The following is a 57,671-nucleotide window of genomic DNA, read 5'->3' as shown; positions in this document are numbered from 1 at the left end:
TGGTCTCGCGCAGCGTGCGCGACTCGGCGCTGCTGCTCGACGTCGGCCAGGGCCACGAACCCGGCAGCCCGTACTGGAGCGCGCCGCTCGAGCGGCCCTTCGTCGCCGAGCTCAAACGTGCGCCCGGCAAGCTGCGCGTCGCCCTGGTCAGCGAGGCGCTGACCGGCACGCCGCTCGATCCGCAGATCCGCCGCACCCTCGACGACACCGTGCGCCTGCTGCTCGGGCTGGGCCACGAGGTCGAGGCCGCGCGCTTCGGGCTCGATCCGCGCGCGCTGTTCGGCGCCCACGGCGCCGTGGTCGGCGCGGCCCTGCTGGCCACGGTGCGCGACCGCGAGCAGCAGCTCGGCCGCGCGTTTGCCGCCGACGAACTCGAAACCGTCACCCAGCACATCCTGCGCACCGGCGGCAACGTCACCGGCGAAGGACTGTACCGCGCACGCCAGGGCTTCGAAAGCATCACCATGACGATGGAAAGCACGCTGGCCAAATACGACGTGATCCTGTCGCCGGTGACCGCCACCCTCACCCCGGTGCTGGGCGCCCTGTCGCTCGACCAGCCCTACGACACCTACGCCCGCGCCGCGGCGGGCAGTGCGGCCTTCACCATCCCCGCCAACCTCGGCGGCCAGCCGTCGATGTCGGTGCCGCTCGGCTGGAGCGACGAGGGCCTGCCGATCGGCATGCTGTTCACCGCGCGGATCGGCGCCGAAGGCCTGCTGTTCCGCCTTGCCGCCCAGCTCGAGCGCGAGCGTCCGTGGGCGCAGCGGCGCGCCCCGCTCGCCTGAGGAAACAACACTAGTCTGCACGGACGATGGTGTAATCCTGGCAATCCCTAATGATCGGAGAGGCAGGCCCGCCTTGCGGCGAGGCCCTGCTCTCTTCCAACAATAATTCATCAGGGACACCATGCAAGCATCGACCAAAGCAAGTTACCGACTGACCCTGCTGGCGCAGCTGCTGGGCGCCGTAGCCGCCGGCCCCGCGCTGGCCCAGGAGGCGCCCGCCGCGGCGCCCGACGACGCCGTGCAGGTGGTGGTCGTCACCGCCCAGAAGCGCCAGGAAAGGCTGCAGGACGTGCCGATCGCGGCCACCGCGCTGAGCGCCCGCGAGCTCGAGATCCGCGGCCTGGGCAACGTGGCGGACCTGGGCGCGATCGCGCCCAACCTGGCGGTCACGCACACGCCGGGCAATTCGACGGCGGCGCAGATCGCGATCCGCGGCTCGGTCACCATCAATCCCGCGCTGTACTGGGAGCCGACGGTGGGCATGTATGTCGACGGCGTCTATATGGGCAAGGTGCAGGGCGCCGTGATGGACCTGGTCGACCTCGAGCGGGTCGAAGTGCTGCGCGGACCGCAAGGCACGCTCTATGGGCGCAACACCATGGCCGGCGCGATCAACTTCATCACGCGCAAGCCATCGGGCGAACCGGGCGGATCGGCCACGCTCGAACTGGGCAATTTCAACGCACGGGTCGGCAAGGCCACGCTCGACCTGCCGCGCGTCGGCATCTTCAAGGCCTCGGTGGGGGTACGCGCCGAACAACGCGATGGCTGGGTCGGCACCACGCCCGGCAGTTCGGTCTCGCAGTTGAACGACCGCGACGGCCGGTCCGCCCGCATCGCACTCGACGCCGATGCCGGCGATGTCCAGTTCAGCTACCGCTACGACGCCAGCCGGGCCGACCAGAACGGCAGTTTCTCGCAAGTCGTCCATTCCGACCTGGACATCCCCGGCCTGGTCGTGTCGCAGGGACGCGCCGAGCGCGCCAGTGTCGACGCGCCCTCGTTCGAAAGGATGGACAGCGACGGCCACGCGCTCAGCGCGGACTGGCAGCTGGGCGCCGCCAACACCCTGAAGGCCACCGTCGCCACCCGCGGCCTGGACTGGGACGACGGCCTCGACCTGGATGGTTCGCCGATCGCGCTGGCCCAGGCTGAGCGCCATTCGACCTACCGGCAGCGCTCGGCCGAGCTGCAGCTGACCGGCCAGCGCGGCGCCTGGTTCTACGTGCTGGGCCTGTACGCTTTCCGCGACCGCGGCCATACCGTCAATCCGCAGTCCTTCTTCTTCGGCGCCGCCAACTACGATTCGCGCTACGGCTTCACCACCGATGCCGAATCCGCCTATGCGCAGCTGGACTACCAGTTCAGCGAACGGGTCCGGGTCAGCGCCGGCCTGCGCTACACGGGCGAGGAGAAGACGATCTCGCGCTTCCTGGCCGGACCGGGCGTGTCGGTGCCGGCCGGGACCGCCGGCAGTGCGCGCTTCCACGCGGCGACGCCCTTGCTGAGCGTGGGCTACAAGCTCGGCGAGCGCGTCAACCTGTATGCCAAGTACGCCGAAGGCTTCAAGAGCGGCGGCTTCAACGGCGAGGCGAGCGACGTGGCCGAGACCCTGACCCCGTTCCGGCCTGAACAGCTCAGATCGGTCGAGGCCGGCCTGAAGACCACCCTGGCGCGCGGGACGACGCTCAACCTGGCGCTGTTCCACAACCGCACCACCGACCTGCAGGAGTCGATCTTCACCGCCGAGGGCGCGGCGGCATCGAACATCCGCAACGCCGGCAAGGCCACGACGCGCGGGCTCGAAGTCGAGTTCGGGATGCGTCCGACGCAGGACCTGCGCCTGCAGGCGAGCTACGGCTTTCTGAATGCGCATTACGACGAGTTCATCGACCGCGGCGTCAACGTGGCGGACAACCGCGCGATGGTGCATGCGCCCCGCCACAGCCTGAACCTGCTGCTCGATGCCACGCTGAGCCGCAACGCCTACGGCACCTGGCGCGCGATGGCCGACTACGTGTATGCGGCGGCGCACTACACCTATCCCTACCAGCTGCTGCCGACCGATCCGGCCGCCGCGGTGGCGGGCAACAGCCGGATCGCGGCGGCGGGCTTCCTCAACCTGCGCCTGTCGCTGTCGGGCATGGCGCTGGGCCGGACCCGGCATGAAATCGCATTCTGGGCGCGCAATGCGCTCGACAAGCGGCATATTGCCAACTACATCGATTTCGGTCCCGGGTTCGGCAACCTGCGCCAGGCCTATTACGCGGCGCCGCGCACCATCGGCGCAACGCTGAAGACCAGCTTCTAAGTAAAAAAGGCCGGGCTCGCAACGCGACCCGGCCTGTTTTTTCCTGCCGCGGCGCTTACACGAACGGATCGGCGTTCGGCAAGCCGAGCATGACGGCGCCGTGCGCGCGGGCATAGGCGTCGGTATTGTTGGCGATGTGGCCGCGCGACTGGTAGATGTCGCGCAGCGTGCGCTCGACCGGATTGGTCTTGTACAGGCCAGAGGCGGCGCTGGCGCGCACCAGCGCGTCGACGCGCTCGGCGCATACCTTCGGCACCTGGGCCGACTGGGCGCGCTGCAGCAGCCGGTCCTCGACCTTCATCCGCTCGCCGGTGACCGCGCACTCGACCACGCGCGCGACATTGCGCATCAGGACCAGCTTGAGGGCGTCGACCGTCATCATCGCTTCCGACACCGCGGCCTGCGCATTCGGGTCTTCGGCGGTCTTGCCGCCATGCTTGCCGACGTGGGCCGCGGCGCGCCGGCGGAACTCGTCGATGGCGCCCTGCAGGGCGCCGATGCAGGCGCCCGACACCGCGCGCTGGAACACCTGGGTGAACGGAATCCGGTACAAGGGCGCCGGATTGTGCGCGCGCCCCGGACAGCCGGCATCGCTGTGATCGTTGGTGCGCTGGGTGCGGTGGACAGGCACGAACACGTTGTCGACCACGATATCGTGGCTGCCGGTCGCGCGCAGCCCCAGCACGTCCCAGTTGCGCACGATCGTGAAATCGGACGCCGGCAGCAGGAAGGTGGTGTGTTCGAGCGCGCCGGAGCCATCCAGCCTGGGCAGCAGGCCGCCCAGGAAGATCCAGGCGCAGTGCTCGACGCCGCTGGAGAACGACCAGCGGCCGGAGAAGCGGTAGCCGCCGTCGACCGGCTCGGCCTTCCCGGTCGGCATATAGGTCGAGGCGATCAGGGTATCCGACCGGGACGACCAGACATCCTGCTGCGCCTGGTCGGGGAACAGCGGCAGCTGCCAGTTGTGCACCCCGATCACGCCATAGATCCAGGCGGTCGACATGCAGCCCTCGGCCAGGGTCATCTGGATCTGGTAGAACACCCGCGGATCGAGTTCGTAGCCGCCCCAGCGGCGCGGCTGCAGCACGCGGAACAGTCCAGCTTCCTGGAGGTCGCGGATGGTCTCCACCGGCACCTTGCCGGCCTGCTCGGCCTCGGCGGCGCGCGCCGCCAGCACCGGCACCAGGGCCCGTGCGCTGTCGATCAGGCGGATCGCATCGAGCGTCATATGGGTTTCGTTCAGTCTGCTCATCTCACTCCTCGTTATGTGGTTCGCCGCGCCCCGGCGTGGGGCATGAAAGCATGTTCCCACCGCCTCGGCGCCACTTCATCGTCTGAGCGGACTAAGGGTCGGCGCATGGCTAGTCCATGTGGAGGATTCCGGGAGCCGACAAAGACCGCAAGCTTGCCCTGTACATCAGACAAGGGAGCAACCGTGGACACTTCGAGCGCATTCGACCCGCGCGACTTTCGCAAGGCGCTGAGCATGTTCGCCACCGGCGTGACCATCGTCACCACCAGGGGCGGCGATGGCGCCGCCGTCGGCATGACCGCCAACAGCTTCAATTCGGTGTCGCTGGATCCGCCGATGGTGTTGTGGAGCCTGGCGAAGAGCGCCCGCAGCCTGCCCGCCTTCAGCGCCGCACGCTACTGGAACGTGCACGTGCTGGCCAGCGGCCAGGACGCGCTGTCGAACCGCTTCGCGCGCGCCGGCGAGGACAAGTTCGCCGGCCTGGCGCTCGACGACTGCGCCACCGGCGCGCCGCTGCTGCCCGGCTGCAGCGCGCGCTTCCAGTGCCGCTCGGCCTTCCAGTACGAGGGCGGCGACCATGTCATCTTCGTCGGCGAAGTGGTCGGCTACGACCGCAGCGACCTGGCGCCGCTGCTGTACGTCTCGGGCCAGTATGCGGTGGCCGCCCACATGGCCGAGCCGCCCAGGGCCGGCGCCGCGCCCCAGGCCGGCGCATTCTCCGAAGACATGCTGGGCTACCTGCTGGGGCGCGCCCACTACCAGTTCATGGCGCGCTTCCGCCCGCTGCTGGCGGAAAAACGCATCACCGATCCCGAATTCTTCCTGCTCTCGCTGCTGAGCGTGCGGCAGCCGCTGGCGCCGGCGGAGATCGCCGCCCACATGGCCGATACCGGCTTCGAGACCGGCGAACCGGCCCTGGCGGCCGCCTGCGCGCGCGGCCTGCTGCGCCGCGACGACGACGGCTACCGCCTGAGCGCGGCCGGCAGCGACACCATCCTGCACATCCTGGCCGCGGCCAAGGCGGTCGAAGCCGACCTGGATGGACGCATCGGCGCGCCCCAGGGCAGCGCGCTGCGCCGCCTGCTCAAGACCCTGGTCGCCGCCAGCGACCAGGGACTGCCCAGCCTGTGGGCCTAGTTCGATTCAGCCCGTCATTCACCACAAAGGACTCCATGGACCAGCACTCCCCCATCCCGGTCGGACACTTTGCCGACATCGGCAACGGCCAGCAGATCCACTACCACGACAGCGGCAGCGGCGCGCCGGTGATCTTCCTGCACGGCGCCGGCGCCGGCGCCAGCGGCTACAGCAACTTCAAGGGCAACTTCCCCGAGTTCGCCGAAGCCGGCTACCGCAGCATCGTGCCCGACCTGCTCGGCTACGGCCTGTCCAGCAAGCCCGACCTGCCCCAGTACGACCTCGACTTCTTCATCGCCGGCGTCAAGGGCCTGGTCGATGCGCTCGGCCTCGGGCAGGTGACCCTGCTCGGCAACTCGCTGGGCGGCGCGATCGCGCTCGGCTATGCGCTGGCCTATCCCGAGGACGTCGGCCGCCTGATCCTGATGGCCCCGGGCGGCGTCGAGTCGCTCGAGACCTACCTGGCCATGCCGGGCGTGGCCAACATGTTCGCCGTCTACAAGTCGGGACGCACCGGCGTCGACGCCATGCGCGCCGTGATGAGCATGCAGCTGTACGATCCGTCGCTGCTGACCGACGCCATCCTGGCCGAGCGCGCGCCGATCGCCGATACCCAGACCCAGGCGGCGCGCTCGATCCTGAAAGTGCCCGACATGACCGCGCGCCTGGGCGAATTGCGCTGCCCGGTGCTGGCGTTCTGGGGCACCGACGACCAGTTCAATCCGGCCAGCGGCGCCGACAAGCTGATGGCGCATTGCCCCGCCATCCGCACCATCCTGGTCAACCGCTGCGGCCATTGGGTGCAGGTCGAGCACCGCGCCCTGTTCAACCGCATGTGCATCGACTTCCTGCATCATGGATAAGCCGATGAATGACGACCTGGTCGCCGCCCTCGGCGAAGAACTGTTCCATGCCTGGCGCAGCGGCGCCACGCTCGCGCCCCTGAGCGCGCGCCATCCGGCCATCACCATCGACGATGCCTACCGCATCTCGCTGCACACCCTGCGGCGGCGCGAAGCGGCCGGCGAGCGCGTCATCGGCAAGAAGATCGGCGTGACATCAAAGGCGGTGCAGCAGATGCTCGACGTGCACCAGCCCGACTTCGGCTTTCTCACCGATACCATGCACCATCCCGATGGCGCGACGGTCAGCCTCGCCACGGCGCGCCTGATCCAGCCGCGCGCCGAGGGCGAGATCGCCTTCATGCTCAAGGATGACCTGCACGGCACCGACATCACCGCCGAGGACGTGCTCGACGCCGCCGAATGGGTGGCGCCCTGCTTCGAGATCGTCGATTCGCGCGTGCACGACTGGGAGATCCGGATCCAGGACACGGTGGCGGACAACGCCTCCTGCGGCGTGTTCGTGGTCGGCGCCACCCGCAGCGCGCCGCGCGCGCTCGACCTGGCGGCGGCGCGCATGGACCTGTACCGCAACGGCGCGCTGGCCTGCAGCGGCGTCGGCGCCGCCGTGCAGGGCCATCCGGCCGCGGCGGTGGCGTGGCTGGCGAATACCCTGGGCCGCTTCGGCATCCCTTTCCGCAGCGGCGAACTGATCCTGTCCGGATCGCTCGCCGCGCTGGTGCCGGTGTGCGCCGGCGACGCCTTCACGATGCAGATCCACGGCCTGGGCGGCTGTTCCATCCACTTTGTCGAATGAAGAAAGCCATGAAGAAAATCAAATGCGCCGTCATCGGTCCCGGCAACATCGGCACCGACCTGCTGTACAAGCTGCAGCGCAGCAGCGTCCTCGAACCGGTCTGGATGGTCGGTGTCGACCCGGACTCGGAAGGCCTGGCGCGCGCCCGCGCACTGGGCATCAAGACCACCTCCGATGGCGTCGACGGCCTGCTGCCGCACGTGCTGGCGGACGGCGTGCAGATCGCCTTCGACGCCACCAGCGCCTACGTCCACGCCGAGAACTCGCGCAAGCTCAACGAGCTCGGCGTGCTGATGATCGACCTGACGCCGGCCGCCATCGGCCCCTACTGCGTGCCGCCGGTGAACCTGAAGGAACTGGTCGGCACCAGCCGCATGAACGTCAACATGGTCACCTGCGGCGGCCAGGCGACCATCCCGATGGTGGCGGCGATCTCGCGCGTGCAGCCGGTGGCCTACGGCGAGATCATCGCCACCGCCTCGTCGCGCTCGGCCGGCCCCGGCACCCGCAAGAACATCGACGAATTCACCCGCACCACGGCCGGCGCGATCCGGGCGGTGGGCGGGGCGCAGAAGAGCAAGGCGATCATCGTGCTCAATCCCGCCGAGCCGCCGATCATCATGCGCGACACCGTGCACTGCCTGACCGAGACCGCGCCCGACCAGGAACGCATCACCGCCTCGCTGCACGCGATGATCGCGGAGGTGCAGAAATACGTCCCCGGCTACAAGCTGGTCAACGGCCCGGTCTTCGACGGCAACCGGGTCTCGGTGTTCCTCGAAGTCGAAGGGCTGGGCGACTACCTGCCGAAATACGCCGGCAACCTGGACATCATGACGGCCGCCGCCGCCCGCACCGCCGAGATGTTCGCCGAAGAACTGCTGAACGGTACGCTCACGCTCGAGCGCGTGGCAGCCTGACAAACAAGGAGAAACCCATGAACCTCGAAGGCAGGAAGATCATTTTGCACGACAACACGCTGCGCGACGGCATGCATCCGAAGCGCCACCAGATCAGCATCGAGCAGATGCTGGCGGTGGCCAGGGGCCTCGACGCGGCCGGCATGCCGCTGCTCGAAATCACCCACGGCGACGGCCTGGGCGGCAATTCGGTCAACTACGGCTTTTCGGCGCACAGCGATGTCGACTACCTGAATGCCGTGATCCCGCAGCTGAAGCACACCAAGGTGTCGGCGCTGCTGGTGCCCGGCATCGGCACGGTCGACGACCTGCGCGCGGCGCACGCATGCGGCCTGCACACGGTGCGCGTCGCCACCCACTGCACCGAGGCCGACGTCGCCGAGCAGCACATCGCCGCGGCGCGCAAGATGGGACTCGACACCGTCGGCTTCCTGATGATGGCCCACATGACGACTCCTGAAAAACTCGCGCAACAGGCGCTGCTGATGGAGTCCTACGGCGCGCAATGCGTGTACGTCACCGATTCGGCCGGCTACCTGCTGCCGGACGGTGTCGCCGCGCGCGTGGCCGCCCTGCGCGCCGCGCTGCGGCCCGAGACCCAGATCGGCTTCCACGGCCACCACAACCTGGCGATGGGCGTGGCCAACTCGCTGGCGGCGATCGAAGCGGGCGCGGTGCGCATCGACGGCTCGACCAATGGCCTGGGCGCCGGCGCCGGCAATACGCCGCTCGAAGTGATGGTGGCGGTCTGCAACCGGATGCAGGTCGAGACCGGGGTCGACCTGTACCGGATCATGGACCTGGCCGAGGACGTGGTGCTGCCGATGATGGACCACATGGTGCGCATCGACCGCGACGCGCTGACCCTCGGCTACGCCGGCGTGTACTCGACCTTCCTGCTGTTCGCCAAGCGCGCCGCCGCCAAGTACAAGGTGCCGGCGCGCGACATCCTGGTCGAACTGGGACGGCGCGGCATGGTCGCCGGCCAGGAAGACATGATCGAGGACACCGCACTGACCATGGCGCGCGCGCGCGCCTGAGGAAGGGAGGCGTTCGCCTCCCTTTTATCGCTATTGCTGCGCCGCGGCCAGGAAGGCCGGCTTCTCGCCGCCGCCGTGCAGCAGCAGGTTGCTGCCGCTCATGTAGGCGGCCTGGTCCGAAGCGACGAACAGGCAGGCGCTGGCGATGTCGGCCGGCTGCGCCATCCGCCCGGCAGGGATGGTGGCGCCGACGGCGGCGATGCCGGCCGCGTCGCCATAGTGCAGGTGCGACTGCTCGGTCTGCACCAGGCCGGGGCTGACCGCCACCACCCTCACCTTCGGCGCCCATTCGACCGCCAGCGAGGAAACCAGGCTCAGCACGCCGGCCTTGGCGGCGCCATAGGCGGCGGTGCCGGGCGAGGGCCGCAGCGCGCTGATGCTGCCGATGAACACGATCACGCCGCCCTGCCGCGCCTGCATCAGCGCATTGGCCTCCTGCGCCAGGTGCAGGGGCGCCAGCAGGTTGAGGCGGACGATGCTGTCGTGGAAGCGCGGCGAGGCGGTCGCCGCGTCGGCCGCCGGACTGCCGCCGGCATTATTCACCAGCACGTCGAGCCGGCCATGGCGCTCGGCGATGGCGGCCATCATGGCCTTGACGGCGTCGGCGTCCTTGACGTCGCAGGCAATGAAGCTGGCCTCGCGCCCGCCGCCGGACGGCAGGCTTTCCGGCGCCGACCGTCCGCAGACGATCACCCGGGCCTGGGCGGCCAGGAAGGCCTCGGCGATGGCGCGCCCGATGCCCTTGGTGCCGCCGGTGACGAGCACGACACGCTCGTTGAATTGTTCGGATTCGATCATGACGCTGTTCCTGTAGTGGTGGTCACCCTACTGTAGAAGTCCCCCATCCCGGAGGATACGTCCGAAGGGACGATGCCGGCCGGACCGCCAGCGCCGATCATCGCTGCATGACGCTGGCGCGCCGCGCCGCGCGCGACGGAGACCCACCATGCACAGCGCTTCCCCACCACCCCCACCCGCCTCGGCCCTGCCGGAACTGATCGTCGAGCGCCACGAGGGCGGCGTCGCCCTGGTCCTGCTGAACCGCCCGGACGCCACCAACGCCCTCAGCCTGCAGCTGCAGGCCCTGCTGTCGGCCGCCTTCAGCGAGCTGTCCGCCGACGAGTCGGTGCGCGCCATCGTCCTCAGCGGAGGCAGCAAGGTGTTCGCCGCCGGCGGCGACATCAAGAGCCTGGTCGATGCCGGCCCGATCGACATCCTGCAGCGCCATACCGAACGGGTGTGGGCGCCGCTCGAGCGCTGTCCGAAGCCGGTGATCGCCGCGGTCTGCGGCTACGCCTTCGGCGGCGGCAACGAGCTGGCGATGCATTGCGACATCATCATTGCCGGCGAGCATGCCAGCTTCGCCCAGCCCGAAATCCGCATCGGCATCATGCCGGGCATCGGCGGCACCCAGCGCCTGGTGCGCGCGGTGGGCAAGTTCAACGCCATGCGCATCCTGCTCACCGGCAAACCGGTCAGCGCCGCCGAGGCCTGCCATATGGGCCTGGTCAGCCTGGTCGTGCCCGACGAACAGGTATTGCCCGAAGCACTGGCGATGGCGCGTACAATCGCCTCCATGCCCCCCTTGGCGGCCATGCAGATCAAGGAAGTCGTGCTCGCGGGAATGGATGCGCCGCTCGACGTTGCCCTGATGCTCGAGCGCAAGGCCAATCAACTCCTGTTCGCCAGTCATGACCAGAAGGAAGGCATGCAGGCATTCATCGACAAGCGCAAGCCCGCCTACACAGGGCACTAGGAGGTTCACCATGGTCATCGCCGTTTATCCCGGCACCTTCGATCCGTTCACGCGCGGCCACGAGGATCTGGTCCGGCGCGCCGCCGGCCTGTTCGACGAACTGGTGGTCGGGGTTGCCGACAGCCGGAACAAGCATCCCCTGTTCCCGCTCGACGAGCGGCTCGCCATCGCCACCGAAGTGCTGGAGCACTTCCCGAATGTCAGGGTGACCAGCTTTTCCGGCCTGCTCAGGGACTTCGTGCGCGCCAGCGAGGCGCGCGTCATCGTGCGCGGCCTGCGCGCCGTGTCCGACTTCGAATTCGAATTCCAGATGGCGGGCATGAACCGCTACCTGCTGCCGGACGTCGAGTCGCTGTTCCTCACGCCGTCCGACCAGTACCAGTTCATTTCCGGCACCATGGTGCGCGAAATCGCCAGCATGGGCGGCGACGTGTCGAAGTTCGTGCTTCCATCGGTGGAGAAGTGGCTGCGGCAAAAGCTCGCATCCAGTTAATGCGCCGCGTCGCCGTGCGCGGCCGGATAGGCGCGGCAGGCCACGGCGAACGCACCCAGCGCCACCAGCAGCAGTCCCATCGACATCGCCATCGCGTAGCGCAGCGCATCGGCGCCGGCCACCGGCGTCAGCAGGTCGCTGAGCCCGCCGATCAGGATCGGGCTGGCGCCGCTGCCGAGCACCGAGCTGGCCAGCAGCACCATGGCGTTGGCGGTCGCGCGGCGCTCGCCGGCGACGACGAAACTGAGCGCCGCGTACGTCGGCGCGGCCCAGGAGGCAATGAAGAAGGCGAACAGCGCCACCAGCACGGTGACGATGCCGACCTGTCCCGGCGGGACCATGAAGTACACCAGGCTGACCGGCAAGGCGCAGGCGATGCCGGCGAGCGGCACCCCGATCTGCCAGCGCAGGTCGCGCCTGACCAGGTAGTCGGTCAGCATGCCGGACGCCAGCCCGCCGAACACCGACCCGATCGCCGCCGTGCCCGACACCAGGCCGGCCTGCGCCAGCGACAGGTGGTGATAACGGACCAGGTAGGTGAAATTCCAGGCGCCGAACGAGTACGCCGACATCAGCACGCAGGCGGCCGCCACGATCAGCGCGCGCGCCACCGGATTGCGCCAGATCTGGCCCGTCGCACCGCGTGCGTCGCCGGCCGTTCCCGGAGCGGCGGCGCGCGCCGGTTCATGCACCGTCAGCCGGAACAGGAGCGCCACCAGCAGCGAAGCGCCGCCGACCGCGGCCAGGGTCCAGCGCCAGCCCCAGTGCTGCGCCAGCCAGCCGCCCGCCACCAGCGCCAGCAACGAGCCGGCGCTGGCGCCGACGCCGAACGCGCTGATCGCGCGCGAGCGCTGCTGCGGCGCGAACAGGTCGGCGATCATCGACATCGACGCCGGCGCGCTGCCGGCTTCGCTCAGGGCGCCGCCGGCGCGCGTCATGGCCAGCTGCCAGAACCCGCCAGCAGCGGCGCCGAGCGCGGCCACCGCGCCGCCGAGGCCGCGGCACATGGCGATCAGGTGGCGGCGGTCCTTGCGGTCCGCCACGCGCCCGAGCGGAATGCCCAGCATGCTGAAGGTGAGCGCGAAGCCGAGCCCGGTCACGATCCCGATCTCCAGGTCGGACAGCGCGAACTCGGCCTTCACGGGTTCGATGATGACCGCCAGGATCTGCCGGTCCATGAAGGACAGGGCCGACATCGACGCCAGGATCCACAACACGTAGCGCGGATTGTTCGTGGATGCCGCCGCCTGCTTGGCCGGGGTGATGCTGGGGGGTGTGGTGGTCATGGCGGCGCCGCTGGTGGGAAGGAAATTCGATGATAGAGGGCGCGCGCCACGCCCTCGTCGTCCGTTTGCAGTATCAGGGCGTGACGGCGGCGCGCATCATCGCGCGCAGCTGGTCGCCGTAGGGCGGCAGCATGCCCCATTCGCGGCGCGGGTCGTGCGCGCCGGCCTGATACACGCTGCGCGCGTGGCTGAACGCGAGGAAGCCTTCGCGTCCGTGGTAGTGGCCCATGCCGGATGCGCCGACGCCGCCGAAGGGCGCATCGGCCAGGGCCGGATGCATGGTGACGTCGTTGATCGACACCCCGCCCGACAGGGTGTGGTCGAGCACGTGCTGCTGCTCGCGCGGGTCGCTGCCGAAGTAGTAGAGCGCCAGCGGATTGGGCGCGGCGTTCACGGCCGCCAGCGCCTCGCCGATCCCGGCGTAGGTATTGACCACCATTGCGGGGCCGAAGATTTCCTCGGTGGCGACCAGGCTGTCGGCGGGCGGATCGATCACCAGGTGCAGCGCCATGCGGCGTCCGTCGGCCAGGCCGGCGGTCTCGATGCGGGCGCCGCGCGCCCTGGCGTCCTCGAGGTAGCCGGCGATGCGCTGGTGGTGGCGCTCGTTGACCACCGCCACCACGTCGGCGCTGTCGGGGAACATGCCCTCGTGGCAGGCGCGGGCCGCGGCGACGAAGGGCTCGAGCTGTTCGCGCGGCAGCCATACCACGTCGGGCGAGACGCACAGCTGGCCGCCATTGCCGGCCTTGCCGACGATGATGCGCTCGGCGGCATTGCCGATATCGGCGCTGCGTCCGACCAGCACCGGCGACTTGCCGCCCAGTTCCAGGGTCAGCGGCACCAGGTTGGCGGCGGCGGCCGCCATCACCGCCTTGCCGACGGCGGTCGAACCGGTGAACACCAGGTGCGCCCACGGCTGCGCGCTGAAGTCGGCAGCCACGGCGGCGTCGCCGTTGACGACCGCCAGCAGCGCCGGATCGAAGTGCTGCGCCACCGCCGCGGCCAGCACGGCGCCGGTGCGCGGGGCGATTTCCGACGGCTTGAGCACGGCGCGGTTGCCGGCGGCCAGCACGCTGGCGAGCGGCGACAGCAAGGTGTAGAGCGGCGCGTTCCAGGTGCCGATGATGCCGACCACGCCCTTCGGCTGGTACTGCACCCAGGCGGTCGCGCCGAAGGCGTCGAAGGGCGCCACGCTCGGGCGCGGATCGGGCGTCATCCATGACGCCAGGTTGTCGCGCGCATGCTTGAGCGAAGCGAGCGAGCCGAGGATGTCGTTCATGGTCGAGAATACGGCCGGCCGGCCGCCGAAGTCTTCGTCCATCGCAGCGCACAGCGCTTCGTGATGCTCGACCAGCAGGTCGATGACGCGTTGCAGGCGGGCGCTGCGTTCGGCCGCCGTGACCGGGCCTTCGGCCACGAAGGCGGCGCGCTGTACCTCGCGCAGGTGGCGGATTGACTGGTGTGGCATGCGGGTCTCCCTGGTTCTTCTGGTATGTGATGTCAGGCCGCGGCCGGCGTTTCGGCGCCGCCGTCGACTGCGAGGATCTTGCCGGTCACCCAGCGCGCCGCGGGCGAAGCCAGGTAAACCACGGCGGCGGCGATATCTTCCGGCTCGCCCAGCGCGCCCATCGGCGTGGCGCGCACCATGGCGGCCTCCAGCGCCGGGGTGAGGTAGCGCGCCAGCGCCTCGGTACGGATCGCGCCCGGCTCGATGGCGTTGATGCGCACATGCGGCGCGTAGTCCTGCGCCAGGTTGCGCGTCATCTGGTTCAGCCCCGCCTTGGCGGCGCCATAGGCGCTGAAGTGCTTCTGCGCCAGCCGCGCCGCCATCGACGAGATGTTGATGACGGCGCCGCCGCCGGCCTCGCGCATCGGCCCCGCCACTTTCTGGATCAGGAGATAGGCCGGCACCACGTTCCAGGCCAGGGTCGCGCCGAAATCGTCCGCGCTCATGCGGCGCGGATCGTTCGGACCGGCCCCGCCCGCATTGTTCACCAGCACGGTGACCTTGCCCAGTTCGGCCACGGTGCGCTGCACCAGGCGCTCCAGCGCCTGCTCGTCGTTGACGTCGCACGGCACCGCGATGGCGCGCCGTCCGAGCGCGCGGATCGCCTGCGCCACTTCCTCCAGGTCGGCCTCGGTGCGCGCCGCCAGCGCGACATCGGCGCCGGCCTGGGCCAGCGCCAGCGCGCAGGCGCGGCCGATGCCCTTGCCGGCGCCGGTCACGATGGCGACCTGGCCGGCCAGTGAAAACAGATCGGGTACATGCTGCATCAAAACGCTCCTCGTGATGTTGTCATTGCGTACTGCGCGGCGGCGCTCACAGCAGCCGTCCGATGCGGTTCCCTTCGTGCATCGCCTGCTCGATGTAGCCGATGCCGGTGCAGTCGCCCACCGAATGCAGCGGCACGCCGCAGACGGCCAGCATGCGCGCCACGCTGTCGTCGGCTTCGGCGCCGACCGCCAGCACCACCGAATCGGCGGCGCAGCGCCGGATCTCGCCGGCGGTGTCCTGCCACAGCACTTCCTTGGCCGTGATCGCCGTGACCCGCGCCTGGCGGTGCAGGACGCCATGCTTCTCGACCGCCTCGAGCACGCGCCAGCGACGCACGATCGGCAGTTCGCGTCCGGGCTTGTCGCTTTCCTCGAGCACCGTCACGGCGCGTCCGCGCGCCAGCAGGAACTCGGCCAGCTCCAGCCCGACCAGGCCGCCGCCGACGATCACCACCTTGGCGCCGAGCGGCATCCACAGCTTCGACAGGTTCTGCACCGCCTTGGCGCTGTCGGTCACGCCGAGCATGCCGCCGGCCTTGAACATGGCGCGCTCCGCCAGGCTGAGCTTGGCCCTGGCGATGGCGTCGGCGCCGTCGCCCGTCATCAGGCGGCGCAGCTCGTCGCCGCTCCAGACATGTTTCTGGCCGGCGCCGTCGATCGCCGGTGCCGCGCGGCGCGCGCCGCTGGCGACCACGATCGCGTCCGGCTTCAGGCGCGCCACCAGTTCCGGCGTGGCCGCCGTCGACAGGATGACCTCGATCTCCGCGTGCCGCACCTGGTTCACCAGGTAGTCGAGCAGGCGGCCGTTTTCCGGGTAGGCCAGCCCGGCGAAGAACAGCGTGCCGCCCAGCCGGGCGCTGCGTTCCACCAGGGTTACCCGGTGCCCGCGCAGGGCCGCCACGCGCGCCGCTTCCATCCCGGCCGGACCGCCGCCGACCACCAGCACATGGCGCGGCTGGGCGGCCGGCTCGATCGCGGCTTCGGCTTCATGGCCGGTGAGCGCATTGACCGCGCACTTGACGCGCTGGTTGATGAAGATCTGGCTGACGCAGGCGTAGCAGTAGATGCAGGGACGGACATCCTGCGGCCGGTTCTGTTCCAGCTTGATCGGGATGTCCGGATCGGCCAGCAGCTTGCGCGCCATCGTCACGAAATCGAAGTCGCCCTGCGCGATATGGGCGGCCGCGCTTTCCGGTTCGATGCGGCCGGCCGCGATCACCGGCACCGCGACCGCCGCGCGCACCGCGCGCGCATAGGCGACGTAGGCATCGGGCGCCTGCGGCAGCGGCGCCTCGGTGAAGGCGCTGCCGGTGTCGATGGTGGCGTAGGCCGACATGCTGATGGCGTCGGCGCCGGCATCCACCGCGATGCGCGCCGTGGCCACCGCGTCGGCCAGGGTGATGCCGCCCGGGGTGCGCAATTCCTCGCCGTCGAGCCGTACCCACAGCGGGAAGCCGGCCCCGGTGCGCGCCTTGACCGCGCCGATCACCTCGCGCAGCAGGCGCGCACGGTTCTCGAGCGGGCCGCCATAGCCGTCCTCGCGCCGGTTATAGTAAGGCGACAGGAAGCCGGCCAGGATATAGGTATGCGCGGCGTGCAGCTCGACCGCGTCGAAGCCGGCCTGCTGCGCGCGCGCGGCGGCGGCGGCGAAATACTCGACCATCTGCTCGATATCGGCCTGGTCCATCACGCGCAGGCGCGGCACCCCGGGGCCGCGCACGAAGCTGCCCAGCTCCTCGCGCGTCAGCGCGGCCATGATGTCGGTCTTGAGCGGCGGCGGCAGCGACGGCACCCACAGCTCGCGCCCGGCGGCGACGTCGCGCCCGGCAGTCTTGCCGGCATGCTGCAGCTGCATCGCGATCCTGGCGCCGTGGCGGTGCACACGGGCGGCGATGCCGGCCAGCCCGGGAATGAAGTCGTCGCGCGAGACGCCGACCTGGAAGGGCTCGGCGGTGCCATGCGGGTAGGCGATCGCGCACGAGCCCATCGTCAGCAGTCCGGCCCCGCCCTTGGCGCGCGCCTCGTAGAAGGCCTGGATCCGCTCGCCGCAGTGGCCATCCTCCTCGGCGAAGTTGGAGCCCATCGGCGCCATCATGATCCGGTTGCGGATCTCGAGCGTGCCGATGCGGCCCGGCTGGAACAGGGCTTGGTAGGGATGGTCCAATTGGGTCTCCGGTGTGAATGCTTATCTCTTATTATTCCCTTGCCCTGCCCGCCCGGCATCGTCCGTTTGCACGACGCCGCGGCGCGGCCGATGCGCCATAGTAGCGTCGTTTTTCCTCCAACCCCATCCCAGAAGGAAGCACATGTCCACACTCGCCCTCACCGGCTGCGCCTCGGGCATCGGCGCCGCCACCCGCACCGCCCTGCTGGCCGCCGGCCATACCATCATCGGCATCGACCGCCACGGCGCCGACATCGACGCCGACCTGTCGAATCCGGCCGGGCGGGCCGCCGCCGTCGCCGCGGTGCTGGAGCGCTGCGGCGGCGTGCTGGACGGCCTGGTCCTGTGCGCCGGCCTGGGCGCCCACGTCGAGCCGCCCTCGCTGGTCGTGTCGGTCAATTATTTCGGCGTCACCGAGCTGCTCGACGGCCTGCTGCCGGCGCTGCAGCGGGGCCGGGACGCCGCCGCGGTGGTGGTGTCCTCGGTGGCGTCGACCCAGCTGCCCTGGGCGCGCAACCCGCTGGCCGCGGCGCTCGAACGGGGCGACGAGGCCGGCGCCGGCGCGATCGCCTGCCAGGCCGGCGCCCGGGGCGGCCACCTGGCGTATGCCGGCTCCAAGAATGCGGTCACGGTGGCGGTGCGGCGCCGCGCCGCAAGCTGGGGCGCGGCCGGGGTCAGGCTCAACACGGTGGCGCCGGGCGCGGTGGCCACGCCGCTGCTGCGCGCCGGGCTCGACGATCCGCGCTTCGGCCAGGCGATCCGCGATTTCGTTGCGCCGATCGCGCGCCACGCCCGGCCCGAGGAAATCGCGGCGATGATCCTGTTCCTGCTGGGCCCGGACGCCGGTTTCATCCATGGCGCGCAGATGGTGGTCGACGGCGGCGTCGACGCGCTGACGCGCCCGACCGAATTCTAAGAACCTGTCCCGGCAGGCGGGAGCCGCTGCTGGGATAGGTGCTAGGGTTCGTTGCCCAGCAGCGCCACGCTGTTCAGGAAGATCCGCACCAGCTCTGTCTGGCGCCGCACCCCGGTCTTGGAAAAGATCGAACGCAGGTGGGCGCGCGCGGTGTTGCGGCGGATGTTCAGCACTTCCGACGCTTCATCGAGCGACAGTCCGTTGGCGAGCTGGATCGCGAGCGAGGTCTCGGCCGGCGTCAGCTGGAACAACTGCTGGGCCAGGCGGGCCGGCGGTTCGGAGCGGCTCTCGGCATCGCGCATGAACACCGCGACGCTGGGGCGGCGCTTGCCCTCGGTCCACTCGGTCGAATGGATCGCCTGCGCCACCACGCCCCAGGCCACCCGGCCGGACGGCCGGCTGAGCGACATCGCCTCGACCATCGCGGTCTTGCCGGCTTCGCCCTGGCTGCCCTGGCTGAGCACTTTCTGGATCATCTGGTAGAGCTTGCGGTTGTCCGCCGGATAGGTCGCGCACAGTTTCTGCGACGAGATCGAGATGCCGTCGCCGAGCGCGACGATATCGTTGGCCATCGCATTGCGCTCGAGGATGACGCCGTTCTCGTCGAGCACGAAGACGGCCACCATCAGCTGTCCCATCGCATGGCGATACATCGAATCGACCTGGCGGTCGTGATTCACCGCCGCGTACAGGGTCAAGGCGCGCCGCAGGTGCGGGATCAGGTGCTCGCACAGGCTGCGGTCGGCCATCGAGAATGGTGGCGCCTGTTCCGGGCGGGTGACGCGAAAACCGTAGGTGCCGATCCCCGGCAGGTCGATGTCGACCGCCATCACGTGGAACACGCCATGCGGCTCGCACCATTCGCGGTAATACACGGAGCTGCGCCATTCGTCCGGCGACAGCAGGTCGCTGGTGGTGACCACGCGTTCCGGGCGGATGCAGGAAAACGGGCTGAGCCCGACCATCGGATGCTGCGACGACAGCACCCGCATGTCGCCCGCGGCCGAAATGACGTAGCCGAGATCGGCGCCGGAAGCGCGCCGCACGATCAGCGAACAGTAGTTGCCGGAGAACTCCTTGCGCACCTGTTCGAGGCAGGCGGACCAGCTGTCGGTATCCTGTGCCGTGTCGTAGATGGCGCCCAGCAGGTGGCTGAAACGCTCGATCGACAGCGGCGGCGGAGCGGGCACGGTATTCTCGAGAGTCATATTCATATTACAAATAAGTATAGCATCCTGCCGCTTGCCCGCAAGCTCCGCCGGGGCGCCCATCAGTCGATCTCGAACAGGGCCGCGGCGCCCATGCCGCCGCCGATGCACATGCTGACCACCACATGGCGCACGCCGCGCCGGCGCCCTTCCAGCAGCGCGTGGCCGACCAGCCGCGCGCCCGACATGCCGAACGGGTGGCCGACCGAGATCGCGCCGCCGTTCACGTTGAGCCGCTCCAGCGGGATGCCGAGCTGCCGCATGCAGTACAGCACCTGGCAGGCGAAGGCTTCATTGATTTCCCAGAGGCCGACATCGGCCACCGTCAGGCCGTGCTGCCCGAGCAGCTTGGGAATGGCGAACACCGGTCCGATCCCCATCTCGTCCGGGCCGCAGCCCGCCACGGCCAGGCCGCGATACGCGCCCAGCGGCTTCAGGCCGCGCCGGCGGGCTTCCGCGCGGCTCATCAGCACGGAGGCCGAAGCGCCATCGGACAGCTGCGAGGCATTGCCCGCGGTGATGAAACGGCCCTGCTCCACCCAGCGCCCGCCCTTCCAGACCGGTTTCAGCGCAGCAAGACTTTCGAGGGTGGTCGTGGGGCGATTGCCTTCGTCGTGCTCCAGGGTCATGGCTTCGCTGCCGGCGGGCTGGCCGTCCTTGTCGAACAGCTGGCGCACGCTGGCCAGCGGCACGATTTCCTCGGCAAACAGGCCGTCGCGCTGGGCGGCCGCGGTGCGCTGCTGGCTCTGGAAGGAATAGGCATCCTGCTCGGCGCGCGAAATACCGTAGCGTTCCGACACGATCTCGGCGGTTTCGATCATCTGGATGTAGGCCGCCGGCGCCGCCGCCAATACCGCCTGCGACTGGGCCCGGTAAGTGTTCTTGTGCTGGTTCTGGACCAGCGAGATCGATTCGAGGCCGCCGCCGACCGCGATCGTGTGTTCGCCGCACATGATGCTCTTGGCGGCGCTGGCGATGCTCATCAGGCCCGACGCGCACATGCGGTCGATGGTCATGCCGCCGACCGATTCCGGCAATCCGGCGGTATAGGTGCACAGGCGGCCCAGGTTGTAGCCCTGGCTGCCCTGCTGGGCGGCGATGCCGAGGATGACGTCGCCGACCTCGGCGCCGGCGACGCCGGCCTTGTCGAGCGCGGCGCGGATCGCATGGCCGCCGAGGACCGGCGCTTCGGTGTCGTTGAAGGCGCCGCGGAACGCCTTGCCGATCGGCGTGCGGGCGGTGGAAACGATGACGGCTTCTTGCATGGTGGTGGCTCTCGGTAGGAGTGGGAATCGGGCCGCCGGCGAAACCCCGAGGCGGCCATCGTCATCCCATTATCGGCAGGGCCGATGGGACGGACATCGTCTTGTTGGACGATACCGGGGACGGTCAGGTGCCGTAGACTGGCTGCGGGGCCGGCGTCTCGGCGATCAGCTGGGCGATGACCGGGCCCAGCTCGGCCGGGTCCCAGCGCGCGCCCTTGTCGCGTATCTTGCCGGTGCGCCAGCCGTCGGCCAGCGACAGCTCGCCGCCCCTGGCCTCGAAACAGCGTCCGGTCACGCCGCGCGCCTGCGTGCTGCCCAGCCATACCACCAGCGGCGCCACGTTCAGCGGATCCCAGGCGTCGAAGCCGGAAGCCGGCGCCTTCACCATGTCCGGCATCGCGCTTTCCGTCATCAGGGTGCGCGCGGCCGGCGCCAGGCAGTTGACGGTGATGCCGTAACGGCCCAGTTCGACTGCCTGCACCAGGGTCAGGGCGGCGATGCCGGCCTTGGCGGCGGCATAGTTGGACTGGCCGATCGAACCCTGCAGGCCGGCGCCGGAACTGGTGTTGACGATCGCCGCCTGCGGGTCCCGGCCCGCCTTCGATGCGGCGCGCCAGTGGCGGCCCAGCACCCCGGCCAGGCAGAAGTGTCCTTTCAGGTGGACCCGCATGACCTCGTCCCAGTCCTCCTCGGACAGCGACAGGAACATGCGGTCGCGCAGGATGCCGGCGTTATTCACCAGCACGTGCACGTCGCCGAAGGCGGCCAGGGTGGCGTCCAGGATGCGCTGGGCGCCGGCCGTGCTGGTGATGTCGTCGCCGTTCGCCAGTGCGCGGCCGCCGGCGGCTTCGATCTCTGCCGCCACCGCTTGCGCCGCCTCGGTCCGCACGTCGTTGATGACCACGGCGGCGCCTTCGGCGGCGAAGGCCAGCGCGTAGGCGCGCCCCAGTCCGCCGCCGGCGCCGGTGATGACGACGACCCGTTGATCGCAAATACCCATGTCTGCTCCTGAAGATTGGTTGAAAATCCGGCTTGTTAGAGCCGTTCGATGATGGTGACGTTGGCCAGGCCGCCGCCCTCGCACATGGTTTGCAGGCCGTAGCGGCCGCCCGTGCGTTCGAGTTCATGCAGCAGGGTCGTCATCAGCTTGGCGCCGGACGCGCCCAGCGGATGGCCCAGCGCGATGGCGCCGCCGTTGACGTTGGTGCGCTCGTGGGGATAGCCGGTTTCCTGCAGCCAGGCCATCACGACCGACGCGAACGCTTCGTTGATCTCGACCAGGTCGATCTGGTCCAGCCGCATGCCGGCCCGGGCCAGCGCGCGCCGGGTCGCGGCGATCGGCGCGGTCAGGTGCCAGATCGGATCGTCGCCGGCCACGCTGAGGTGGTGGATGCGCGCGCGCGGCGTCAAACCGTAGCGCTTGAGCGCCGCTTCGGACACCACCAGCACGGCGGCCGCCGCATCGCAGGTCGAACTCGACACCGCCGCCGTGATGGACGGATAGGCCGGATCGACCGGCGCCAGCGTGGCCATCTTCGCCAGCGTGCTCTCGCGCGCCGTCTCGTCCATCGCCAGCAGGCCGGGCAGCGCGACGACCTCGCGCTCGAAACGGCCGCTGCGGATCGCGTGCAGCGCGCGTGCGTGGCTGGCCAGCGCGAATTCCTCCATCTGGGTGCGCGTGATGCGCCAGTGGTCGGCGATCCGCTGCGCCGCATAGAACTGGTTCACCGGCGCGTCGCCGAAGCGTGCCTGCCAGCCGCGGCTCTCGGCGAACGGCGTGCTGAAGCCGAGCGGACGCCCGGCCAGCATGGCCGAGGAAATCGGGATGCTCGACATGGTCTGCACGCCGGCCGCGATCACCACGTCCTGGGTGCCGCTCATCACCGCCTGCGCGGCGAAGTGCAGCGCCTGCTGCGAGGAGCCGCATTGGCGGTCGACCGTGGTGCCGGGCACGCCGAGCGGCAGCCCGGCGGCCAGCCAGGAGGTGCGCGCGATATTCCCGGCCAGGGCGCCGATGGTGTCGACGCAGCCGAAAATCACGTCGTCGTACTCGTCCGCAGGAACCGCGTTGCGCTCGACCAGCGCGCGCAGCACGTGGGCGCCGAGGTCGGCGCCGTGGACCGCGGCCAGCGCGCCGTTGCGCTTGCCGGTCGGCGAGCGCAGTGCATCGACAATATAGGCTTCAGCCATGCTCGTGTCTTTCGTGGTTGGGTTCAGTGTGAAAAGCTGGCCAGCGGGCCGAGCGGCGCGCCCTCGGCCAGCAGGGCCGCCGCCACGCGCGCCTTGTGGAAGGCGCGGTCGCCCCAGGCGGCGTCGAGCGCCCAGGCGCGCTTCATGAACATCTGCAGGTCGACTTCCCAGGTATAGCCCATGGCGCCGTGGACCTGGATCGCCTTGCGCGCGGCGGTCCATGCCGCCTCGGCGCAGGCCAGCCTGGCGTGCGACACCCGCAGCGCGCGCTTGGTGTCGCCGTGCGCCAGCGCATCGACCGCCCGGTACAGCACCGGCTTGGCGAATTCGATCCTGGTGACGACGTCGGCGAGGTGGTGCTTGACGGCCTGGAAGGCGCCGATCGGCTTGCCGAACTGCTTGCGCTGGGCGGCGTAGTCGACCGCCAGGTCGAGCATGCGCTGGGCCAGGCCGAGTAGCTGGCCGCTGGCATTCAGCGCGCCGCGCTCCAGCGTCTCGTCCCACAGCTTCCTGCCGGCTTCGGCATCCGCCGCCAGCGTTTCCGGGCCAGGCCGCCACGCGACCTGGGCCAGCCGGCGCGAGGCGTCGATGCTGGGCAGCGCGCTGACGGTGACGGCCGTGCGCGGCACCGCATGCACCTCGGTCCCGTGCGGCAACAGCAGCAGGTCGGCCAGTTCGGCATCGGCCACCCAGGGATTGACCGGGTGCCCGACCGCGATCCGGCAACTGCCGTCGGCGATGCGCGGCAGCCAGGCCGCGCGCAGCGGGTGGCCGGCGTCGAGCGCGGCCAGCAGGCCGGTGGCCACGTAGGCGGTGTCGGACATCGAATCGGGGATCGCGTAATAGCCGAGTTCCTGGGTCAGCAGCGCCCAGTCGACGTCGCCCAGGCCCATGCCGCCGTCGGCTTCCGGCACCGACAGGCTGAACATCCCTTGCGCGGCGATCCTGGCGCGCAGGGCCGGCGAGCGGCCCTGGTCGGTCTCCCAGATCTCGCGCAGCATTTCCGGCGGCGCCTCGGTCATGAAGAAGCGGCTGATCGAATCGCGGAACGCGACCTGCTCTTCGGTGAAGGTGAAGTCCATGGGTTCTCCGGATTAGCTCTTGGGCAGGCCGAGCACACGCTCGGCGATGATGTTGCGCTGGATTTCATTGGTGCCCGCGTAGATCGGGCCGGCCTGGGCGAACAGGAAGCCTTCGAGCCAGTCGCCGTTGCCGGCCGCCTCGCCGGTCAGCTCGGCGCGTGCGCCGAGGATCCGCATCGCGGTTTCATGCATCTCCAGGTCCAGCTCCGACCAGAAGATCTTGTTGGTGCTCGACTCGGCGCCGATCGTCGCGCCGCGCTGCAGCCGCCCCACCGTATGGTAGGACGCCAGGCTATAGGCTTCGGCCCCCATCCAGGCCCGCATGACCGCCTCGCCGATGGCGGGATCGCGGTCGGCATGGGCGCGATTCGCCCGGTACAGCTGCATCAGCTTGTGCGCGGTATGCTGGAAGCGCGCCGGGGAACGCAGCAGCAGGCCGCGCTCGAAGCCGGCGGTCGCCATCGCCACCTGCCAGCCGCTGCCTTCGTCGCCCAGCCGGTTCTCGACCGGCACCCGGACATCGTCGAAGAACACCTCGGCGAACGCGTCCTGGCCGTTGAGCGCCTTGATCGGGCGCACGGTGATGCCCGGCGAATCGAGCGGCACCAGCAGGTAGCTCAGGCCATGATGGCGCTGCGACTGCGGCTCGCTGCGAAACAGCCCGAACAGCCAGTTGGCGAACAGGGCGCGGGTCGACCAGGTCTTCTGGCCATTCAGCACGTAATGGTCGCCCTCGCGCACGGCGCGGCTGCCGATGGCCGCCATGTCGGAGCCGGCGTTCGGCTCCGACCAGCCCTGCGCCCACATGTCGTCGCAGCGCGCCATGCGCGGCAGGAAGCGCCGCTTCTGCTCCTCGGTGCCGAATTCCATCAGGGTCGGGCCGAGCAGCAGGATGCCGTTCTGGTTGACACGCATCGGCGCATCGGCGGCCCAGTACTCCTCCTCGAAGATCAGCCAGTCGATCAGGTCGCAGCCGCGCCCGCCCAGTTCGACCGGCCAGGTCACGCTGCTCCAGCCGGCGTCGGCCAGCTGCGCTTCCCAGCGCCGGTGCTGCTCGAATCCGGCGCGCGTGTCGACGCTGCCGAAGCGCTCGGCGGGCACATGGGCGCGCAGCCAGGCGCGCACCTCGTGGCGGAAGGCCTGCTGTGCCGGGGTATAGGTCAGATCCATGTCGACTCCTTGTGCTCAGAAGCTCGCATCGCGCTTGTCCACGAAGGCCTGGCGCGACTTCGCCGAATCGGGGCTCAGGTAGGCCTGCAGCGTGAAACCCTGCTCCCAGCGGTACTTGTCTTCCAGGTTGCCGTCCTCGATGCCGTTCAGCGCCTCCTTGGCGATGCGGATCATGGCCGGGCTCTTGGCGGCGATCAGGGCCGCGATCTCCAGCGCGTTCGAGCGCAGCTGCGCGGCCGGCACCATGCGTTCGACCGCGCCCAGGCGCCAGGCTTCGGACGCCGGGATCATGGCGCCGGTGAAGAAGGCGTAGCGGGTCTTCTGCAATCCGAACAGGCGCTGCAGGTGGGCCGCGCCGCCCATCGCGCCGCGATCCACCTCGGGCAGGCCGAAGGAGGCGTTGTCGGCGGCGATGACGAAGTCGGCGGCGCCGCAGATGCCGATGCCGCCGCCCAGCACGAAGCCGTGCACCGCGGCGATCACCGGCACCGGGCAGCGGTGGACCGCCCTGAAGGTGGCATAGTTGCCGGCGTTGACCGAGACGATCCGGTCCGGCTCGGCGTTGAGCTGCTTGATATCGACGCCGGCGCAAAAGCCGGGCCCTTCGGCGCGGATCACGAGCACGCGCACGGCGGCCTGGTTGCCGAGCTCCGTGATCGCGGCCGCCAGCGCGTGCCAGCCGGCGTCGTCGAGGGCGTTCACCGGAGGCCGGTCGAGCACGAGCTCGGCGACGCCGTTGTCGTGGAGGGTTGTCGCGAACTGCTGGTTCATGGGGCTTCCTTGTCAGTGATCTGTTGAATTAGTAGGCGCCGAGCCGCGCGCGCATGCGGCAGGCGTCGGCGACGATGCCGTCGACCACCTGCTGGCAGGACAGCAGCTGGCCGATCAGGGCCACCACCTGGCCGGAGGACATCACGCCCTCGGCCGGCTTGCCGTCGACCATCGAGCGCTGCAGCAGCATCGGCGCATTGGCCGCCATCACGACCTGGGCCACCGAGGCGGCGTCCTGGCGCATGGCCTGCAGCAGCACCCCGAGCGCGTGGCGCCCGGTCATGCCGGTCTGGCTCTTCCAGGCCAGCGCGCTGCGCAGCGCGATCCACACCCGGCGCAGCGGCGCGGCGCGTTCCAGCGAGGCCAGGAACTCGTTGCCGATCATCCGCTGCGGCATGCCGTCGACCAGCCAGGACACGCGCACCTGCTCGGCGTCGCGCACCGCCAGGTAGCGTTCCAGGGTCGGCGCCGGCACCCCGCTGTCGGTCGTCATCAGGAAGCGCGTACCCATCGCCACGCCCTGGGCGCCGAAGGCCAGGGCGGCCAGCAGGCCACGGCCGTCGTAGAAGCCGCCGGCCGCCACCACCGGCACCGCGACCGCGTCGACCACCTGCGGCAGCAGCACCGTGGTCGGCACCGCGCCGGTGTGGCCGCCGCCTTCGCCGCCCTGGATCGTGATCGCGTTGGCGCCCATCTCGATGGCCTTCTGCGCATGCTTGAGCGCGCCCACGGTCGGCATGCAGACGATGCCGGCGTCGCGCAGGCGGCCGATGGTGGCGCGGTCCGGACCGCGGCCGTAGCTGACCGCGCGCAGGCGGTGCTTGATGGCCAGGTCGAGCAGCTGCTGCGCGTTGGGCTGGAACATGTGGAAATTCAGGCCGAAGGGCTTGTCGCCGGTCAGGCGCTTGACGCGGAGGATATCGGCCTCGATCCGGTCGGCCGGGATGGTGGCGCCGGCCAGGAAGCCGAAGGCGCCCGCATTGCAGGTCGCCGCCACCAGGTCGGGGCCGGCCACCCAGCCCATCGCGGTCTGCACGATCGGATAGCGGCAGCCGAGCAGGTCGCACAGCGGCGTATGCAGCTGCGCGCTCATGCGCCCGCCTTGTTGGCCGCCGCCATCGAGGCGGCGTCATGCCCGCCCAGGTGGCCCTGCCCCAGCAGCTGGCCGTGCGCGTGCGCCAGCTGGTGGTAGCCATAGGCCATGTCGATCGTCATGCGCAGCCCCTGCAGGTCCTCGGCGCGGTTGAGCACCTGCTTGGTCAGCGCCAGCCCGAGGCGCGGCTGGGCGGCGATGCGGGCCGCGATGGCCGCGGTCTCCTGCTCCAGCTGCGCCGCCGGCACCACCCGGTTGACCATCCCCATGGCGAAGGCGCGCTGCGCCGTCATGCGCTCGCCGAGGAACAGGAATTCCTTGGCGATGCGCGGATTGAGTTCCTGCGCGTGGGCGAAATACTCGACTCCCGGAATGCCCATGCGGACCACGGGATCCTGGAAGAACGCGTCTTCCGATGCGACGATCAGGTCGCATACCCAGGCCAGCATCAGCCCGCCCGCCACGCAGGCGCCCTGCACCATCGCGATGGTCGGCTTGGGAATGTCGTGCCAGCGCCGGCACATGCCGACATAGACTTCCTGCTCGCGTGCATAGTTGAATTCCGCGGCCGGCTTGTTGGCATGGTCCCACCACAGGTGGGCGCGCTCGAAGGACTTGTTGACGTCGCGCCCCGGGGTGCCGATGTCGTGGCCGGCGCTGAAATGCCTGCCGGCCCCGCGCAGCACGATCACGCGCACCGCGTCGTCGTCGACGGCGCGCTGGAACGCGGCGTCGAGCGCGTAGGTCATCTGCGAATTCTGCGCATTGTTGAACTGCGGGCGGTTCATGGTCAAGGTCGCCACGCCCTCGCTGGCGTGGTACAGCACCGGGCAGGCGGTTTCGTAGTCCGCGTGATCGGCACGCAGGACAAATTCGGACTGGTCAAGCATGGCTGGGTCTCCGGCAGGGTCAGGCGCCGAGCGCCGTGGCGCGCAGCTGGTGCGGGTCGAGGCGCGCCAGCAGCGCCAGCTGGGCCGCGGTCGGCGCCGGCGTCTCGGGGATCGCGTCCGGGATGCACAGCGCGAAGCCGGTCGCTTCCTGTACCTGCTGGGCGCTTACCCCCGGGTGCAGGGACAGGATGCGCAGCTGGCGCTGCGGGCCGCCGAAGTCCATCACGCACAGGTTGGTGACGATGCGGCGCAGGTCGATGTCGTCGAAACTGTAGCCGCGCGGCAAGCGCTCCGGGTTGTAGCCGATCGAGGCCACCATGTCGACTTCACCGCTGACGAACACCTTGGTGCTGTGCTGCGGAATGAAGAAGGAATTGGCGTGGCTGATCGAGTTGCCGGGAAAGCCGCGCACCCCCAGCATCTGCGCCTTGGGGCGGCGGTAGTCGGATCCCACCATCGAGATGTTGGCCTGGCCATAGCGGTCGACCTGGGTCGGCCCGACCATCGCATGGCGCTTGCCGCTCCAGACATTGTCGAAGATGCGCGAAAAACCCATCCAGGTCTCGCGCTGCATCTGGTAGTCGCCGCGCGGGCCGAGCGGCACCGGCTCGCTGACCAGCCAGGCCTCCGAATCGGTCATCATCAGGTCGGGATTGCTCGATGCCATGCACAGCGAGGCGGCCAGGCGCGGCACCACGCCGATGCCGGTGGCGAGCACTTCGCCGTCCTCGTTCCAGGACTGCGCCGCGGCGCAGACGATACGGTCGATCAGGGAAAAATCGTTCACGAGCATGTCCTTTCAATAGACCGTTGGCGCCAGTTTGGCGATGGCGGCAGGGCCGCCGACAGCATCGATATAAGCCGCTTCGCCGCCATCGACGAAGCGTTCGGCGTAGCGCGCCCAGCCGCCCTCCTCCCTGGCGCTGGCCGCGTACAGGCGCAGGTGGGCCTGGTCGACGCCGTAGGCCGGCGCGCAGGAGCTCGGGTGGGCGCCGCCCGGCAGGTGCACCACGCCGGCGGTGGCCGAGCGCTCCCAGTACACGTAGCGCGCCTCCTCGCCGTTCGCGAAATATGCGTCGTCGACCAGCTCCTCGCAGGACACATAGGTGCTGCGCGCGGCGCGCGCGAACAGGTCGTCCATGTAGATGTCCGGCCCGCGCACCTGGCACACGCCGCGGGCGCTGGCGCGGTCGACGTGCAGCAGCGCCGCATCGAGCGGCAGGGCCGGCATCGCGACCCAGTCCTTGGCGTCGTAGGGCGAGCCGATCACCTTGAGGTCCGGGTTGTGGCGGATCACGTCGGTGCCCAGGCCGATCCGGGTGGGAATGAAGGGCACCTGCATGGCGGCGGCTTTCAGGCCCAGCATCAGCATGCCCTCGTCGATCTCCATCACCTCGAGCGCGCCAGCCTGGCGCGCCTGGCGGAAATAGGGTTCGAGCGGGATGGCGTCGAGCGACACGAAGGCGAACACCAGCTTGCGGATCTTGCCGGCGGCGCACAGCATGCCGACATCGGCGCCGCCGTAGGCGACCACGGTCAGGTCCTTGAGCGGCGAGCGCAGGATCTCGCGCACCAGGGCCATCGGCTTGCGGCGCGGGCCCCAGCCGCCGATACCGATCGTCATGCCGTCCTTCAGTTGCGCGACCACGTCGCACGCACTCATCTGCTTGTTCATTGCTGGCCTTTCTGTCCGATCGAAAAATCGTGTCCCCACAGGCTGACCTGGGTGAACTCGTGGGTGATGTGGCTGGCCCAGTCGACCACCGTGCCGCCATAGCCGAATTCGACGTCGAAGCCCGACGGCGACTTCATGTAGAAGGAAATGACCTTGTCGTTGGTGTGCTGGCCGAGGGTCGAGGATTGCGGCACCGCGTGCGCGGCCATGCGGTCCATGGCGCGCCCCACTTCCGCCATCGATTCGACTTCGACCATCAGGTGCACGCAGCCGCTGGGCACCGCGAAGCCGGCCAGCGCGAGGCTGTGGTGGCGGCCGTTATTGCAATGCAAGAAGTAGATCGGCAGGGTCGGGCCGTCCTCGCCCGCCGGCTTGAAGTTGAACATGTCGGACAAGCCGAAACCGAGCACCTCGCAGAACAGGCGCATGGTGGCCTCGAATGCGGTCGCCGGCAGCACCACGTGGCCCATGCCGATGTCGCCGGTGATGAAGCGCGCCACGCCGACCGGCGAGGCGAAGTGGCGGAACGCCGACTGGAAGCCCCAGACGATCTCGTGCCGGTTGCCGGAAGGGTCGACGAAGGCGGCCAGCTGCTGCACGCAGCGCTGCGCGCACAGGGCCGCGCTGCCGTGGATGACCTCGACCCCGGCTGCGCGCAGGGCCTCGACGGCGCCGGCGAAGCCGGCCTGGCTGGCCACTTCCCAGCCGGTGGCGACGTAGGCGTCGCGCTCGCCGTGCTGCACGGCGATGCGGAACTGGCGCTCGTCCATTTTCAGGTACAGGCCGCCGTGCGGCGCCTCGCATGCCATCATGCCGAGCACCTGTTCGGCGTAGTCGCGCCACTTTCCGAGGTCCGTGGATTCGGCCACGATGTAGGCCAAGCCTCTGATATCTGCCATGATGCGTTGACTCCTTTGATCGCTGGGGTGTGCATCGATTATTGTTCCAGCAAGGCGCCGCATCATCGTCCAATAAGACTAACGCCGCGCCCAAACGAAAAACGCCGCGGCCCGGTGCGGGCGGCGGCGCCTGGATGGCCCGGCGGCAGGTGGCGGCTAGCTGGCGGCTGCCCGGTACGGCTTGAGCGCGGAGGCGAACGCCAGCACCGCGAGCAGGAAGGCGAACATCACCGCCGCCATCGCCCAGCGCAGCGCGTGCACGCCATGGGCCCCGCTCAGGCCATCGCTGAGCATGCCGACCGTCAGCGGACCGAGGCCGCCGCCGACCGCCGTCAGCATCAGGTTGTAGACCGCAATCACGGTGGCGCGCCGGTCGGCCGGGATGATGGTGCTCAGGGCGGTCAGGCTGGGCGCGGCCCACCAGACCGCGAAGATCGAAAACAGCAGGCTGAACGCCATCGCCCTGGGAACCAGGAAGCCGCCCAGCTGCCACGGGTCGCCGGCCGGATACATCAGGTAGGCCAGGCCCAGCGGCAAGGCCAGCAGGGTGCCGACGATCGGCACCCCCAGGTGCCAGCGGATGTCGCGCCGCGCCAGCCGGTCGCACAGCCAGCCGCTGCCGAGCGCGCCGATGATGGCGGCGACGCCGCCGGTCACGCCGACCAGGGCGCCGGCATTTTGCAGGGTCAGGCCATGGCTGCGCACCAGGAAGGCGGTATTCCAGATGCCGATGCCGTAGCCGGCGAAGCCGAGCAGCAGGCCGGCCAGGCAGATGCGCACGAAGGCGCGGTCGGCCAGCGCGCCGCGCAGGATCTGGCGCATCGACACCGCGGCGGCGCCGGCCTGCCTGACGCCGTCGTAGGCGCCGCGCAGCGGCTCGATGCCGCCGAAGCGCAGCAGCAAGGCCGCCACGATGCCGGGAATGCCCATCCAGATGAAGGCGCTGCGCCAGCCGTAGTGATGGGCGATCCAGGAACCGAGTCCGAGCCCGACCAGGGTGCCGAGGTGCGGCCCGAGCATGAACACGCTCATCGCGCGCGCGCGCTGGCGCGCCGGATACAGGTCCGAGATCATCGACAGCGACGGCGCCGTGCCGCCCGCTTCGCCGACGGCCACCCCGACGCGCGCGAAGGCCAGCTGCCAGTAGCTGCCGGCCAGGCCGCACACCGCCGTCATCGCGCTCCAGGCCGCACAGCACCATGCGATGAAATTGCGCCGGTTCGCCTGGTCGGCGTAGCGGCCGAACGGCACCGCCAGCACACTGTAGACCAGGGCGAACGCGAGTCCCGTCAACAGTCCCATCGCGGTGTCGGAAACGCCGAATTCGGCCTTCACCGGCTCGATCAGCACCCCCATGATCTGGCGGTCGATCAGGCTCATCGCATAGACGAACAACAGCATCAGGAGCGTGATGTGGCGGCGGTTGGCGGCAGGGGCTAGCGCCGCCGGTTCAGGAATGGCCGGGGCTGGAATGGTGGTCATGGTGACTCGCGAATGAGGTGTGAGAACGTGGGCAATCAGCGCGCCGGCTGGCTGAATGGCGCGCCCTTGTCCGGCGACGGCTCGGGCGACAGCCCGGGCACGCACTTGCCGAGATGGTTCTCAATGTCTGAAACCCTGAAAAATCCTCTCCACCCCGGCCCGTGAAGCGACCGATTCATGGAGTTCGTTGAGGAATGCTTTCGGTTGAGGTTCGCTGGGGGCGATGAGCCAAACCATTCCCACCACGCCAACGACGACCAGCACGAGCGTACAAAAACGGGCAATTGACATGATACTCACCTTGGAGAGTGGGTTCGGGAGGCCTGCGTCTACCGTACTGCTCCGCGGCGGGCATTCAATCGTCCGTTTGGACTATATGGCCCATCCATGGCGACATGCCGAAGCGACGCGCGCCTCGGCAGTTCCTTGCAGCGCTACTGCGATCAGTCCGCATCTCTCGAGCTTGCTTATCCGGTCCGGACCGGGTCTGGAAGCCGACGCGGACCGATCACGGCGACCTACCAGAACTTGTAGCTGGCCGAGAAAGCGAACTGGCGTCCGAACAGGTTCTGGCTGTGGTTGTACCCCTCCCAGCCGTTCGGGTCGTAAGTTGGCTTCTTGTCCAGAACATTCTTGATGTTCAGCCCAAGGTTCAGGTTAGTGACCGGTTTCCAGTTGAAGCCCAGGTTCACCGTCGTGTACGACGGCGCACCGTCGCACAACTCCTGGGGCAGCGACACGGACGCCGCCGTGCAGTTGGCCGGCGTATTGTCGGTGTCGTACGGCCCGTACGCCCATTTGCTCCTGCCCGTGAAGTTGACGAACAGGCTGGTGGTGAAGTTGCGGACCACCCAGTCGGCATTGAATGTTGCACGCAGGCGCGGCGAGTTGTAATAGCCGACGTAGTTCCCCGAGAAGCCGCTGCCGTCCTCGTAGTTGTAGGTCTCGCGCCTGCGGATCGTCGCCGACACGCCCGTGTTCAGCCTTCCAAATTCGCCCAGCGAGATGCGGGTACGGGCATCGATGTCGAAGCCGTCGACCAGGGTGCGGCCACGGTTCATGTACGAGTTGATCAAGCCGCCCAGGTTGCCGACCGAGTAGGTCGGAATGCCGCCGGCACAGGCCGCCGCGTTGGCCGGATTGGCGCACATGGTGACGACTGCCGCCATGTTGGCGCGGTCGGCATCGGTCAGGTCGTTACGGATCGCCTGGTCGGTGCCGGCCAGGGTGGGACCGTGGGTGTCGACCAGCTCGGTGAACAGTTGGTTGAAGTCCTGGCGCACGATTTCATCGCGGCGGTTCACGAACCAGTAGTCCAGCGAGATGCTGACATCCCTGACCGGCTGCAGCACCAGGCCCAGGGTCGCGATCCTCGCCTTCTCCGGCTGCAGCTCCGGATTCGGCGGCGTCAGGCCGCCCGCCGTGGTCGAGCAGTTCGAATTCAGCAAATTCTTGCCCAGTTCGGCCTCCGGCGCCGAGACCGATTTCAGCAGCAGGCGTGCGATCGCATTGGTCTCGTCGCAGCGCACCGTGTCGCGGATGCCGCCCACCTGCGCAAACACGCCGCCGGAACCGGATTCCGCCAGGTTGGGCGCCCGGAAGCCTTCGGAATAGGTGCCGCGCACCATCACTTCGGGGCGGGCGCGCCACTGGACGCCGATCTTCGGCGCCAGGTTGGCGCTGAAGTTCGGGTATTTGTCCAGGCGGGCGGCGGCATTCAGTTCCAGCGTGTCGGTGAGCGGCACCACCACTTCGCCGAACAGCGCGGAGATGGTGCGCCGGCCATCGAACCAGGAGCCGCCCTGCTGGGTAATCAGCCCATTCGCGGCGTCGGCGTTGCCGGGCGTGTCGAAGCTTTCGCGCATCAGGCTGGTGCCGAAGGCGGCGCGCACTTCGCGCCCGCCCAGCCTGGCCAGCGTGCCCTCGATCTTCGCATCCCAGGTGATCAGCTTGGTCCAGGACTGGATGTCGAAGGTCGGGTAAGCCTCGCGCAGCAGCGCGGCGTTGGCCTCGCTGATTTCGCCGAACCTGTAGGCCGGATTGTCGGCGATGTAGGTACGGCCGGTGACCGGATCGACCGTGAACGGGCCGAATGCCTTCTCGAAGCCTTTGGTGTTGATGTTGGTGGTCTGGTACAGCGTCGAGTGGCTGCCGGCCACGCTCAGCGCGGTCTCGAATTCCCAGTCGCCGAACACGCTGCCGCGCAGGCCGGCCAGCGCGCGGTAGCTGTCGTCGATATTCTTCTGGCCGAAGTGGCCGACGGCGTCCTGCAGCAGGTAGTTCAGGCCGGCGGCCCCGCCCATGGTGGCGGCCATGTCCGCACCCAGCCGGCCCTTCAGGTAGACGTTGTTCGGTCCCAGGAAGGGATTGGTGAAGGTATTCAGCCGGGTCCCGGTGTTGCGCGAGAACCAGTTGCTCGCGGTGCCGCTGTTGAAGGCGCGCGGGCCGTTCTCGCCGCGCATCTTGATATGGGTGTAGGCGGCTTCCGCAAAGCCTTCCAGGTCACCTTTGAGGCGCATGCGGCCGGCGAGATAGCCGGTGACGCGGTCCGAGGTCGGACCGGTATCCAGCGAGTACGGCAAGGTGTTCCAGATGCAGCGGGTGCCGGACGCCTCGGTGATCGAGGTCGGGCAGCCCGCCACGGCGCGCTGGACGCGGGCGTTGTTCCTGGCCGGGTCGAAGACGAAGAAGGTGCCCGGGTTCATCACGCCCGGCTCGCTGCCGGTCCCGATGCGGAAATTCGGGATGAAGGTCGGGTTATTGACGTAGAAATGGGCCGGCCGCTTGTCGTAGGTGTCCGACAAGGCAATGCGGTCGCGCTGGTATACGTTGACCGAGCCGTACACGTTGTAGCCATCGCTGCCCAGGTCGCCCGTGCCGAACAGCAGGCTGCCCTGGCGCTCGCCGTAGGAGTCGACCTCGGCCGAGGAATCGTGGCTGGCGCGGGCCTCCAGGCCCTGGTAGTTCTTCTTCGTGATCACGTTGATGACGCCCGCCACCGCATCCGAGCCATAGACCGCCGACGCGCCGTCGGTCAGGACCTCCATGCGCTCGATGGCCGCCGCGGGAATCGCATCGATGTTCACGAACATGGTCTGGAAGCCGGACGGTGCGCCATAGAAGGACAGGCGGCGGCCGTTCAGCAGCACCAGCGTTCCCTGCGCCCCCAGGCCGCGCAGGTTGGCCTGCGAACCGCCATCGGAACCGGTGAACATCGAACGGAAGTCCTGCTGCGCGGGACGCGCGGCGGGCAGGTTGTCCAGGACCTGCATCAGCGTGCGCGCGCCCATGTTCTCGATCTGCCTGGCGTCGATCACCTGCACCGGCGACGCCGTCTCCGCATTGATGCGCTTCAGGCTCGAGCCGGTGACCTCGACCCGCGCCATCTTTCCGCTTCCTTCGTCCGGCTTTGCAGTCTTCTCGTCCGCCTGGCCCGCGGCCAGTGCGCCGGACGCCATCCCCGCAGCCGCCAGTGCAGCCATCAGTTTCTTGAGTTTCACGTATCTCTCCTTGTCATGTGTTATCGCCCTTCGCACGCTGGCGAGGGCTCTTTTGAAAAACGGAACGCGCAGCGCCTGCTACTGCAGCGGCAGCGTGTCGACGTCGACCGCAGGCGCGCTGCCGGTCGCGCCACGGGTAAAGTGCTGGTCCAGCGGCACGCGGTCGCTGAAGAAGCCGCCGTTGCGCAGGTAGAAGCCGCCGTTGCGCAGCCCGCCGGCGTAGTCCATGCGCTGGGCCTTCCTGGCGGTGGCGTCGCCGGTGAACCGCGCCGTCGTGATCTCGCTCCAGGCGCCGGATGCCGTGCGCGCCCACTGGTTGCCATGCTCGGCCAGGCGGCCCAGGTAGCCTTTGGTGTCGATGAAGTTCTCCAGGAAGGAGTAGACGCCGGCATGGTAGGTGGTCGTCGCCGGCCGCTTCCAGGTGGCGATGTAGCGCCAGGCGCCGCTTTCCGGTGCGAAGAACCAGGCCGAGAAATCGGTGCCGCCCTCGCCATCCGGACGCGCGCGGGTGAGGAAGCGGTAGGTGTTGCCGGCCACCCAGTCGTAGACGAGGTAGGACTGGCCGCCGGTGCCTTCGCCGCCGAAGCCGTTGTCCACCACGCCCGCGCCCTTGCCCACCAGCCTGGTCTGGTCGCCGTTCTCGGCGTCCCAGACCGAGAACAGCACCCAGCGCTCCGACGGCGACTTGACCTGGATGCCGAAGTAGCCGCCAGTGAAGCCGTTGGCCATGTAGTAGGACCCGATCGTGTCCTGGCCAGGAGGCACCGTGACTTCGCTGTAGAAGTACTCGGTGTTCGCCGGTACGGTATAGCCCAGGTGGACCGATGGTCCCCGCCGCGACCAGTAATGCTTGGCTGCGTCGGACGCGTAATCGACGCCCGCCGTCGTGTCCAGCTTCAGGCCGGAGACGTCGCCGAAGTAGCCGCCGTCCTTGCTGATGCCTTGCAGGTCGACCCGGACATAACCGGCGGGCAGCCTGAGCGTCCCCACCTTGACGGCCTTGTTCGCGCCCTGGGTCAGCTTGACGTCGAACGGGGTACCGTCGACCGTGACGCGGATCCTGCTGTGCCTGCTGCCGGCCAGGCGCGCATCCAGGCTGACGGCGGCGCTGCCGGCCTGCGCCATCCTGAACCAGATGCTGGTCACGGTGGCCGGGTCGGTCCAGTTGGCCAGGCCATTGGCGTTGATTTCCTCGGTCGCGCCGGCGCCGGCGGCGGTGACGAAGGCGTTCCCCGCCAGGGCCACGGTCAGCGGAGCCGCCTGCGGCTCGCCGCAGGCAAGCAGGAAGAGCGCGGCATTCAACATCAGCGTGCTGGATTTCATCTGGTTTCCCCGAGTGAGTGGAGCGGCATGGGTACGGCTCAATAGCGGTCGTCGAAGGCGAAGATCGGCTTGCGGGTGCGCCAGCGGCCGCCCGTGAAGTCGGGGAAGTCGAGCGTCTGGAAGCCGAGGGCGATCGACTGCTCGGACAGCGGCGTGATCGCGCTCCAGGTGATGGCGTCGTAGATATCGATCGGCATCGGGGCGTTTTCCTTCAGCGCCTCGACGAAGGCGTGGATCACGAAGAAGTCCATGCCGCCGTGTCCGGCGCCGGCGGCGCGCTCTCCCAGGCGGCGCCACAGCGGGTGGTCGTACTTGTCCAGCCACAGCTTGAAGTCGTCCCATTCGTGCGGCTTGCTGACGCCCTCGACGTGCACCGACCGGTTCAGGTCCATCCACAGGCCGCGCGTCCCCTGCACCCGGAAGCCCAGCGAATACGGGCGCGGCAGCGAGGTGTCGTGCTGGAGCACGATGGTCTCGCCGTTGTCGCAGGCGAGCGTGGTCGTGACGATGTCGCCCAGGCGGAACTGCGTGCTGGCGTTCGGATGATCCTTGCCGCCCTGCTGCACCACGTAGTCGTGCAGTCCCGCCGCCTTGGAGGCGAAGCTGTTGATGCGGGTGAAGCGGTTGCCGCGGTTGATGTTGGCGTACATGGCGCACGGGCCGATGCCGTGGCTCGGATACAGCTCGCCGTTGCGGCGTACCGAGTGCTGGGTGCGCCAACGCGCTTCGGACCAGCCGCGCGGCCCGAATTCGACGCCGCCGCCGTAGGGTTTCTCCGGGTCGCCGCTGTTGAACTTCACGGCGCGCAAATCGTGCTGGTAGCCGCCCTGCATGTGCACCAGTTCGCCGAACAGGCCCGAGCGCACCATCCGCAGCACGGCCAGGACGTCGCGCCGGTAGCAGACGTTCTCCAGCAGCATGTAGGGCGTGCCGGTCTTGAGCTGGACGTCGAGCACGTCCCAGTGGTCCTGCAGCGTCACGCCGGCCACCACCTCGCAACCCACCGCCACCTTTGCCTGCATCGCGTCGATCGCCATCTGCGCATGGAATTCCCAGGGCGTGGCGATGATGACGCCATCCAGCCGGCCGGCATCGAGCATGCGCCGGTAGGCAAGGCCGTCGCCGTCCTCGCCGAAGGTGGCCGGACGCGCCTTGCCCGCCTGGGCGACGATCTCGAGCGCCTTGCCGAGCATGACCGGCTCGATGTCGCACAGCGCCACCACCTCGACGTCGTCGCGGCGCACCAGTTCGCGCAGCAGCACCCGGCCGCGCATGCCGGTGCCGATCATGCCGATCCGGAGCCGGTCGCGGCTTGCCGCCGCGGCGCCCGGCAGCGCGCCGGCGTACAGCGCACTACCGGCCAGCGCCGAACCCAGGGAAAGAAAATTGCGTCGCTTCATATGCTGTTCCGTTCTTTTTCAAAGTCGAGGGATGCAGGAGCCCCTCCCCGTCCGAAGAGGGGCTCTGCCAGTGGTGTATCGGTGGAAGGGGTTAGCGCAGGCTGACCGAGGCGCCTTCCGTGCCTGTCAGTACGGCGTTGGCCCAGTTGCCGCAGGTGCGGGACGGCTGGGTTCCGGTCGCGCCCAGGGTGCGCAGGCTGAGCTGCCCCAGGCCGCGGACATCGATCTCCGGCTTGACCACGCCCGGCGCCTTGACCAGGCCGCTGTCGTACAGCAGGCGCTCGCCGCTCCAGACCTGGAAGCGCAGTCCTCCGGCGCTGCGGCAGCTGTCGTCCACGCCCAGGTCGGCGCGCAGCAGGTTCCAGGTGCCGCCCAGTCGCAGGTCGAGGCGGCCGGATGGCCCCATGCCGATGCCCTTGTTGAAGCGCAGTCCGTTCATGCGCATCTCGCTTGCCTTGCTTGCCGGCTTGTCGCGCCCGAGGCTGTTCGGCAGCGGCAGGTCGGACAGATGGCGCCGCAGCTCCTGGCCTTCCGGAACGAGGTGCTCGAGCACGCGGAACTCGGACAGCGTGATTGGGGCCACTTCGGCAGGCACCGCTGCATCGAAGGCGCGCGCCGGCGCATCGGCCGAGACGGCCGTCACCATCGGATCGGTCGCGGCGGCGCCGCTGCCGTCCGGGTTCTGGGTGCCGAGCACGCGGAAGCGCAGCAGGCGCCCGGCCGTGGCCGGGAAGGCGATCGACTGCATGTCCTTCGACAGTGCCAGGCGTCCCCGCTTGACCGGAGCACCCCACTCGCCATTGCTGTCGGCGATGTAGACCTCGTAGTCGCGCCCCTGGCCGTGCTTCCAGTTGGCGTCGCTGCGCGGCGCGATCTCGATGCCGTCCACCAGGCGGCGTTCGGTGAAACCGATCACCCATTCGTGGGCGCCGCTCTTGACGGCCTGGCTGCGCACGGTACGGAACCAGGTAGCCTGGTTGCCGTCGAATGCGTTTTCCATCGGATGACCTGGTTCTTCGGCTGGGCGGTTCACCACGACCATCGCATCCGGAGGCAGGGCGCGGCCCGGCACCGGCGCGGCGGGGAAGGCCTCGTCGCCGGCTGCCGCCGTCAGGCCCTGGAGCACGAAACCGAGCGGAACACGGATGTCGTGCTTCGGCACTTTGACGTGGACCGTGCCGAGCCGTTCGGCGCCGTCGAAGTACCAGCCCTGGCTGGCATCGTCCAAGGCCTCGCGGCTGGCCAGTTCCGGCAGGCTGGCGCCACCTGCCGCCACCATGGCGGGGCGCTGGCGGCTCGGCAGGCGCAGGCTGTAGCCACGCTCGGCTTCCTGCCCGTCATAGGCGCCTTCGACCGGGTGGATCGTGACTTCCACCTTGCCGCCGGCCTCGCGCATGGCGATCTTCTGCCGGCTGAACGCGCCTTCCTGGTAACGGCGCGTGTTGCCGTCGTCCTCATACAGCACATACTCGGAGTCGCCCTGCGGGTACAGGTCGAGCGTCAGCCTGTCCTTTGGCTTGTGTCCGTCGTACAGCATCTCCGGATACATCGGCACGATTGCACCAGCGCGTACGAACACCGGCAGCTTGTCCAGTGTGACCTGCAGGTCGATGGTCCTGCCTTCCGGTCCGGCCGTCACCTGGCGCCCGTCCCAGTAATCGATCCAGCGACCCTGCGGCAGGTGGATGCCCTTGCGCCAGCCCTGGCTGACGGCCTGGCTGCGGTACACCGGCGCCACCAGCAGGTCGCGCCCGAGCAGGAACTGGTACCGGTGGGTTTCGTCGAGGGCATGCGGATCGTTCGGATAGTCCCACATCAGCCCGCGGACCAGCGGCGCGCCGGTCTGCTCCGCTTCGCGCGCCAGGGTGTACATGTAGGGCGTCAGCCGCATCTTGAGCTTGAGGTAGCGGCGGTTGATGCTGCGGTAGGGCTCGTCGAACCACCATGGATGCTTGCGCGCGGCGGCCGACCAGCCCGACATTCCCATCAGCACCGGCGTGAAGCTCTTCCACTGCAGGTCGCGGGTGTAGGTCTCGGGACTGCCGCCGAAGATCGCATCGACGTCGCCGGTGGCGTAGGCCTGGCCGGACAGGCCCGAACCGATCAGGGTCGGGATGTGCCAGCGGATGTAGTCCCAGCTGGCGCTCTGGTCGCCGGTCCAGGCCACCGCATAGCGCTGCGTGCCGGCCCAGCCCATGACGGTCCAGATGAAGGGACGGCTGTCGGAATTGTTCAGGATGCCGTCGTACGCCGCCTTGCTGGCGTCCAGCGAAAACTGGTAGCCCTTGCCGGTCCAGGCCACGTCCAGTTTCTGCGCGCGGCTGCCGGCCTTGCCGACTTCCCAGGCGATCTTGTCGACGCCGTTCTCGGTCCACAAGCCCGTGCGAAAGCCCAGCTTCGCCAGGCCCTGGACGGTTTCCGGCAGCGCGCTGTAGCCGCAACCGTAGCCGTCGTTCGGCAGGATCCAGCCGCCCGGCATGTCGTGTTCGCGGTACTTGCGGGCGACGCTGTCGATCACGTTCGGGGTCTTGCCGGTCGGGCCATCGCTCCAGCCGCGCGGGACCGTGCCCGGCTTCCTGACGTTGTCGCCGTCGTTATAGCAATCGGCATCGCCGTATTCGAGCGCCCAGCGCGGCAGCAGGCGCGCGCGGCCGGTCCATTCGGTATAGCGGGCCAGCACGTCACGGATCGACTTGCCGACGAAGTAATAGGCGTCGAAGCGTCCCTCCGCGTGCTGCAGCGTGGCCTGTTCCGGTTCGCGCAGGTCATAGCTGCCGTCCGCCCAGCTGTTGCGCAGCATGCCCCAGCCACGTGAACTCATCAGGAACGGCGCCGGGTTCGGACGGTCGCCCTCTTCCCATCCGCCCGAATACGATACCTGCAGCTCGCGCCCCTTGAATTCGTAGCGGCCATTCTGCTGCCCGCCGCCGAAGAAGCGCTCCGCCTTGTCGCTCGAGATCACCTGCACGCTGCGGCTGTCGCCAAGGTCGATGGCCTGCACTTCCCGCCACAGCGGCGCGGCTTCTCCGGCACGATACAGGGTGAAGCGCAAGGGTTTGCGGTCGATCCGCAGCGTCAGCGCCTCGGTACGGATCACCAGCTGGCCTTTCTCTTCCATGAATTCGTGCCGCACGTCGCCAGTGGCCGTGGCCACGACGATCGGCGCGGCCTTGTCTCCCGGGCCGGTGAACTCCTTGCGCGCCGCCTGGATGCGTACCACGTCGGCACGCGGCAGGCTCACCCGCACACGGGCGCCCGAGTCGGAGGCGAGATCCCAGGATGGTCCGTCGGACTGGCCTGCACTGAACGTGCGCAGGTTGCCGAGCGGCGCGGCCAGTGCCGGGCCGGCGGACAGCGCCAGGACCGACATGGCAAGGTAGCGTTGCAGGGTGGGTGCAGAATGCATATCGATCTTTCGTGTCTATTACGTTTCGATGAACGTAATGTATGAACAAAAACAAAGAACGTCAACAAAAAGCAAATAAAAACGCAAAAAGATAGTCGAAACCCACAGAATCGGCGCGCTTATCTTTCGATTCGACCAAATTTTGGCGCCAAAACTTTCGTTTTATTGAAGTTCCGCCAAAACCGAAACCGTTTCTCCCGTCTTGCGCATGCCCAAGCTGTCGGGAACCCGCGTATTTATCGGAGCAAGCAGGCGGCATTTCTTCTTTTACCTTCGTTTGACTTTCGAAGATTTTCGATTTAATATCAATTCCACTAAAACTTCTTTCCATTTCTTTCGATGACTACTCTCCTGCAGCGAAGCCGAGAAACCTGGCGCGACATCGGCGGTTTGCATACCGCCGAGGAAATCGCCCAGCAACCCGTGGTATGGCGCGAGTTGCACGCCAGCCTGGGCACGGAACGCGAACGCGTCGATGCGTTCCTGGACGGCTGCCTGGCGAACCCGCTGCAGCAGGTCGTCCTCACCGGCGCAGGCAGCTCGGCCTATGTCGGCGAGATCGTCGCCGACGAACTGAATGCCATGTGGCCTGCCCAGGTGCGCGCGATTCCCACGACCACCCTGCTCACCCACCCCGAGCTGTACCTGGAACCCGGCGCGCCGCTCCTGCTGGTGTCGTTTGCCCGCAGCGGCGACAGCCCGGAAAGCCTCGCCGCCGCCAACCTGGTGCGCGACCTCGTGCCGGGCGCCCGCCTGCTGAACATCACCTGCAACCCGGACGGCATGCTGGCACTCAAGAGCAGCGCGGATCCGCTCGCCCGCAACCTCTTGATGCCTCCAAGCAGTTGCGACCGCGGCTTTGCCATGACCAGCAGCTTCTCGTGCATGCTGCTTGCCGCACTGGCCGTCCTCGGCAAGGCCGATGACCTCGACCGCATCGCCGCGCTGGCGCACCTGGCGGACCGGGCCCTGCGCGACTGGGAGCCGGCGCTCGCCGCGCTGGCCGAGGTGCCCGCCGAACGCGTCGTCTACCTGGGCAGCGGCCCGCTCGAGGGATTGGCGAAAGAAAGCGCGCTCAAGCTGCTCGAACTCACGGGCGGACGCGTGCCCGCGATGGCCAACACGCCGCTCGGGTTCCGCCATGGTCCCAAATCGGTCCTGAACCACGCATCGCTCGTCATTGTCTACGGTAGCGGCAAGGCGCTGGCGCGGCGCTACGGCGAAGACCTCGTCGATGAACTGCGGCGCGACGGGGTGGCCGGACGCGTGCTCACCGTGGGAACCGGCGCCGACATCGGCATCGAGGCGCCGGACTGGCCCGATGCCTGGCTGGCGCCGCTGTGGCTGCTGGTCGCCCAGCAATATGCCCTGCACCGGTCGGCTGCCATGCAGCTGCGTCCCGACAATCCTTTTGCCAGCGGCACGGTCAACCGCGTCGTCAAGGGCGTCACCATCTATCGCCATGATGAACACTGATTTGCACGGCTATCACGGCATCGACATCGGCGGCAGCAAGATCGAGCTGGTCGCGTTCGCGGCCGACGGCGCGGGCCTGCGTGAAGTCTTCCGCGAGCGCATCGCCACGCCCGGCCACGACTTTCTGCTGTTCGTCCAGTCCATCACCGCGCTGGTGGAGCGCGCCGACGAGGCGCTCGGCCTGCCCGCGCCGGTCGGGATCGGCCTGCCCGGCATCGCCGATCCGGCCAGCGGCCGCCAGCTCAGTTCCAACGTGCCGGCGCTGAACGGCCGCCTGGTCGCCCCGGCACTGGAACAGGCCCTGCGGCGCGCGGTGGTGATCGGTAACGATTGCCAGTGCTTCGCCCTGTCGGAAGCGCAGGGCGGCGCCGCCGAGGGCCTGCCGACCATGTTCGGCGCCATCCTCGGCACCGGCGCCGGCGGCGGCTACTGCGTCGGCGCGCGCCTGCAGCGGGGACTCAACGGCATCGCCGGCGAGTGGGGCCACTGGAGCGCGCCCGCGCACCTGCTCGCCCAGTATGGCTTGCCTGTCGTCGGCTGCCCCTGCGGGCGGCGCGGATGCCTCGAGCGCTACGTCTCGGGTCCCGGCATGAGCATGCTGCACCGCCACTTCGGCGGCGACGGAGCCGAGCCCATGGTCCTGGCGGCGCGCGCCAACATGCACGACCCGGTCGCGACGAAGACGCTGGGCGCACACCTGGACCTGCTGGCGCACGCATTCTCGAGCCTGGTGCTGTCGCTCGATCCGCACGCCATCGTGCTGGGCGGCGGGCTGTCCCAGCTTCCCCACCTGTACCAGGAGCTGCCCGCTGCCGTCCGCCGCCACCTGTTCCCGGGCGCGCAGGTCCCACCCATCCTGCCGCCACGCTTCGGCGACGCGGGCGGAGCGCGCGGCGCCGCCCTGCTGGCCCAACAACACTTGAGCGCGAGCGCATCATGAACCATGATTTCTCCCCCATCCAGCAGGTCGTCAAGGCTCACCGGCGCGGCGACCCCGTCGGCCTGTACAGCGTCTGCTGCAGCCACCCGGTGGTCCTCACCGCGGCCATGCGGGTGGCGCAGCGCTGCGCCACCCTGCTGCTGGTCGAGGCAACCTCGAACCAGGTCGACCAGTTCGGCGGCTATACCGGGATGAATCCCGCCCAGTTTCGCGACTACGTCCACCGGCTGGCGCGCGAATGCGGCTTCCCTCTGGAGCGGCTGGTCCTCGGCGGCGACCATCTTGGACCAAACGCCTGGCAGCGGCGCAGCGCGAGCGAGGCGATGGCGAATGCCGAAACCCTGGTCGCCGCATACGCCGGCGCCGGTTTTCACAAGATCCATCTCGACTGCAGCATGCGCTGCGCGGACGATCCCGCGGCCCTGGACGATGCGATTGTCGCCGCCCGCTCCGCGCGCCTGGCCGCCGTCGCCGAAGCGGCCGCGCAAGCGGCCGGCCACCCGCCCCCGGTGTACGTGATCGGGACCGAAGTGCCGGTACCGGGGGGCGAGTCGGCGCTGGCCGATGCCGGCGCCCCCACGTCGCCGCAGGCCGCCGCGCGCACGCTCGCGGTGCATTGCCGGGCCTTCCTCGACGCGGGCCTGCACGCCGCATGGCGCCGGGTAGTCGCCATGGTGGTGCAGCCGGGCGTCGACTTCGATCACAGCCAGATCCAGCACTACGATGCGGCGCAGGCCGCGGCCTTGTCCGGCTTCGTCGCCGGCCAGCCCGGCCTGGTGTACGAAGCGCATTCCACCGACTACCAGCGCGAGTCTTCGCTGCACGAGATGGTGCGCGACCACTTCGCGATCCTCAAGGTCGGTCCGGCCGCCACCTTCGCCCTGCGCGAGGGCTTGCTCGCCCTGTGCCAGATCGAGGACGAACTGGTGCCGCGCGAACGCTCGTCGCGCCTGATGCAGGTCCTGGACGAGGTCATGCTGGCCAAGCCCGAGCACTGGCACAAGCACTACCCGGGCAGCAGCGAAGAACAGCGGGTGATGCGTCGCTACGGCCTGTCGGATCGCTGCCGCTACTACTGGGGCGAGGCCCCGGTGGCCGCCGCGGTCGAGCACCTGTGCGCCAACGTCGACGCGGCCGGCATTCCCCTGCCGCTGCTGAGCCAGCACCTGCATGAGCAATACCTCGAGGTGCTGCAGGGCCGGCTGGGGACCAGTGCGCGCGAACTGCTCGAACACAAGATCGGCCGCGTGCTGGAACAGTACGCGCGGGCCTGTACCCGCAATGCGGCGGCGCCACTCAACAGCGCCGCATCGATCTGTTAAGCTCGGCGTTTTCCTCGTCGACCCGAACCGCCACCATGCGAAACACCACCCAACGCCGCGAAGCCATCCTCCAACTGCTGACCCGCCATGGCGCTGTCCAGGTGACCGATCTGGTACAGGAGTTCGGCGTGTCGGCGGTGACGATCCGCACCGACCTGAGCGCGTTCGAAGCGCAGGGACTGGCGTCGCGCAGCCATGGCGGCGCCACCCTGATGCGCACCCCGCCGCTGGAACAGTCGATCCGCCAGCGGGATGCGATCAACCACGAGCAGAAGGAACGCATCGGCGCGCTCGCCGCCTCCCTGGTGCAGGGAGGCGACAACATCATCATCGATTCCGGCACCACCACCATCTCGCTGGCGCGCCACCTGCGTGACGCCCAGCAGGTGACGGTGATGACCAATGGCCTGAACATCGCATGGGAACTGGCCGACGCGCCCGGGGTGGAACTGATCCTGACGGGCGGCCTGCTGCGCAAGCAGTCCCTGTCGATCCAGGGCAGCCAGGCCGAGGCGACCCTGCAGGCCTACAACTTCGACAAGCTGTTCCTTGGGGTGGACGGGTTCGACCTGCAATTCGGAATCACCACCCACCATGAGGCGGAAGCGAGCCTGAACCACAAGATGGTCGAGCGCGCCAAGAAGATCATCGTGCTCACCGACGCCTCGAAATTCGGCCGGGTCAGCCTGCACCGCATCGTGCAGCTGGACCGGGTCCATACCGTCATCACCGATGCCAGCATCAGTCCGGAGTACCGCGAAGGACTGCAGCGGCTGGGCATCGAGCTACTCATCGCGGAATAAATGCTAAGCGGCAGAATCCTTACCACGAACGGCTGGATCACAGGCAGTATCGATTTCAGCGATCGCATCCACCGGATCCTCGAAGGCCCTGCCGCCAGCGGGCTTACCATCCTCCCCGGCTTCGTCGACCTGCATGTCCACGGGGCGGCGGGCACCGACATCATGGAAGGCGGCGACGCCGGCGCCATTGTCGCGCGCCGGCACGCGCAGCACGGCACCACCGCCCTGCTCGGCACCACCCTGACGGCCAGGGAAGCCGACATCCGCCGCGCCCTGCGCGGCCTGGCCGGCACGATCGCGCAGCGGCCGCAGGGCGGCGCGCGCATGCTCGGGGTACACCTCGAGGGTCCGTTCCTGAACATGCGCCGCCTTGGCGCCCAGCCGCCGGACGTCATTCCCGCCAGCCTGGAACTGGTGCGCAGCCTGCACGCCATGGCGCCGATCCGCGTACTGACGATGGCGCCGGAGGTCGACGGCCACCTGGCGCTGATCCCGCAGCTCGCCGCGCTCGGCATCCGCGTCCAGATCGGCCACAGCGCCGGCAGCTACGAGGACGGCGTCGCCGCGCTGCGGGCCGGCGCCTCGGGCTTCACTCACCTGTTCAACGGCATGACCGGGATGACCCATTACCAGCCCGGCGTGGTCGGCGCCGCCCTGGCGCACGCCGAGTACGCGGAAATCATCCCCGACCTGCAGCACGTCTCCAGCGGCGCCCTGCTCGCCGCGCTGCGCGCGATCCCGCGCCTGTACGGCGTGACCGACGCGACCTCCGCCACCGGCATGCCGGACGGCGAGTACGCGCTCGGCACCCAGCGCGTCGTCAAGTGCGGGGGATGCGTGCGCCTGGCCACGGGTTCGCTGGCCGGCAGCGTGCTGACGATGGACCAGGCGCTGCGCAACCTGGTCGCACTGGGCCTGGACCTGGCCGACGCCTCGCATCGCCTGTCACGCTACCCGGCCGACTACCTGGGCGAGACCGACCGCGGCCGCCTGGCGCCCGGCGCGTGGGCCGACATCGTGGTCCTCGACGGATCGCTGCGCCCGGTCGCCGTATTCGTCGAGGGCGAAGAGATTGACCTGACAACAACGAACCACCCGGAGACACGATGATCGACGCCACCGCCTCGCCCGACCGCGCCATGCGCTACCTGCTGTTCATCGCCGGCATGGGGGGACTCCTGTACGGCATCGATGTCGGCATCATCGCCGGTGCGCTGCCCTACCTTGAATCGACGGCGACGGTGGCATGGAAGCTGACGACGCAGCAGCTGTCCTTCATCGTGGCGGCGGTGCTGCTCGGGTCGGTCCTGTCGTCGCTGTTCGCCGGCGCCCTGGCCGACGCCATCGGGCGGCGCTGGTCGATGGTGCTGGCGGGCGCGCTGTTCACCGTCAGCATCCCCATCATCTCCCTGTCCGAGGGCTATACACCACTGCTGCTGGGCCGCCTGCTGCAGGGCATCAGCGGAGGACTGATCGGTGTCGTGGTGCCGCTCTACCTTGCCGAATCGCTTCCCGCCTCGCGCAGGGGACGGGGCGCAGCCCTGTTCCAGCTGATGCTGACGATCGGACTGGTCGGCGCCGCCCTCATCGGCCTGAGCCAGGCACAGAGCGTGGATGCCGCCACCCAGGCGGCGGCCGCGCTGCCGCAGGCCGCCAGGGCGGAGGCCGTGTTCGCGGCCCAGGACCGCGCATGGAGAACCATCTTCTGGATCTGCCTCGGGCCCGGGCTGGTGTTCACGCTCGGCAGCCTGGCCTTGAAGGAGTCGCCGCGCTGGCTGGCCCTGCGCGCCCACGGCAAGGCCTCCGTGCCTGAGGCGCAGGCCCCGGTTGCCCGGGATTCGCTGGCCAGCCGCCGCTACGTCCTGCCTTTCCTGCTGGCCTGCCTGGTGCTTGCGCTGACCCAGGCCACCGGCATCAACTCCATCCTGGCCTATGTGGTGACGATCCTGAACCAGGCCGGCCTGCCTGGCGCGACCGCCAACCTGGCGGATGTGGTCCTCAAGGTGCTCAACGCCGTCATGACCGTCCTGGCTGTGGCGCTGGTCGACCGCAAGGGACGCCGCTTCCTGCTGATGCTGGGAAGCGGCACCATCGTGCTCGCCCTGCTGGCGGCGGGGCTGCTGTTCCGCGGGGTCGAATCGGAGCAGCGCGACGTGCGCGCCGCGATCGAGGCCCAGGTCCGGGACGGCGCCTTGTCGCTGCGCCTCGACCAGGCACAGCTCGCGACGCTGGGCGTCACCGGCGAGGCGCCCCAGCAGCTGACAGTGGCCTACGCCTACGGTCCGTTCACGAACGTGCAGTCGCGCCGCAGCGACGATCCGCTGCTGCCGTCGATGACGCTGCGGCGCGACGACGCCGTGTCCGAGGACAGTGTCATCGGCGCTTTTCTGCGCCGCTGGCACCTGAATCCGTTCGCCGACCCGGCTGCTGCGCGTGAAGCGCCGCTGACGATCGAGCGCGCGTGGCTCGGCGCCGTCCCGTCCGAGACGCATGGCTGGCAGGTGGCGCTGGCGATCTGCCTGTTCGTCGCCGGTTTCGCGGTCGGCCCCGGCGTCTGCGTCTGGCTGGCGCTCTCCGAACTGATGCCCACCCGTATTCGCTCCAACGGCATGAGCATCGCACTCCTGATCAACCAGTTCGTATCCACCCTCATCGCCGCGGTGTTCCTGCCTACCGTCGGTTATTACGGTTACTCGACGATGTTTTTCTTCGGCGCATCGTTCACAGTCCTTTACTTCCTTACCGCAGCATTCCTTCTGCCTGAGACCAAGAACAAGACCTTGGAAGAAATCGAACACCATTTCACCAAAATACGGCCAGGAGCACAGTCCAACTAAGCCTACAGAAGGCAAGACACGCGTGGCCGGGCGATGAACGGCATGCAGTCGTTCGCCCTGTCTGCATGCGCCGATCCGGTGCTGGCCCGGTGCTAGCTTGTCAGCGGTAGCAGCTGGCTGGATTCCGTGCTTCGTCCCGGCAGCGCCACGACCGGGCCGCCATTCGCTCTCTGCCAGTATGGCGGACTACCGATGGTGGCGATCAGATGGTCGGAAAACGCCCTCGCCTTCGCGCTGAGCCGGGGCAAGGCCCGCAAGATATAGACGCCCGAAGGCGGCTGTCGCGTGACCCCTTCCAGCGTCAGTTCGATCAGATCGCCTTTTGCGATATCGAGCCCCACCGACCAGTCGGGCATCAGGGCGATCCCCAGGCCTTCGAGTACGGATAAACGGCGGCCGTCGCAATCGTCGCATTCGATGGCAAGCGATGTCCGCTGCAGGCCATCCTTGCCCAGTAATTCCCGCCATCCGCGCATGCTGGTGCTGTGCCGCCGGTCCACCAGGCGATGCCTGCCGAGCTCACTGGCATGTCGCGGCACGCCATACTGTCTCAAGTAGAACGGCGACGCGCAAATGACATAACGCTGGCTTGCAATGCGTTGTGCAATGAGGCTGCTATCAGGCTGCTGGCCGACACGGAGGACAAGATCCATCCTTTCCACCACAGGATCGACGATGCGTTCCGTCAGATCCAGTTCGATATTGAGTCCAGGGTACTTCCTGTACAGCGAGCCTAGATGGGGAAGCACATGGCGGCGACCAAAGGCTGGAAGACAACTTATACGAAGCAAGCCGCTCACGCCCTGCTCCAGCGAGGTGACTTCGGCGCGGACATCCTTCAGGTCGTGCAGGACCTTCACCGCCCGCTCGAACAAGAGGTTGCCGGCATCGGTCCTCACGAGCGCACGCGTGGAACGCGTGAATAAAGTGACTTGCAGCTCCGCTTCCAGCGCATCGATCTGGCGCGCCACCGAAGAAGCGACCAGACCTTTGCGCCTGGCAACTGCAGAAAAACTGCCTTCCTGTGCCACCTCGACAAAAATCGAGAGATTTTCGGCAAATTTTGCGGACTCCATTTGTGCACCCTTTGCAAAGGCGTTTCGCGACCCCGATGGATTGTGTCGCCAGAGGACCGAGGCTACCATCAATCATCGATTCATGGGGTCCTCTACTTTAGCGCTTCAAGCAAAAGTTGCATGTACGGGAGGCGGCTCATGGATGAGCAACGATATGGCGTTGCAAAGGCAGCGAGAGGATCTCCTCCATATACCCGACAACCACTGGAAGCAAAATGCCTGACATCATGAAAAAGCCTACCACGAAGCAAATGATCCAGAGACGCAAGACCTTGTCCGCATTCGCGGCGGGAAGCCTGCTGCTGTTGCCTGGCCTCGGCGCTCAAGCGCATGCCGAAACCTATCCGTCGAAGACAGTGACCATCATTGTGCCGTTCGCCGCCGGAGGCACGGTCGACAAGGTGGCGCGCACGGTACGTGAAGGTTTCCAGAGCCGCCTTGGCCAGGCCGTCATTATCGACAACCGCGGGGGTGCTGGCGGAACCATCGGGAGCGCCTTGCTGACCAAGAGTGCGCCGGATGGCTATACCGGCGGCATGGTCTTCGACTCCTTTGCGACCGAACAGCATATCTATCCCAAGCTTCGTTATTCGGAGCGCGACTTGACCGGCGTGGCCTACATTGCCCGCTCTCCGATGGTGCTGGTGGTACCGGCCAGCTCTCCATTCAAGACCTTGCAGGACTATGTTTCTGCGGCGAAGAAAAAGCCCAATACCATTTCCTATGCATCGGTAGGATCGGGCAGCTCGAATCACCTGGCGGCCGAATTGTTCCATCAGTCGGTCGGCACGAGCGGGCTGCACACGCCTTACAAAGGCGGCGGACCTGCGATCACCGATCTGCTCGGCGCCCACGTCGACTCCATGATCGCCAGCCTTCCGCTGGTCCTCGGCCACGTCGAGTCCGGAAAACTGCGTGCACTTGCCGTGACCTCCGCACAGCGTGCTCCCCGCCTGCCTGAGGTCCCGGCCATCGCGGAAAGCTACAAGGATTTCGAGGTGTATTCCTGGGTCGGCATGGTCGCCCCCGCCAGGACGCCGGCTGCGATCCTGGACCGCCTCGCTTCGGACATGCAGGCGACCCTGCGCGACGCGAAGGTGGCGAAGCAGCTAGGCGAGAGTGGATTCGAGGTCGTGGCAGGCGGGCGCGACGCCATGAACAGACTCGTGAAAAGCGAGTCGGACCGCTGGGGCCGCATCATCAAGAGCCGTCACATCGTCGCCGAATGAGGACCGCGCCATGACTCCTTTCGTCCATACAGGCCACGCCCAGCGCGTCGTGTTCGGGGCCGGCTCGCTCGGCCGGCTCGAAGAAGAGGTTGACATGCTCAAGGCACGCAAGGTGCTTGTACTGTCCACTGCCGCCCAACGGGAACAAGCCGAGCGCATCGGCGACATGCTGGGTGCGCGCGCGGCCGGGATTTTCGACGGCGCCGTGATGCATGTGCCGATCGAGACGGCGCGCGCTGCGCGAGACATGGCGGCAAGCCTGAACGCCGATTGCGCCGTCGCGATCGGCGGCGGCTCGACGATCGGCCTGGGCAAGGCGATCGCGCTCGAATCGGCATTGCCTATCCTGGCCATCCCGACGACGTACGCGGGTTCGGAGATGACGCCGATCTATGGACTCACGCAGGACGGACTCAAGCGCACCGGCAAGGATACCCGCGTCATGCCGCGTACGGTCATCTATGACCCGGATCTCAGCGCGGGCTTGCCCGCCTACTTCAGCCTTGTCAGCGGGATCAATGCGATTGCCCATGCCGCCGAAGGCCTCTACGCCTTCGACGCGAATCCGATCACCCACCTCATGGCCAGGGAGGGCATCGCGGCCTTCGGGCGTTCCTTGCCGGCCATCGCCCGCTTGAGCGGAGAAGGCGGGCATCCGGACCTGGCGCTAGCGAGGTCCGATGCCATGTACGGCACATGGTTGTGCGGCACGGTACTGGGCAGCGTCAGCATGGGTCTGCACCATAAGCTTTGCCATACGCTGGGCGGCAGCTTCAAGCTTCCGCATGCGGAAGTACATACCGTGATCCTGCCCCATGCCCTTGCCTATAACGCCGCAGCGGCGCCGCAGGCGATGGAAGCCATTGCGTCGGCGCTGGACGCCGGGAATGCGGCGCGAGCCATCTTCGACCTGGCCCGCGACAATGGCGCACCCGTGGCCCTTCGCGATATCGGCATGACTGCCGGCGACCTGGATCGTGCGTGCGAGATTGCGATGCAGAACCAGTATCCCAATCCCAGGCCACTCGACAGCGCCGCCATTCGCAAGTTGCTGCAGGATGCGTACGAGGGAATACGGCCATAGCAACGGTGCATGACTACCCGGATCAGCGACAGCAATCATCTGCCGGCCAGTGAATAGCGGATCAAGCCAGTGCTGCAACGCTGCCGGGCCATTTCTCTTCAGGGGTGAATATTTTGCCACACCGTCAATATAAGAGTTGTCGTTTCTCGGCCAAGGCCGGTATCATATTTGCACCACTTCGCGCAGTCTTGGTGGGTGAATCCATGCTCGGAAGAAATGGATATAAAAAGCAATGAGATGCTGTCTTCAATGCCGTGACGCTACTGCGATGAAGATGACGCTCGCCAATAAAAGTTATTAAATAAATATAAAATTTGGCGAAATGGAAGAGACAAAAAAGGAAGGGTTTGCTTGTGTCCAAAAAACATAAATTCCTGAAGCTTTTCGCGGCCGCGCCAAGCGCCGCCCACGCTCTCGATGGTGGCGCCCACCACAGCACGTCATCGCGCCATCACCATTGACAAGGCCTGCTGCCCTGTAACGATCAGGTCTTTCCGCATTGCGCCTGCCGAACTGGCTAGTGTCGTCGCTCTCGACAACACCGCTCGGTATCGTATTGCTGGTGGATCGCGTTGGGCAGGCGAAAAGGCATGATCAGGCTCCATCCTGATTTTCATTGTTCAACCTGCCCTCTGTTTCAAGCTTGCCGCGATAGCGGCGACAAGCGCCGGGTGTCGCTACTCGTGAAACCCTTCAGCTACTTGATTTGAGCATCCGACCCGAAGCTACCTGTCGAGTTCCAGCGACCGACCGCCAAAGCGGCAAGCGCTTTCATTCTGAATCCAAGGCTCGACGTCGAGCATGGTGCACTCAGGATCTGAATACTGGACGAGTGCAGCCGACGCCATCCGATCCGTCACCGCATGGAAGAGGAAGCGTCCTGCCGTCCAGGAATGTAACGGCATACTTCATGCACTGCCATCAAGCGATCCGGAGCACGCGAGCCTGTCGCGCTTCGGTATCGATCACCGAGCAGTGTGGAATGAAAGAACTAGGGACGAAAATGGAAAAAAGGCTCTTGCTCGCAATGATGGGTGGCTTCCCCTCCCACGACACCGCCAGCCGCTTACTCACGGCAACGGAACGGAATTTGGCGTCGCCGCCCTTCCTGCCCGATCCAATCCTCTACAACCAGGCGGGCAAACCCGTGCGCTTCTTCTCGGATCTGATGAAGGGAAAAGTCGTGATCATCAACATGATGTACACGATGTGCAAGCGCATGTGCCCAATGAACATAAAGCGACTGCGCGAGGTGCAGACCGAACTCGGCGATCGCATGGGACGCGACGTGCGTATCTATTCGCTCACCCTGCGCCCCGAAGAGGATTCTTCCGCGGCGCTGGCAGAGTACGCCGACCAGTACGATGTCGGCCCGGGCTGGTCGTTTCTGACAGGCCGGCCGCGCGACATCGATTCGATCCGCCGGAAACTGGGCTTTTTCAATACGGATCCCGTCGTGGACGCCGATCTCGCCAACCATACCAGCGCACTGCATATTGGGAATGTCGGCCAGGATCGCTGGATGATGATGCCGGACAGCTCAGCTCCGGCGACGCAGGTCATCAGCGCCATTAACGCTATCTGCTGAGCACTCCTGTTCTTGAAGAACGCGCAACGCTGATGAACATGGTCGCGGAGATCGGCGGCTTCACCGGCATCGTGCCGCCCGACACTAAACTGCCCGCTTGAAATTATTGCCGATCAGCGTGTTTCGAACCGTTTCAAGCGAAAGGCCATGCGAGTATGCGCTTGACGTGCAGCACTGAGCGTGTGACCACATAAGCGATCACACAGCCAAACGCCAGCAGGCTACGCGCATCACCCATGATGGCAAGCCAGAAACCGCCAACTGTGGCGCCGGCGACCAGCATCATCAGCCAGAACTCGATGCTGAGGAAGAACGCAGATGCTTCACGGCAGGCGCGCAGCACCAGCGCGACGGCTTCCTTGAACGTTTTGATGTCGTGACCCATGGTCGTGTTATCTACATTGCAGTAATGCGGGGCATACTTATTTGGAAGGCAAAAAAAAAAGCCCACTGCTGAGCGGGCTTCAAACTATTTTCTTGGAGGAGAATAGTGGAGACAGGTTCATTATGCTGCACCGCAAAATTCCAGTCCAATGACATTACGTGATGTCAGAAATTCACAGAACCAATGTTCCTGATTGTAGAAAGTCTTCATGATAGGCCCCATGGAGCCGCCCAGGCTCCACGACCGAAGGTGACAAGTTAGACGGCGGCATCCGGTCATGACGAGTTGGCACGGGCATCGCCTCTAACGCGTCCACATCCGCTGGCCAGGAAACGCCGCATGCGCTTGATCACTCCCATCACCATAGCTTGTCGCCCAGAAACGGCTGTTGCCGCGTTGTCGTTATCGACAATGCGGAAGACACGCTTGTTATAGAATCAGGACGAAATGCACTTCTGGAGCGGGACTGATGGCTAACCCTGCTGAGTCAGCAGCGACGGCGGCAAGCCGGCAAGGGGCCGACGAGTCCGCGCGCCTCAAACGCGCCTACAAGACCTTAAGTGCGGGCAACCGCATCTTGCTGCGTGCCTCACACGAAGACGAATTGCTGCAACAGATGTGCCAGGTGATCGTGGACGCAGGTGGCTATCGCCTCGCGGCGGTTGGCTTTGCCGTGGCCGACGCGAACAAGCGCATTCATTGGGCGGCGTACGTCGGTCCCATCACCGACTCTTTCGACACGTACACATTCACTTGGGCCGATACGGAATGCGGTCAAAGTGCAAGCGCCGTGGTGATACGCACGGGGGAACCGGTGGTCGGCCGAGAAATCTTGACTGATCCAGCTTATTCCGGGGCCGCCTACGCTCTCCTGCGCGAAGATGCAATCAAGAAGGGTTACCTGTCCACTGCAGCATTCCCTTTGCGAATCGACGGCGATGTGGTGGGTGCTTTGAGCATGGCGGCCGAGGAAGCACATGCATTCGATGCGGAAGAAGTAGCCCTGCTCAGTGAGCTGGCGGATGATCTCGCCTACGGGATCAAGAACCTGCGCGCACAGGAGCATCATCGCCAGGCGCAAGCCACGATCGCACGCCTGGCCTATTACGATGGATTGACCGGTCTGCCCAACCGCACGCGATTGCTCGAACAGCTGAAAGCCTCCATCCGGCGCGCCAAGCGTGAGAATCAGGCGCTGGCGATCTTGCATATCGAAGTGGGCCGCTATGATGAAATCAACAAGATTCTGGGCTACCGCGCTGGCGATGCACTGCTCCGGAAAATCGGCCAGCGCCTGACTACGGCGCTTCAAGGCCATGAAGTCCTGGCGCGGGTAGGCGATGCGGAGTTCGCACTGCTGTTGCCGGACTGCGGCGCCGAACAGGCGACCGACATGGCGCGACGGCTTTACCAGGCGCTGTGCGAGCCGGTCAAAGTGCGCACGCTGCAGCTCGATGCACGGGCGTTCATCGGCATTGCGCTGTTTCCCGGCCATGCTACGCAGGCGGACACCTTGATCCGCCGCGCCAATGCCGCCATGCATCAAAACCAGCCGGCACATGGCGGCTATGCCATGTACACGAGTGGCCAGGAACAGGAAAGCGTCCGCCGTATTGCGCTGATGGCCGACTTGCGTAGAGCTATCAGGAATAACGAACTCAGCCTACACTACCAGCCGAAAATCGCCATGTCATCGCGTCGGGTGTGTGGTGCGGAAGTGCTGGTGCGCTGGCAGCACCCGGGCCATGGATTGGTGTCCACGCAAGAATTCATCATGCTGGTCGAACAGGCTGGCATGGTCACGCCGCTCACGACCTGGGTGCTGGAGGCGGCTTTCCGGCAAAGCCATGCGTGGCGGGACAGCGGTCTGGAACAGCCGTTGGCCATCAATTTATCGGCGCATGACCTCTACGATTCCAGCCTGGTGGACCGGATCGCGGGCCTGATCTCTACTTGGGGCATCGCACCGGAACTCATTCAGTTCGAGCTCACCGAAAGCGCCTTGATGGCAGACCCGGTTGGCGCGGTGGAAACGCTCACCCGATTGAAGCGGCTGAACGTCGACCTGTTCGTCGATGACTTTGGCACCGGCTACTCCAGTCTGAGTTATCTCCAGAAGCTTCCTGTCGATGGTCTCAAGATCGATCAGTCATTCGTCACTCCCATGGCGGCCAGCGGCGATTCAGCAACCATCGTGAAATCGACGATCGAACTGGGGCACAACCTTGGTTTGAAAGTGGTGGCCGAAGGGGTGGAAAGTGAAGTCGTTTGGGAGCGTCTCGTAGCGCTGGGCTGCGACATCGCGCAGGGATATCTGATCAGCAGGCCGATGCCCGCGCAGCAATTCAAGGCGTGGGAACATGCGTGGTCGTAGCTTGTGCCGGATGTGCCTGCGGGTCAGTGAAAGCCGCAGATGTGCATGAGCTGGAACACGAACGGATCTTCCAGTGACACCGGTGCCTGCTCCCGCCGCAGCTCATGTCCCCAACCCTCCTGCCCTGGGTACGACCACACTTTAGCGAGGTGCGCCAGTTCCCTCGCTGAGCCATTCAACAACCGCCGGTCGCAAGTGCTGCCTACCCTCCCTGACGCCTGCCGTCATTAGGCGAAAGTCTGCTTTCGATAGCGAACGTCGGTGTGGCTCAATGTACGAGTTCGTTGCTCACAGGGCAACCAAGTGGTTCTATTGCCGTTCTTAGTCTCGTGTTCACCTGTTTTTGACCCACAAATTGCAAGCCAAAAAGCAAATCGCCGGCGTATGCCGGCGAATTGTTTAACTCTGATTTATATCAATACCCGAGGCCGGGTACAGTTTAAGCTGGAGGCGAGGACGGGAGTCGAACCCGTCTAGACGGCTTTGCAGGCCGCTGCATAACCGCTTTGCTACCTCGCCAGAGGTCATAGTACGCTTGCTGATCTGGCGGGTTATGGTCCACATCAACAATGGAAGAGAACGTCTTCCTGAATTCTGGAGCGGGAGAAGAGTCTCGAACTCTCGACCTCAACCTTGGCAAGGTTGCGCTCTACCAACTGAGCTACTCCCGCATGGAGTCTTACATTTCGTCGCACCAGCGATAACTGGAGCGGGAGAAGAGTCTCGAACTCTCGACCTCAACCTTGGCAAGGTTGCGCTCTACCAACTGAGCTACTCCCGCGTACTGGACAACAAGTATGACAGACTTTTGACTTTTTTTCAAGATTGCTTGAAGCCGTACAATCTTTGGAGCGGGAGAAGAGTCTCGAACTCTCGACCTCAACCTTGGCAAGGTTGCGCTCTACCAACTGAGCTACTCCCGCGTACTGGACAACAAGTATGACAGACTTTTGACTTTTTTTCAAGATTGCTTGAAGCCGTACAATCTTTGGAGCGGGAGAAGAGTCTCGAACTCTCGACCTCAACCTTGGCAAGGTTGCGCTCTACCAACTGAGCTACTCCCGCGTACTGGACAACAAGTATGACAGACTTTTGACTTTTTTTCAAGATTGCTTGAAGCCGTACAATCTTTGGAGCGGGAGAAGAGTCTCGAACTCTCGACCTCAACCTTGGCAAGGTTGCGCTCTACCAACTGAGCTACTCCCGC

Annotated in this window: 47 protein-coding genes and 6 tRNA genes (1 of these 53 only partly in view); 20 read left to right on the top strand and 33 right to left on the bottom strand. The window is 67.3% G+C overall.

Features of this window, described 5'->3' with window-relative positions; translation table 11 throughout:
* Both H162_RS0109980 and H162_RS0109975 read left to right on the top strand, forming a co-directional pair.
* On the top strand, positions 1-788 hold the 3' portion of the coding sequence (locus tag H162_RS0109980; protein ID WP_020653319.1) for an amidase. It extends 775 nt beyond the left edge of the window; the window shows 788 of its 1,563 coding nt (coding positions 776-1,563); its start codon lies off the left edge, out of view; the stop codon is at positions 786-788.
* 121 nt (positions 789-909) lie between these two features.
* The gene (locus H162_RS0109975; protein ID WP_020653318.1) at positions 910-3,099 is read left to right on the top strand and encodes a TonB-dependent receptor; all 2,190 of its coding nucleotides are present in this window, start codon (positions 910-912) and stop codon (positions 3,097-3,099) included.
* 55 nt (positions 3,100-3,154) lie between these two features.
* Here H162_RS0109975 and H162_RS0109970 read toward each other — a convergent pair whose 3' ends face one another.
* Complete coding sequence (locus H162_RS0109970) at positions 3,155-4,351, bottom strand: acyl-CoA dehydrogenase family protein (protein ID WP_020653317.1); 1,197 nt, start codon at positions 4,349-4,351, stop codon at positions 3,155-3,157.
* A 183-nt stretch (positions 4,352-4,534) separates the two neighbouring features.
* Between H162_RS0109970 and H162_RS0109965 the strand changes: the two genes are divergently transcribed.
* The 5 genes from H162_RS0109965 to dmpG are packed head-to-tail and all read left to right on the top strand — an operon-like array spanning position 4,535 to position 9,107.
* Positions 4,535-5,488: a flavin reductase family protein gene (locus tag H162_RS0109965; RefSeq protein WP_020653316.1), complete on the top strand. Its 954-nt coding sequence runs from the start codon at positions 4,535-4,537 to the stop codon at positions 5,486-5,488.
* Between the two features lie 35 nt (positions 5,489-5,523).
* Positions 5,524-6,351, top strand: a complete 828-nt coding sequence (locus H162_RS0109960; protein ID WP_020653315.1) for an alpha/beta fold hydrolase — start codon at positions 5,524-5,526, stop codon at positions 6,349-6,351.
* Between the two features lie 4 nt (positions 6,352-6,355).
* The gene (locus tag H162_RS0109955) at positions 6,356-7,147 is read left to right on the top strand and encodes a fumarylacetoacetate hydrolase family protein (protein WP_020653314.1); all 792 of its coding nucleotides are present in this window, start codon (positions 6,356-6,358) and stop codon (positions 7,145-7,147) included.
* Between the two features lie 8 nt (positions 7,148-7,155).
* Positions 7,156-8,067, top strand: a complete 912-nt coding sequence (locus H162_RS0109950; protein ID WP_020653313.1) for an acetaldehyde dehydrogenase (acetylating) — start codon at positions 7,156-7,158, stop codon at positions 8,065-8,067.
* A gap of 17 nt (positions 8,068-8,084) precedes the next feature.
* Positions 8,085-9,107, top strand: a complete 1,023-nt coding sequence (dmpG, locus tag H162_RS0109945) for a 4-hydroxy-2-oxovalerate aldolase (protein WP_020653312.1) — start codon at positions 8,085-8,087, stop codon at positions 9,105-9,107.
* 30 nt (positions 9,108-9,137) lie between these two features.
* Here dmpG and H162_RS0109940 read toward each other — a convergent pair whose 3' ends face one another.
* Positions 9,138-9,905, bottom strand: a complete 768-nt coding sequence (locus H162_RS0109940) for an SDR family oxidoreductase (protein ID WP_020653311.1) — start codon at positions 9,903-9,905, stop codon at positions 9,138-9,140.
* 148 nt (positions 9,906-10,053) lie between these two features.
* Here H162_RS0109940 and H162_RS0109935 point away from each other — a divergent pair, with 148 nt between their 5' ends.
* Positions 10,054-10,863, top strand: coding sequence for an enoyl-CoA hydratase (locus tag H162_RS0109935; RefSeq protein ID WP_020653310.1), 810 nt, complete (start codon positions 10,054-10,056; stop codon positions 10,861-10,863).
* A 10-nt stretch (positions 10,864-10,873) separates the two neighbouring features.
* A complete protein-coding gene (gene coaD / locus H162_RS0109930; protein WP_020653309.1) occupies positions 10,874-11,356 on the top strand; it encodes a pantetheine-phosphate adenylyltransferase in 483 nt (160 codons plus the stop codon).
* Here the strand turns inward: coaD and H162_RS0109925 are convergent.
* The 4 genes from H162_RS0109925 to H162_RS0109910 all read right to left on the bottom strand — a co-directional run bounded on the left by H162_RS0109925 (position 11,353) and on the right by H162_RS0109910 (position 17,080).
* Complete coding sequence (locus H162_RS0109925) at positions 11,353-12,642, bottom strand: spinster family MFS transporter (protein WP_020653308.1); 1,290 nt, start codon at positions 12,640-12,642, stop codon at positions 11,353-11,355. The two genes, coaD and H162_RS0109925, sit on opposite strands and share 4 nt — an antisense overlap.
* A gap of 73 nt (positions 12,643-12,715) precedes the next feature.
* Positions 12,716-14,110 carry an aldehyde dehydrogenase family protein gene (locus tag H162_RS0109920; RefSeq protein WP_020653307.1) on the bottom strand — a complete coding sequence of 465 codons (1,395 nt, stop codon included), beginning with the start codon at positions 14,108-14,110 and terminating at the stop codon, positions 12,716-12,718.
* Between the two features lie 32 nt (positions 14,111-14,142).
* Positions 14,143-14,916, bottom strand: coding sequence for an SDR family NAD(P)-dependent oxidoreductase (locus H162_RS0109915; protein WP_020653306.1), 774 nt, complete (start codon positions 14,914-14,916; stop codon positions 14,143-14,145).
* A gap of 46 nt (positions 14,917-14,962) precedes the next feature.
* The gene (locus H162_RS0109910) at positions 14,963-17,080 is read right to left on the bottom strand and encodes an oxidoreductase (protein WP_020653305.1); all 2,118 of its coding nucleotides are present in this window, start codon (positions 17,078-17,080) and stop codon (positions 14,963-14,965) included.
* A 142-nt stretch (positions 17,081-17,222) separates the two neighbouring features.
* Here H162_RS0109910 and H162_RS0109905 point away from each other — a divergent pair, with 142 nt between their 5' ends.
* Positions 17,223-17,996 (top strand): SDR family oxidoreductase, encoded by a 774-nt coding sequence (locus H162_RS0109905; RefSeq protein WP_020653304.1) that lies wholly within the window; start codon positions 17,223-17,225, stop codon positions 17,994-17,996.
* Positions 17,997-18,037: 41 nt separating this feature from the next.
* On the opposite strand, the gene H162_RS0109900 is transcribed toward H162_RS0109905, so the two are convergent.
* From H162_RS0109900 to H162_RS33960, 19 genes are all read right to left on the bottom strand, one after another.
* A complete protein-coding gene (locus H162_RS0109900) occupies positions 18,038-19,204 on the bottom strand; it encodes a PAS domain-containing protein (RefSeq protein WP_020653303.1) in 1,167 nt (388 codons plus the stop codon).
* Positions 19,205-19,266: 62 nt separating this feature from the next.
* A complete protein-coding gene (locus tag H162_RS0109895) occupies positions 19,267-20,469 on the bottom strand; it encodes an acetyl-CoA C-acyltransferase (RefSeq protein ID WP_020653302.1) in 1,203 nt (400 codons plus the stop codon).
* A 124-nt stretch (positions 20,470-20,593) separates the two neighbouring features.
* On the bottom strand, positions 20,594-21,469 hold the full coding sequence (locus tag H162_RS0109890) for an SDR family oxidoreductase (protein WP_020653301.1): 876 nt from the start codon (positions 21,467-21,469) through the stop codon (positions 20,594-20,596).
* A 35-nt stretch (positions 21,470-21,504) separates the two neighbouring features.
* A complete protein-coding gene (locus tag H162_RS0109885; RefSeq protein ID WP_020653300.1) occupies positions 21,505-22,659 on the bottom strand; it encodes an acetyl-CoA C-acetyltransferase in 1,155 nt (384 codons plus the stop codon).
* A gap of 23 nt (positions 22,660-22,682) precedes the next feature.
* Positions 22,683-23,741, bottom strand: a complete 1,059-nt coding sequence (locus tag H162_RS0109880; RefSeq protein WP_020653299.1) for an acyl-CoA dehydrogenase family protein — start codon at positions 23,739-23,741, stop codon at positions 22,683-22,685.
* Between the two features lie 12 nt (positions 23,742-23,753).
* Positions 23,754-24,911: an acyl-CoA dehydrogenase family protein gene (locus tag H162_RS0109875; protein WP_020653298.1), complete on the bottom strand. Its 1,158-nt coding sequence runs from the start codon at positions 24,909-24,911 to the stop codon at positions 23,754-23,756.
* A gap of 15 nt (positions 24,912-24,926) precedes the next feature.
* Positions 24,927-25,682 carry an enoyl-CoA hydratase family protein gene (locus tag H162_RS0109870; protein ID WP_020653297.1) on the bottom strand — a complete coding sequence of 252 codons (756 nt, stop codon included), beginning with the start codon at positions 25,680-25,682 and terminating at the stop codon, positions 24,927-24,929.
* 28 nt (positions 25,683-25,710) lie between these two features.
* On the bottom strand, positions 25,711-26,775 hold the full coding sequence (locus H162_RS0109865) for an NAD(P)H-dependent flavin oxidoreductase (RefSeq protein WP_020653296.1): 1,065 nt from the start codon (positions 26,773-26,775) through the stop codon (positions 25,711-25,713).
* Entirely contained in the window at positions 26,772-27,665 is an 894-nt protein-coding gene (locus H162_RS0109860) for an enoyl-CoA hydratase (RefSeq protein WP_020653295.1), read from the bottom strand. Before H162_RS0109860 ends, H162_RS0109865 begins: the two co-directional genes overlap by 4 nt.
* Positions 27,666-27,684: 19 nt before the next feature.
* Positions 27,685-28,458 (bottom strand): CoA-transferase subunit beta, encoded by a 774-nt coding sequence (locus H162_RS0109855; RefSeq protein ID WP_020653294.1) that lies wholly within the window; start codon positions 28,456-28,458, stop codon positions 27,685-27,687.
* Positions 28,459-28,464: 6 nt separating this feature from the next.
* Positions 28,465-29,340: a CoA transferase subunit A gene (locus H162_RS0109850; protein ID WP_020653293.1), complete on the bottom strand. Its 876-nt coding sequence runs from the start codon at positions 29,338-29,340 to the stop codon at positions 28,465-28,467.
* Positions 29,337-30,239: a VOC family protein gene (locus H162_RS0109845; protein WP_026354464.1), complete on the bottom strand. Its 903-nt coding sequence runs from the start codon at positions 30,237-30,239 to the stop codon at positions 29,337-29,339. Before H162_RS0109845 ends, H162_RS0109850 begins: the two co-directional genes overlap by 4 nt.
* Before the next feature lie 156 nt (positions 30,240-30,395).
* On the bottom strand, positions 30,396-31,721 hold the full coding sequence (locus tag H162_RS0109840; protein ID WP_020653291.1) for a spinster family MFS transporter: 1,326 nt from the start codon (positions 31,719-31,721) through the stop codon (positions 30,396-30,398).
* A 120-nt stretch (positions 31,722-31,841) separates the two neighbouring features.
* Positions 31,842-32,012, bottom strand: a complete 171-nt coding sequence (locus H162_RS33965; protein ID WP_156885541.1) for a hypothetical protein — start codon at positions 32,010-32,012, stop codon at positions 31,842-31,844.
* Between the two features lie 227 nt (positions 32,013-32,239).
* Positions 32,240-35,221, bottom strand: a complete 2,982-nt coding sequence (locus H162_RS0109835; RefSeq protein ID WP_020653290.1) for a TonB-dependent receptor plug domain-containing protein — start codon at positions 35,219-35,221, stop codon at positions 32,240-32,242.
* A gap of 78 nt (positions 35,222-35,299) precedes the next feature.
* Complete coding sequence (locus H162_RS0109830; protein WP_020653289.1) at positions 35,300-36,544, bottom strand: DUF3472 domain-containing protein; 1,245 nt, start codon at positions 36,542-36,544, stop codon at positions 35,300-35,302.
* 38 nt (positions 36,545-36,582) lie between these two features.
* Entirely contained in the window at positions 36,583-37,944 is a 1,362-nt protein-coding gene (locus H162_RS0109825) for a Gfo/Idh/MocA family protein (protein ID WP_020653288.1), read from the bottom strand.
* A 91-nt stretch (positions 37,945-38,035) separates the two neighbouring features.
* Entirely contained in the window at positions 38,036-41,350 is a 3,315-nt protein-coding gene (locus H162_RS0109820) for a TIM-barrel domain-containing protein (RefSeq protein WP_051109906.1), read from the bottom strand.
* Between the two features lie 61 nt (positions 41,351-41,411).
* On the bottom strand, positions 41,412-41,681 hold the full coding sequence (locus tag H162_RS33960; RefSeq protein WP_156885540.1) for a hypothetical protein: 270 nt from the start codon (positions 41,679-41,681) through the stop codon (positions 41,412-41,414).
* Between the two features lie 8 nt (positions 41,682-41,689).
* On the opposite strand from H162_RS33960, the gene H162_RS0109815 reads away from it, so the two are divergent.
* Genes H162_RS0109815 through H162_RS0109790 form a run of 6 tightly spaced genes read left to right on the top strand, consistent with a single transcriptional unit; the run spans position 41,690 to position 48,728 of the window.
* The gene (locus tag H162_RS0109815) at positions 41,690-42,826 is read left to right on the top strand and encodes an AgaS family sugar isomerase (protein WP_026354462.1); all 1,137 of its coding nucleotides are present in this window, start codon (positions 41,690-41,692) and stop codon (positions 42,824-42,826) included.
* On the top strand, positions 42,813-43,766 hold the full coding sequence (locus tag H162_RS0109810; protein ID WP_026354461.1) for an ROK family protein: 954 nt from the start codon (positions 42,813-42,815) through the stop codon (positions 43,764-43,766). The genes H162_RS0109815 and H162_RS0109810 overlap by 14 nt, the downstream gene beginning before the upstream one ends.
* Complete coding sequence (locus H162_RS0109805) at positions 43,763-45,088, top strand: D-tagatose-bisphosphate aldolase, class II, non-catalytic subunit (RefSeq protein WP_020653284.1); 1,326 nt, start codon at positions 43,763-43,765, stop codon at positions 45,086-45,088. The genes H162_RS0109810 and H162_RS0109805 overlap by 4 nt, the downstream gene beginning before the upstream one ends.
* A gap of 35 nt (positions 45,089-45,123) precedes the next feature.
* Positions 45,124-45,891, top strand: a complete 768-nt coding sequence (locus tag H162_RS0109800) for a DeoR family transcriptional regulator (RefSeq protein ID WP_020653283.1) — start codon at positions 45,124-45,126, stop codon at positions 45,889-45,891.
* Positions 45,892-47,001, top strand: a complete 1,110-nt coding sequence (locus H162_RS0109795; protein WP_020653282.1) for an N-acetylglucosamine-6-phosphate deacetylase — start codon at positions 45,892-45,894, stop codon at positions 46,999-47,001. It abuts the gene before it with no gap.
* Positions 46,998-48,728: an MFS transporter gene (locus tag H162_RS0109790; protein WP_020653281.1), complete on the top strand. Its 1,731-nt coding sequence runs from the start codon at positions 46,998-47,000 to the stop codon at positions 48,726-48,728. The genes H162_RS0109795 and H162_RS0109790 overlap by 4 nt, the downstream gene beginning before the upstream one ends.
* 92 nt (positions 48,729-48,820) lie before the next feature.
* Here the strand turns inward: H162_RS0109790 and H162_RS30505 are convergent, their stop codons facing one another.
* Positions 48,821-49,804 carry a LysR family transcriptional regulator gene (locus tag H162_RS30505; protein WP_020653280.1) on the bottom strand — a complete coding sequence of 328 codons (984 nt, stop codon included), beginning with the start codon at positions 49,802-49,804 and terminating at the stop codon, positions 48,821-48,823.
* A 251-nt stretch (positions 49,805-50,055) separates the two neighbouring features.
* Here H162_RS30505 and H162_RS0109780 point away from each other — a divergent pair, with 251 nt between their 5' ends.
* The 3 genes from H162_RS0109780 to H162_RS0109770 all read left to right on the top strand — a co-directional run bounded on the left by H162_RS0109780 (position 50,056) and on the right by H162_RS0109770 (position 53,705).
* A complete protein-coding gene (locus H162_RS0109780) occupies positions 50,056-51,033 on the top strand; it encodes a tripartite tricarboxylate transporter substrate binding protein (RefSeq protein ID WP_020653279.1) in 978 nt (325 codons plus the stop codon).
* 10 nt (positions 51,034-51,043) lie between these two features.
* Positions 51,044-52,117 (top strand): maleylacetate reductase, encoded by a 1,074-nt coding sequence (locus H162_RS0109775; protein WP_020653278.1) that lies wholly within the window; start codon positions 51,044-51,046, stop codon positions 52,115-52,117.
* A gap of 982 nt (positions 52,118-53,099) precedes the next feature.
* Positions 53,100-53,705, top strand: coding sequence for an SCO family protein (locus tag H162_RS0109770; RefSeq protein ID WP_229452002.1), 606 nt, complete (start codon positions 53,100-53,102; stop codon positions 53,703-53,705).
* A 133-nt stretch (positions 53,706-53,838) separates the two neighbouring features.
* Here the strand turns inward: H162_RS0109770 and H162_RS0109765 are convergent, their stop codons facing one another.
* Positions 53,839-54,090, bottom strand: coding sequence for a hypothetical protein (locus tag H162_RS0109765; protein ID WP_020653276.1), 252 nt, complete (start codon positions 54,088-54,090; stop codon positions 53,839-53,841).
* A gap of 469 nt (positions 54,091-54,559) precedes the next feature.
* On the opposite strand from H162_RS0109765, the gene H162_RS30500 reads away from it, so the two are divergent.
* A complete protein-coding gene (locus H162_RS30500) occupies positions 54,560-56,464 on the top strand; it encodes a putative bifunctional diguanylate cyclase/phosphodiesterase (RefSeq protein ID WP_020653275.1) in 1,905 nt (634 codons plus the stop codon).
* Positions 56,465-56,909: 445 nt separating this feature from the next.
* On the opposite strand, the gene H162_RS0109755 is transcribed toward H162_RS30500, so the two are convergent.
* The 6 genes from H162_RS0109755 to H162_RS0109730 form a co-directional block, all read right to left on the bottom strand.
* Positions 56,910-56,983: transfer RNA gene (locus tag H162_RS0109755), tRNA-Cys, on the bottom strand.
* Between the two features lie 76 nt (positions 56,984-57,059).
* Positions 57,060-57,135 (bottom strand) — tRNA-Gly (locus tag H162_RS0109750).
* Positions 57,136-57,169: 34 nt separating this feature from the next.
* Positions 57,170-57,245, bottom strand: a tRNA-Gly gene (locus H162_RS0109745).
* A 66-nt stretch (positions 57,246-57,311) separates the two neighbouring features.
* Positions 57,312-57,387, bottom strand: a tRNA-Gly gene (locus tag H162_RS0109740).
* Positions 57,388-57,453: 66 nt separating this feature from the next.
* Positions 57,454-57,529 (bottom strand) — tRNA-Gly (locus H162_RS0109735).
* Between the two features lie 66 nt (positions 57,530-57,595).
* Positions 57,596-57,671: transfer RNA gene (locus H162_RS0109730), tRNA-Gly, on the bottom strand.

It is taken from the genome of Massilia niastensis DSM 21313, assembly GCF_000382345.1.
Taxonomy (GTDB): Bacteria; Pseudomonadota; Gammaproteobacteria; order Burkholderiales; family Burkholderiaceae_D; genus Telluria; species Telluria niastensis.
Note: the sequence above shows the minus strand (reverse complement) of the source record. Positions and strands in the feature narration are given on the sequence as shown.

Bases quoted from the DNA above. Each gene is read 5' to 3' on its own strand.
- H162_RS0109975 (WP_020653318.1), top strand. From the start codon at position 910: ATGCAAGCATCGACCAAAGCAAGTTACCGACTGACCCTGCTGGCGCAG.
- H162_RS0109970 (WP_020653317.1), bottom strand. From the start codon at position 4,351: ATGAGCAGACTGAACGAAACCCATATGACGCTCGATGCGATCCGCCTG.
- H162_RS0109960 (WP_020653315.1), top strand. From the start codon at position 5,524: ATGGACCAGCACTCCCCCATCCCGGTCGGACACTTTGCCGACATCGGC.
- H162_RS0109955 (WP_020653314.1), top strand. From the start codon at position 6,356: ATGAATGACGACCTGGTCGCCGCCCTCGGCGAAGAACTGTTCCATGCC.
- H162_RS0109950 (WP_020653313.1), top strand. From the start codon at position 7,156: ATGAAGAAAATCAAATGCGCCGTCATCGGTCCCGGCAACATCGGCACC.
- dmpG (WP_020653312.1), top strand. From the start codon at position 8,085: ATGAACCTCGAAGGCAGGAAGATCATTTTGCACGACAACACGCTGCGC.
- H162_RS0109940 (WP_020653311.1), bottom strand. From the start codon at position 9,905: ATGATCGAATCCGAACAATTCAACGAGCGTGTCGTGCTCGTCACCGGC.
- H162_RS0109935 (WP_020653310.1), top strand. From the start codon at position 10,054: ATGCACAGCGCTTCCCCACCACCCCCACCCGCCTCGGCCCTGCCGGAA.
- coaD (WP_020653309.1), top strand. From the start codon at position 10,874: ATGGTCATCGCCGTTTATCCCGGCACCTTCGATCCGTTCACGCGCGGC.
- H162_RS0109925 (WP_020653308.1), bottom strand. From the start codon at position 12,642: ATGACCACCACACCCCCCAGCATCACCCCGGCCAAGCAGGCGGCGGCA.
- H162_RS0109920 (WP_020653307.1), bottom strand. From the start codon at position 14,110: ATGCCACACCAGTCAATCCGCCACCTGCGCGAGGTACAGCGCGCCGCC.
- H162_RS0109915 (WP_020653306.1), bottom strand. From the start codon at position 14,916: ATGCAGCATGTACCCGATCTGTTTTCACTGGCCGGCCAGGTCGCCATC.
- H162_RS0109905 (WP_020653304.1), top strand. From the start codon at position 17,223: ATGTCCACACTCGCCCTCACCGGCTGCGCCTCGGGCATCGGCGCCGCC.
- H162_RS0109900 (WP_020653303.1), bottom strand. From the start codon at position 19,204: ATGACTCTCGAGAATACCGTGCCCGCTCCGCCGCCGCTGTCGATCGAG.
- H162_RS0109895 (WP_020653302.1), bottom strand. From the start codon at position 20,469: ATGCAAGAAGCCGTCATCGTTTCCACCGCCCGCACGCCGATCGGCAAG.
- H162_RS0109890 (WP_020653301.1), bottom strand. From the start codon at position 21,469: ATGGGTATTTGCGATCAACGGGTCGTCGTCATCACCGGCGCCGGCGGC.
- H162_RS0109885 (WP_020653300.1), bottom strand. From the start codon at position 22,659: ATGGCTGAAGCCTATATTGTCGATGCACTGCGCTCGCCGACCGGCAAG.
- H162_RS0109880 (WP_020653299.1), bottom strand. From the start codon at position 23,741: ATGGACTTCACCTTCACCGAAGAGCAGGTCGCGTTCCGCGATTCGATC.
- H162_RS0109875 (WP_020653298.1), bottom strand. From the start codon at position 24,911: ATGGATCTGACCTATACCCCGGCACAGCAGGCCTTCCGCCACGAGGTG.
- H162_RS0109870 (WP_020653297.1), bottom strand. From the start codon at position 25,682: ATGAACCAGCAGTTCGCGACAACCCTCCACGACAACGGCGTCGCCGAG.
- H162_RS0109865 (WP_020653296.1), bottom strand. From the start codon at position 26,775: ATGAGCGCGCAGCTGCATACGCCGCTGTGCGACCTGCTCGGCTGCCGC.
- H162_RS0109860 (WP_020653295.1), bottom strand. From the start codon at position 27,665: ATGCTTGACCAGTCCGAATTTGTCCTGCGTGCCGATCACGCGGACTAC.
- H162_RS0109855 (WP_020653294.1), bottom strand. From the start codon at position 28,458: ATGCTCGTGAACGATTTTTCCCTGATCGACCGTATCGTCTGCGCCGCG.
- H162_RS0109850 (WP_020653293.1), bottom strand. From the start codon at position 29,340: ATGAACAAGCAGATGAGTGCGTGCGACGTGGTCGCGCAACTGAAGGAC.
- H162_RS0109845 (WP_026354464.1), bottom strand. From the start codon at position 30,239: ATGGCAGATATCAGAGGCTTGGCCTACATCGTGGCCGAATCCACGGAC.
- H162_RS0109840 (WP_020653291.1), bottom strand. From the start codon at position 31,721: ATGACCACCATTCCAGCCCCGGCCATTCCTGAACCGGCGGCGCTAGCC.
- H162_RS33965 (WP_156885541.1), bottom strand. From the start codon at position 32,012: ATGTCAATTGCCCGTTTTTGTACGCTCGTGCTGGTCGTCGTTGGCGTG.
- H162_RS0109830 (WP_020653289.1), bottom strand. From the start codon at position 36,544: ATGAAATCCAGCACGCTGATGTTGAATGCCGCGCTCTTCCTGCTTGCC.
- H162_RS0109825 (WP_020653288.1), bottom strand. From the start codon at position 37,944: ATGAAGCGACGCAATTTTCTTTCCCTGGGTTCGGCGCTGGCCGGTAGT.
- H162_RS0109820 (WP_051109906.1), bottom strand. From the start codon at position 41,350: ATGCATTCTGCACCCACCCTGCAACGCTACCTTGCCATGTCGGTCCTG.
- H162_RS33960 (WP_156885540.1), bottom strand. From the start codon at position 41,681: ATGGAAAGAAGTTTTAGTGGAATTGATATTAAATCGAAAATCTTCGAA.
- H162_RS0109815 (WP_026354462.1), top strand. From the start codon at position 41,690: ATGACTACTCTCCTGCAGCGAAGCCGAGAAACCTGGCGCGACATCGGC.
- H162_RS0109810 (WP_026354461.1), top strand. From the start codon at position 42,813: ATGATGAACACTGATTTGCACGGCTATCACGGCATCGACATCGGCGGC.
- H162_RS0109805 (WP_020653284.1), top strand. From the start codon at position 43,763: ATGAACCATGATTTCTCCCCCATCCAGCAGGTCGTCAAGGCTCACCGG.
- H162_RS0109800 (WP_020653283.1), top strand. From the start codon at position 45,124: ATGCGAAACACCACCCAACGCCGCGAAGCCATCCTCCAACTGCTGACC.
- H162_RS0109795 (WP_020653282.1), top strand. From the start codon at position 45,892: ATGCTAAGCGGCAGAATCCTTACCACGAACGGCTGGATCACAGGCAGT.
- H162_RS0109790 (WP_020653281.1), top strand. From the start codon at position 46,998: ATGATCGACGCCACCGCCTCGCCCGACCGCGCCATGCGCTACCTGCTG.
- H162_RS30505 (WP_020653280.1), bottom strand. From the start codon at position 49,804: ATGGAGTCCGCAAAATTTGCCGAAAATCTCTCGATTTTTGTCGAGGTG.
- H162_RS0109780 (WP_020653279.1), top strand. From the start codon at position 50,056: ATGATCCAGAGACGCAAGACCTTGTCCGCATTCGCGGCGGGAAGCCTG.
- H162_RS0109775 (WP_020653278.1), top strand. From the start codon at position 51,044: ATGACTCCTTTCGTCCATACAGGCCACGCCCAGCGCGTCGTGTTCGGG.
- H162_RS0109770 (WP_229452002.1), top strand. From the start codon at position 53,100: ATGAAAGAACTAGGGACGAAAATGGAAAAAAGGCTCTTGCTCGCAATG.
- H162_RS0109765 (WP_020653276.1), bottom strand. From the start codon at position 54,090: ATGGGTCACGACATCAAAACGTTCAAGGAAGCCGTCGCGCTGGTGCTG.
- H162_RS30500 (WP_020653275.1), top strand. From the start codon at position 54,560: ATGGCTAACCCTGCTGAGTCAGCAGCGACGGCGGCAAGCCGGCAAGGG.